Source organism: Thioalkalicoccus limnaeus (assembly GCF_041197575.1).
GTDB lineage: Bacteria > Pseudomonadota > Gammaproteobacteria > Chromatiales > Chromatiaceae > Thioalkalicoccus > Thioalkalicoccus limnaeus.
In genome coordinates, this window is the sequence record NZ_JBDKXB010000007.1 from 111,815 (window position 1) to 157,353 (window position 45,539).

At 62.2% G+C, this 45,539-nt stretch carries 55 protein-coding genes, 1 tRNA gene and 2 pseudogenes (1 of these 58 cut by a window edge); 13 read left to right on the forward strand and 45 right to left on the reverse strand.

Annotated elements, in window-relative coordinates; genetic code table 11:
• Positions 1–719, reverse strand: partial view of a cryptochrome/photolyase family protein gene (locus ABC977_RS07900; protein WP_369666704.1) — the start only. The gene continues 730 nt to the left of window position 1, outside the view; only the first 719 of its 1,449 coding nucleotides appear in the window; it begins with the start codon at positions 717–719; the stop codon falls past the left edge of the window.
• Positions 720–1,001 carry a cupin domain-containing protein gene (locus ABC977_RS07905; protein WP_369666759.1) on the reverse strand — a complete coding sequence of 94 codons (282 nt, stop codon included), beginning with the start codon at positions 999–1,001 and terminating at the stop codon, positions 720–722.
• Positions 1,002–1,131: 130 nt separating this feature from the next.
• Here ABC977_RS07905 and pncC point away from each other — a divergent pair, with 130 nt between their 5' ends.
• From pncC to ABC977_RS07950, 9 genes are all read left to right on the forward strand, one after another.
• Positions 1,132–1,644 (forward strand): nicotinamide-nucleotide amidase, encoded by a 513-nt coding sequence (gene pncC / locus ABC977_RS07910; RefSeq protein WP_369666705.1) that lies wholly within the window; start codon positions 1,132–1,134, stop codon positions 1,642–1,644.
• Entirely contained in the window at positions 1,637–2,164 is a 528-nt protein-coding gene (thpR, locus tag ABC977_RS07915; RefSeq protein ID WP_369666706.1) for an RNA 2',3'-cyclic phosphodiesterase, read from the forward strand. Before pncC ends, thpR begins: the two co-directional genes overlap by 8 nt.
• A 78-nt stretch (positions 2,165–2,242) precedes the next feature.
• Entirely contained in the window at positions 2,243–3,274 is a 1,032-nt protein-coding gene (gene recA / locus ABC977_RS07920) for a recombinase RecA (RefSeq protein ID WP_369666707.1), read from the forward strand.
• The gene (locus ABC977_RS07925) at positions 3,271–3,717 is read left to right on the forward strand and encodes a regulatory protein RecX (protein WP_369666708.1); all 447 of its coding nucleotides are present in this window, start codon (positions 3,271–3,273) and stop codon (positions 3,715–3,717) included. The genes recA and ABC977_RS07925 overlap by 4 nt, the downstream gene beginning before the upstream one ends.
• A 55-nt stretch (positions 3,718–3,772) precedes the next feature.
• Positions 3,773–6,376, forward strand: coding sequence for an alanine--tRNA ligase (alaS, locus tag ABC977_RS07930; RefSeq protein WP_369666709.1), 2,604 nt, complete (start codon positions 3,773–3,775; stop codon positions 6,374–6,376).
• A 118-nt stretch (positions 6,377–6,494) separates the two neighbouring features.
• Positions 6,495–7,721, forward strand: a complete 1,227-nt coding sequence (locus tag ABC977_RS07935) for an aspartate kinase (protein WP_369666710.1) — start codon at positions 6,495–6,497, stop codon at positions 7,719–7,721.
• A gap of 241 nt (positions 7,722–7,962) precedes the next feature.
• Positions 7,963–8,181, forward strand: a complete 219-nt coding sequence (gene csrA / locus ABC977_RS07940; RefSeq protein ID WP_369666711.1) for a carbon storage regulator CsrA — start codon at positions 7,963–7,965, stop codon at positions 8,179–8,181.
• A 124-nt stretch (positions 8,182–8,305) separates the two neighbouring features.
• Positions 8,306–8,396, forward strand: a tRNA-Ser gene (locus tag ABC977_RS07945).
• Between the two features lie 264 nt (positions 8,397–8,660).
• Positions 8,661–8,960, forward strand: coding sequence for an aldo/keto reductase (locus ABC977_RS07950; protein ID WP_369666760.1), 300 nt, complete (start codon positions 8,661–8,663; stop codon positions 8,958–8,960).
• 50 nt (positions 8,961–9,010) lie between these two features.
• Here the strand turns inward: ABC977_RS07950 and ABC977_RS07955 are convergent, their stop codons facing one another.
• From ABC977_RS07955 to ABC977_RS07980, 6 genes and pseudogenes are all read right to left on the reverse strand, one after another.
• Entirely contained in the window at positions 9,011–9,421 is a 411-nt protein-coding gene (locus ABC977_RS07955; RefSeq protein ID WP_369666712.1) for a PIN domain-containing protein, read from the reverse strand.
• Entirely contained in the window at positions 9,422–9,676 is a 255-nt protein-coding gene (locus tag ABC977_RS07960) for a type II toxin-antitoxin system Phd/YefM family antitoxin (RefSeq protein ID WP_369666713.1), read from the reverse strand.
• Between the two features lie 106 nt (positions 9,677–9,782).
• A pseudogene (locus ABC977_RS07965) lies at positions 9,783–9,890 on the reverse strand (NAD-dependent epimerase/dehydratase family protein); the annotation flags it as partial.
• 4 nt (positions 9,891–9,894) lie between these two features.
• On the reverse strand, positions 9,895–10,023 hold the full coding sequence (locus tag ABC977_RS07970) for a hypothetical protein (RefSeq protein ID WP_369666714.1): 129 nt from the start codon (positions 10,021–10,023) through the stop codon (positions 9,895–9,897).
• Positions 10,024–10,046: 23 nt separating this feature from the next.
• Positions 10,047–10,568: a type II toxin-antitoxin system VapC family toxin gene (locus tag ABC977_RS07975; protein WP_369666715.1), complete on the reverse strand. Its 522-nt coding sequence runs from the start codon at positions 10,566–10,568 to the stop codon at positions 10,047–10,049.
• Entirely contained in the window at positions 10,543–10,803 is a 261-nt protein-coding gene (locus ABC977_RS07980; protein WP_369666716.1) for a ribbon-helix-helix domain-containing protein, read from the reverse strand. The genes ABC977_RS07975 and ABC977_RS07980 overlap by 26 nt, the downstream gene beginning before the upstream one ends.
• Before the next feature lie 699 nt (positions 10,804–11,502).
• Between ABC977_RS07980 and ABC977_RS07985 the strand changes: the two genes are divergently transcribed.
• Positions 11,503–12,117, forward strand: a complete 615-nt coding sequence (locus ABC977_RS07985; protein WP_369666717.1) for a DUF3782 domain-containing protein — start codon at positions 11,503–11,505, stop codon at positions 12,115–12,117.
• A gap of 492 nt (positions 12,118–12,609) precedes the next feature.
• On the opposite strand, the gene ABC977_RS07990 is transcribed toward ABC977_RS07985, so the two are convergent.
• From ABC977_RS07990 to ABC977_RS08005, 4 genes are all read right to left on the reverse strand, one after another.
• Positions 12,610–12,909 (reverse strand): BrnA antitoxin family protein, encoded by a 300-nt coding sequence (locus ABC977_RS07990; RefSeq protein WP_369666718.1) that lies wholly within the window; start codon positions 12,907–12,909, stop codon positions 12,610–12,612.
• Positions 12,893–13,168 (reverse strand): BrnT family toxin, encoded by a 276-nt coding sequence (locus tag ABC977_RS07995; RefSeq protein ID WP_369666719.1) that lies wholly within the window; start codon positions 13,166–13,168, stop codon positions 12,893–12,895. The genes ABC977_RS07990 and ABC977_RS07995 overlap by 17 nt, the downstream gene beginning before the upstream one ends.
• Before the next feature lie 219 nt (positions 13,169–13,387).
• Entirely contained in the window at positions 13,388–13,951 is a 564-nt protein-coding gene (locus ABC977_RS08000; RefSeq protein WP_369666720.1) for a heparinase II/III family protein, read from the reverse strand.
• A gap of 244 nt (positions 13,952–14,195) precedes the next feature.
• Complete coding sequence (locus ABC977_RS08005; protein WP_369666721.1) at positions 14,196–14,642, reverse strand: PIN domain-containing protein; 447 nt, start codon at positions 14,640–14,642, stop codon at positions 14,196–14,198.
• 89 nt (positions 14,643–14,731) lie between these two features.
• Between ABC977_RS08005 and ABC977_RS08010 the strand changes: the two genes are divergently transcribed.
• Together ABC977_RS08010 and ABC977_RS08015 are read left to right on the forward strand one after the other, a co-directional pair.
• Positions 14,732–15,031 (forward strand): type II toxin-antitoxin system RelE/ParE family toxin, encoded by a 300-nt coding sequence (locus ABC977_RS08010; protein ID WP_369666722.1) that lies wholly within the window; start codon positions 14,732–14,734, stop codon positions 15,029–15,031.
• 275 nt (positions 15,032–15,306) lie between these two features.
• Positions 15,307–15,651, forward strand: coding sequence for an addiction module antidote protein (locus tag ABC977_RS08015; protein WP_369666723.1), 345 nt, complete (start codon positions 15,307–15,309; stop codon positions 15,649–15,651).
• 35 nt (positions 15,652–15,686) lie between these two features.
• On the opposite strand, the gene ABC977_RS08020 is transcribed toward ABC977_RS08015, so the two are convergent.
• From ABC977_RS08020 to ABC977_RS08050, 7 genes are all read right to left on the reverse strand, one after another.
• Positions 15,687–15,998: a hypothetical protein gene (locus tag ABC977_RS08020; RefSeq protein ID WP_369666724.1), complete on the reverse strand. Its 312-nt coding sequence runs from the start codon at positions 15,996–15,998 to the stop codon at positions 15,687–15,689.
• A gap of 109 nt (positions 15,999–16,107) precedes the next feature.
• A complete protein-coding gene (locus ABC977_RS08025; protein WP_369666725.1) occupies positions 16,108–16,794 on the reverse strand; it encodes a sugar transferase in 687 nt (228 codons plus the stop codon).
• 2 nt (positions 16,795–16,796) lie between these two features.
• The gene (locus ABC977_RS08030; protein ID WP_369666726.1) at positions 16,797–17,987 is read right to left on the reverse strand and encodes a UDP-N-acetylglucosamine 4,6-dehydratase; all 1,191 of its coding nucleotides are present in this window, start codon (positions 17,985–17,987) and stop codon (positions 16,797–16,799) included.
• 205 nt (positions 17,988–18,192) lie between these two features.
• Positions 18,193–18,456, reverse strand: coding sequence for a DUF4351 domain-containing protein (locus tag ABC977_RS08035; protein WP_369666727.1), 264 nt, complete (start codon positions 18,454–18,456; stop codon positions 18,193–18,195).
• On the reverse strand, positions 18,444–18,728 hold the full coding sequence (locus ABC977_RS08040) for a hypothetical protein (protein WP_369666728.1): 285 nt from the start codon (positions 18,726–18,728) through the stop codon (positions 18,444–18,446). Before ABC977_RS08040 ends, ABC977_RS08035 begins: the two co-directional genes overlap by 13 nt.
• Positions 18,729–19,202: 474 nt before the next feature.
• A complete protein-coding gene (locus tag ABC977_RS08045) occupies positions 19,203–19,451 on the reverse strand; it encodes a BrnA antitoxin family protein (RefSeq protein WP_200249651.1) in 249 nt (82 codons plus the stop codon).
• A gap of 3 nt (positions 19,452–19,454) precedes the next feature.
• Entirely contained in the window at positions 19,455–19,724 is a 270-nt protein-coding gene (locus ABC977_RS08050; protein WP_369666729.1) for a BrnT family toxin, read from the reverse strand.
• A 223-nt stretch (positions 19,725–19,947) separates the two neighbouring features.
• On the opposite strand from ABC977_RS08050, the gene ABC977_RS08055 reads away from it, so the two are divergent.
• Positions 19,948–20,541, forward strand: coding sequence for a DUF3782 domain-containing protein (locus ABC977_RS08055; protein ID WP_369666730.1), 594 nt, complete (start codon positions 19,948–19,950; stop codon positions 20,539–20,541).
• 456 nt (positions 20,542–20,997) lie between these two features.
• Here the strand turns inward: ABC977_RS08055 and ABC977_RS18300 are convergent.
• From ABC977_RS18300 to ABC977_RS08180, 26 genes and pseudogenes are all read right to left on the reverse strand, one after another.
• A pseudogene (locus ABC977_RS18300) lies at positions 20,998–21,096 on the reverse strand (GDP-L-fucose synthase); the annotation flags it as partial.
• 4 nt (positions 21,097–21,100) lie between these two features.
• Positions 21,101–22,279, reverse strand: a complete 1,179-nt coding sequence (locus tag ABC977_RS08060) for a LegC family aminotransferase (RefSeq protein WP_369666731.1) — start codon at positions 22,277–22,279, stop codon at positions 21,101–21,103.
• Positions 22,272–23,099 carry an ElyC/SanA/YdcF family protein gene (locus tag ABC977_RS08065; RefSeq protein WP_369666732.1) on the reverse strand — a complete coding sequence of 276 codons (828 nt, stop codon included), beginning with the start codon at positions 23,097–23,099 and terminating at the stop codon, positions 22,272–22,274. The genes ABC977_RS08060 and ABC977_RS08065 overlap by 8 nt, the downstream gene beginning before the upstream one ends.
• A gap of 93 nt (positions 23,100–23,192) precedes the next feature.
• Entirely contained in the window at positions 23,193–23,810 is a 618-nt protein-coding gene (locus ABC977_RS08070; protein ID WP_369666733.1) for a GNAT family N-acetyltransferase, read from the reverse strand.
• A 59-nt stretch (positions 23,811–23,869) separates the two neighbouring features.
• Positions 23,870–25,093, reverse strand: a complete 1,224-nt coding sequence (locus ABC977_RS08075) for a glycosyltransferase family 4 protein (protein WP_369666734.1) — start codon at positions 25,091–25,093, stop codon at positions 23,870–23,872.
• A complete protein-coding gene (locus ABC977_RS08080; RefSeq protein WP_369666735.1) occupies positions 25,090–27,012 on the reverse strand; it encodes a heparinase II/III family protein in 1,923 nt (640 codons plus the stop codon). Before ABC977_RS08080 ends, ABC977_RS08075 begins: the two co-directional genes overlap by 4 nt.
• Positions 27,013–27,079: 67 nt before the next feature.
• A complete protein-coding gene (locus ABC977_RS08085; RefSeq protein ID WP_369666736.1) occupies positions 27,080–27,361 on the reverse strand; it encodes a hypothetical protein in 282 nt (93 codons plus the stop codon).
• 40 nt (positions 27,362–27,401) lie between these two features.
• Positions 27,402–29,702, reverse strand: a complete 2,301-nt coding sequence (locus ABC977_RS08090) for a bi-domain-containing oxidoreductase (protein WP_369666737.1) — start codon at positions 29,700–29,702, stop codon at positions 27,402–27,404.
• Positions 29,703–29,738: 36 nt separating this feature from the next.
• Positions 29,739–30,830 carry a non-hydrolyzing UDP-N-acetylglucosamine 2-epimerase gene (wecB, locus tag ABC977_RS08095; RefSeq protein ID WP_369666738.1) on the reverse strand — a complete coding sequence of 364 codons (1,092 nt, stop codon included), beginning with the start codon at positions 30,828–30,830 and terminating at the stop codon, positions 29,739–29,741.
• Between the two features lie 8 nt (positions 30,831–30,838).
• A complete protein-coding gene (locus ABC977_RS08100) occupies positions 30,839–31,036 on the reverse strand; it encodes a type II toxin-antitoxin system HicA family toxin (RefSeq protein ID WP_369666739.1) in 198 nt (65 codons plus the stop codon).
• The gene (locus ABC977_RS08105; RefSeq protein ID WP_369666740.1) at positions 31,036–31,272 is read right to left on the reverse strand and encodes a DUF1902 domain-containing protein; all 237 of its coding nucleotides are present in this window, start codon (positions 31,270–31,272) and stop codon (positions 31,036–31,038) included. The genes ABC977_RS08100 and ABC977_RS08105 overlap by 1 nt, the downstream gene beginning before the upstream one ends.
• An 83-nt stretch (positions 31,273–31,355) precedes the next feature.
• Positions 31,356–31,940 (reverse strand): Gfo/Idh/MocA family protein, encoded by a 585-nt coding sequence (locus ABC977_RS08110; RefSeq protein WP_369666741.1) that lies wholly within the window; start codon positions 31,938–31,940, stop codon positions 31,356–31,358.
• Entirely contained in the window at positions 31,874–33,619 is a 1,746-nt protein-coding gene (locus ABC977_RS08115) for a bi-domain-containing oxidoreductase (RefSeq protein ID WP_369666742.1), read from the reverse strand. Before ABC977_RS08115 ends, ABC977_RS08110 begins: the two co-directional genes overlap by 67 nt.
• Positions 33,620–33,804: 185 nt before the next feature.
• The gene (locus ABC977_RS08120; protein WP_369666743.1) at positions 33,805–34,188 is read right to left on the reverse strand and encodes a hypothetical protein; all 384 of its coding nucleotides are present in this window, start codon (positions 34,186–34,188) and stop codon (positions 33,805–33,807) included.
• A gap of 490 nt (positions 34,189–34,678) precedes the next feature.
• Positions 34,679–34,978 carry a PIN domain-containing protein gene (locus ABC977_RS08125; protein ID WP_369666761.1) on the reverse strand — a complete coding sequence of 100 codons (300 nt, stop codon included), beginning with the start codon at positions 34,976–34,978 and terminating at the stop codon, positions 34,679–34,681.
• Between the two features lie 15 nt (positions 34,979–34,993).
• Positions 34,994–35,131, reverse strand: coding sequence for a hypothetical protein (locus ABC977_RS08130; protein ID WP_369666744.1), 138 nt, complete (start codon positions 35,129–35,131; stop codon positions 34,994–34,996).
• A gap of 153 nt (positions 35,132–35,284) precedes the next feature.
• Positions 35,285–35,554, reverse strand: a complete 270-nt coding sequence (locus tag ABC977_RS08135; protein WP_369666745.1) for a type II toxin-antitoxin system prevent-host-death family antitoxin — start codon at positions 35,552–35,554, stop codon at positions 35,285–35,287.
• Between the two features lie 210 nt (positions 35,555–35,764).
• Positions 35,765–36,487, reverse strand: a complete 723-nt coding sequence (locus ABC977_RS08140; RefSeq protein ID WP_369666746.1) for a class I SAM-dependent methyltransferase — start codon at positions 36,485–36,487, stop codon at positions 35,765–35,767.
• Positions 36,475–36,840 carry a UDP-N-acetylglucosamine 2-epimerase gene (locus tag ABC977_RS08145; protein WP_439849176.1) on the reverse strand — a complete coding sequence of 122 codons (366 nt, stop codon included), beginning with the start codon at positions 36,838–36,840 and terminating at the stop codon, positions 36,475–36,477. Before ABC977_RS08145 ends, ABC977_RS08140 begins: the two co-directional genes overlap by 13 nt.
• Positions 36,841–36,889: 49 nt before the next feature.
• Positions 36,890–38,080: a glycosyltransferase family protein gene (locus ABC977_RS08150; RefSeq protein ID WP_369666747.1), complete on the reverse strand. Its 1,191-nt coding sequence runs from the start codon at positions 38,078–38,080 to the stop codon at positions 36,890–36,892.
• Between the two features lie 40 nt (positions 38,081–38,120).
• The gene (locus tag ABC977_RS08155; RefSeq protein ID WP_369666748.1) at positions 38,121–39,413 is read right to left on the reverse strand and encodes an O-antigen ligase family protein; all 1,293 of its coding nucleotides are present in this window, start codon (positions 39,411–39,413) and stop codon (positions 38,121–38,123) included.
• Between the two features lie 28 nt (positions 39,414–39,441).
• On the reverse strand, positions 39,442–40,215 hold the full coding sequence (locus tag ABC977_RS08160; protein ID WP_369666749.1) for a glycosyltransferase: 774 nt from the start codon (positions 40,213–40,215) through the stop codon (positions 39,442–39,444).
• Positions 40,216–40,587: 372 nt separating this feature from the next.
• The gene (locus ABC977_RS08165; protein ID WP_369666750.1) at positions 40,588–41,700 is read right to left on the reverse strand and encodes a hypothetical protein; all 1,113 of its coding nucleotides are present in this window, start codon (positions 41,698–41,700) and stop codon (positions 40,588–40,590) included.
• A 304-nt stretch (positions 41,701–42,004) separates the two neighbouring features.
• Positions 42,005–43,042: an NHL repeat-containing protein gene (locus ABC977_RS08170; RefSeq protein WP_369666751.1), complete on the reverse strand. Its 1,038-nt coding sequence runs from the start codon at positions 43,040–43,042 to the stop codon at positions 42,005–42,007.
• A 314-nt stretch (positions 43,043–43,356) separates the two neighbouring features.
• On the reverse strand, positions 43,357–44,772 hold the full coding sequence (locus ABC977_RS08175; RefSeq protein ID WP_369666752.1) for a flippase: 1,416 nt from the start codon (positions 44,770–44,772) through the stop codon (positions 43,357–43,359).
• A gap of 126 nt (positions 44,773–44,898) precedes the next feature.
• Positions 44,899–45,539, reverse strand: a 641-nt coding sequence (locus ABC977_RS08180) for a nucleotide sugar dehydrogenase (RefSeq protein WP_369666753.1), incomplete at its 5' end; no start/stop codon positions are given.

Below are 45,539 nucleotides of genomic sequence, written 5' to 3' on the forward strand. Positions count from 1 at the left end.
CGCGAGGTGCCTCGGTGGTCGGGTCGGTCGCGGCCCTCGACGTATTGGACGAGTCGCCGGTCAAGAAAATCCCGCGCGGCGCGCCAGGCGCCTTCCTCGCCCGGCGTCCAGGCGTCGGCCAAGCCCGTGTCCCAGCGAATACGCGGCTGCAAGCGCAGGGTCGAGAGATCCAGTCCGGTCAGCTCGGGCGGCAACGGCGGCAGCTGGCTGGGAATCGGGATGATCGGGGTCGGCGGGAGCTGGGCGATGGCCCGTCGCCAATAGGCGCTGAAGACACGGTAAGGCCCTTTCTGAGCGGTCAGGATCTCGCCTGGCTCGAACAACAGGTTGCCATTCGTGCCGAAGCATTCGCTGCCGGATGACCGCAAAGCCTGCTCGATGTGACGATCCCGCGCGACGGACGTGGGCTCGTGCAAGCGATTCCAGTGAACGCGACGGGCGCCGGTGGCGGCGATGACCTTCTGCAAGACCTGCAGGCTATCCTCGCCTTGGGCCAGAATCAGCCGACTGCCGAGACCCGTCAGTCGCCGGTCAAGCGCGGCCAGGCTGTGATGCAACCACCAGCGGCTGGCGGCGCCGGGGGACCAGGGGTGGTCCTCCGTCGGCGAGTGGATATACAGGGGTACCAGGTGCGTGGCACCGGCCAGTGCCCCGGCGAGCGCCGGGTTGTCGCCAAGACGCAGGTCACGACGGAACCAGAGTATCGAGGCGTCGGCCATTCAGTCGAGCCGGTAGTGTTTTTCGACCGGTTCGAGGATCTCCCAGGTACAACGCAGTCCCGCAGGGAAGGTGATCAGGTCACCGCGAGCGAAGGTCAGCGGTGCCCCGCCCTCCGGGGTCACCGTGAACCGACCCCTGAGCACGTAGCAGGTCTCGTTGCGATCGTATTGCCAGGGAAAGGTCGCGACGTCCTTTCGCCATACCGGCCAACCCTCGACACCGAGGACCTCGAGTTTGGCCGGGGACGGCTTGCGTTCGAAGAGGATCTCGTATTCGGTCATCGTGGACATGCTCCTCGAGTCGTGCGTTCTTCGGTTGCGCCTGGGCGGTTCCCGCTCGTGAGCGCAACCGGTGTTCTTAGGGTGATCGTCCGGCTTTTTCAAGGCTCGCGGCCTTGAGTTGGAATCGTCGATGGGGGACACTGCGGGCATGAGCGAGATCCTCGATCCCCTGTCGCTCGCCGTTGGCCGGTGCTTGTCGGCGGCAGCGCTGCGCCTGACAACGGCGGAGTCCTGTACCGGTGGCTGGCTGGCCAAGGTCGTGACCGACGTCCCGGGCAGCAGCGGATGGTTCGACCGTGGCTTCGTCACCTATGACGACCGGGCGAAGGTCCAGATGCTGGGCGTCCAGGTGGAGACCATCACGGGTGCCGGAGCGGTCAGCGAGGCCGTGGTGCGCGAGATGGCCTTGGGTGCTTTGGCGCACAGCGAGGCGCAGATCGCCATCGCGATCACCGGCATCGCCGGGCCCGGTGGTGGCTCCGACGAGAAGCCGGTTGGCACCGTCTGGTTTGCCTGGGCCCTCGTCGATGGACAAGTCGTGACCCAGCGCCTGCAATTCGCCGGCCATCGCGACGAGGTCCGCCATCAGGCGGTGCGCGTCGCATTGGAGCGGCTGATCGAGCTGCTTGGCCCGTGTGAGTGAGCGTCTCTTCTTTGCCCTCTGGCCAGATCCCTCCGCCCGCGCGCATCTGATCCGATTGGTCCGTTCGCGGGTTCCCGTCGCGGCTCGACCGACGCACCCGGCCGACCTGCACCTGACCCTCGCCTTCATCGGCCCGCTCGCCGGCACGGCCCGCGTGTGTGCGCTGGAGGTGGCCGGCGCCGTGCGCATGGCGCCGTTCGGGTTCGAGCTCGATCGCATCGGCCACTGGCCGGGGCCGCGGGTCCTCTGGTGCGGCCCGGCCGGCGTCCCGGATGCGCTCGAGCTTCTGGCGACGCGGCTGATCACGGGTCTGATCCACTGCGGCGTCGCCGCGGATCGGCGGCCCTTCCAGCCCCATGTCACGCTCGGTCGCCGCATCGGTGCGCTCGGGCATCCCGAATCCCCTTCCGCATTGGCTCGTCCCATTCACTGGCGTGCGACCGACTTCGTGTTGGCCGCGAGTGGGGGAGGCGGCCCGCCGCGCTATCGCTGGTTGCGTCGGTGGCCATTGCAGCCATGACTGGGCTGGGGTGATATGGGATACTAACGCCTCCCCCGGCGGCAAGGCCGGATGGCACGCAGGTATTCTGGAGAGCGAATGGACGACAACCGCAAAAGGGCGCTGGCGGCGGCCCTTGCCCAGATCGAGAAACAGTTTGGCAAGGGATCCGTGATGCGCATGGGCGACACGGGCGCAGTGCGCAATGTCGATGTCATCTCGACGGGTTCGCTCGGTCTCGATCTCGCCCTCGGAATCGGTGGCATCCCGCGGGGTCGGGTGATCGAGATCTATGGTCCGGAATCGTCCGGCAAGACGACCCTGACGCTGCACATGGTGGCCGAGGCGCAGAAGCTCGGCGGCACCGCGGCCTTCGTCGACGCCGAGCACGCGCTCGACCCGAGTTATGCCGAGAAGCTCGGGGTCAACATCGAGAACCTGTTGGTCTCGCAACCCGACACCGGTGAGCAGGCCCTCGAGATCACCGATATGCTGGTGCGCTCCGGGGCTGTCGATATCGTCGTGATCGATTCGGTCGCGGCCCTGACCCCGAAGGCCGAGATCGAGGGCGAGATGGGCGATTCGCATGTCGGCCTCCAGGCGCGGCTGATGTCGCAAGCCTTGCGGAAGCTCACGGCGAACATCAAGCGTTCGAATAGCATCGTCGTGTTCATCAACCAGATTCGGATGAAGATCGGCGTCATGTTCGGTTCGCCGGAGACGACGACCGGCGGCAACGCGCTGAAGTTCTACGCGTCGGTGCGCCTCGACATTCGCCGTATCGGCGCCATCAAGAAGGGCGATGAGGTCGTCGGCAACGAGACCAAGGTCAAGGTGGTCAAGAACAAGGTCGCGCCGCCGTTTCGCCAAGTCACGTTCGATATCCTTTACGGCGAGGGAATCTCGCGGCAAGGCGAGATCATCGATCTGGGCGTCCAGGCCAATATCGTCGAGAAATCGGGAGCCTGGTACAGTTACGGAGGCAACCGAATCGGTCAGGGAAAGGACAACGTCCGCACCTTTCTGCGGGACAATCCGGCGCTGGCCAGTGAGATCGAGCAGCGGATCCGTGAGCAATTGCTGCCCCAATCGGTCGGTGAGGCGGCATCCGGCGAAACCGCGGAGGCGTGACGCTGGATCCCGAGCTCGAGGGGGCCGCGTTGCGCTTGCTGGCGCTGCGGGACCACAGTCGCCGGGAGCTTGCGGCCAAGCTGCATCGCCGTGGCTATGCGCCGGATGCTGTCGCATCGCTGCTCGAGGAGCTGGTTGCCAAAGGTCTGCTCTGTGAAGCCCGCCTCGCCGAGCATTATGTCGCCGAGCGTTTACGCAAGGGCTTTGGCCCGCTTCGTGTGCGCGAGGAATTGCATCGCAAGGGGCTCCCGGATGAGGTGATCGACCCCCATCTCCGATTATCGGATGATCGATGGCGGGAACTGATAACGATGGCCCACGATAAGCGCTTCGGCCCGGCCAAATCCCAAGATCCTCGTGAACAGGCACGCCGTGGCCGCTTTCTCGAGTCGCGCGGGTTTCCCGTCGGTTTGATCCGGTCGTTACTGTTCGACGATCAGTGACCTGGTGCCCGAGCCCGACAGTCAATCTTCAACGCAAAGTCCCGAGTCAGTCGACATGACGAGCAGTGCAGAGCTTCGAGCCAGTTTCCTGGATTTCTTCCGAGCGCGTGACCACGAGGTCGTACCGAGCAGTTCTTTGATTCCTGCCAACGACCCGACGTTGTTGTTCACGAATGCTGGCATGGTGCCCTTCAAGGACGTGTTTCTCGGGCGCGATCGGCGGCCCTACCGACGTGCAGCGAGCGCGCAGCGCTGCGTGCGCGCCGGCGGCAAGCACAATGATTTGGAGAATGTCGGTTATACCGGGCGCCATCACACCTTCTTCGAGATGCTCGGGAATTTCAGCTTCGGCGACTATTTCAAGCGCGAGGCCATCGCCTTTGCCTGGGAATATCTGGTCGACGTCCTGAAGTTGCCGCCGGATCGGCTGTGGGTAACGGTTTATACCGAGGATGACGAGGCGGCTTCGATCTGGCTCGACGAGATGGGGGTCGATCCTCGGCGCTTCGCGCGGTGCGGCGCCAAGGACAACTTCTGGTCGATGGGTGACACGGGCCCGTGCGGGCCTTGCTCCGAGATCTTTTTCGACCACGGGCCGCAGGTGGCCGGCGGCCCCCCGGGCTCGCCCGACGCCGATGGCGACCGCTACGTCGAGATCTGGAACCTGGTCTTCATGCAGTACAACCGGGATGCCGACGGTCAGTTGACCCCGCTGCCGCATCCGTCCGTGGATACCGGGATGGGTCTCGAGCGGCTCGCCGCGGTCATGCAGGGGGTCCACAGCAACTATGACATCGATTTGTTGCGTCGCCTCGTCGTAGCCGCCGCCGAGGCGACGGCGGCGGGAGACCTGACCGATAAGTCGTTGCGGGTGATCGCCGACCATATCCGGTCGGCCAGTTTTCTGATCGTCGACGGTGTGACGCCGAGCAACGAAGGCCGCGGCTATGTCCTGCGGCGCATCATTCGCCGTGCGATCCGCCACGGCTACCGACTCGGGCAGGCCGAGCCCTTCTTCCACCGCCTGGTCGCGCCGCTCGTGGGGGACATGGGTTCCGCGTATCCGGAACTGGCCGCCGCCGAGGAGCGGGTGGCGCGTGTTCTGCGGCTGGAGGAAGAGCGGTTCGCCGAGACCCTGGAGCAGGGATTGCGGATCCTCGAGGGGACGATCGCTGGCCTCGCCGAGCCCGAGATCCGCGGCGATGTCGTCTTCAAGCTGTACGATACCTATGGTTTTCCGGTCGATCTGACCGCCGATATCGCCCGGGAACGTGGCCTGTCGCTGGATCTCGCGGGTTTCGAGCGCGAGATGGCGCAGCAGCGGGAACGGGCACGGGCCGCGAGCCACTTCGGAACGGCGCAGGAGATGGCGCTGGAGTTCGAGGGGACCACCGATTTCACCGGCTACGAACACCTCGCGGACCAGGCCACCGTCGTCGGCCTGTATCGGGATGGCGCCGCGACGGACCGGCTCGCGACAGGCGAAGAGGGCATCCTGGTGCTCGATGTGACGCCCTTTTACGGCGAGTCCGGTGGACAGGTCGGGGACCGTGGCGTCTTGACCACCGAGACCGCGCGGTTCGATGTCACGGATACCCGCAAGAAGGGCGGCGACCTGATCTTCCATGTCGGTCGCCTCGTCACCGGTGAGATCGGCCTTGGCGATCGCGTCGGGGCCCAGGTCGACGTCGAGCGGCGGCTCGCCACGGCCCTGAACCACTCGGCCACTCACTTGCTGCACGCCGCGCTGCGACAGGTGCTCGGCGAGCACGTGCAGCAGAAAGGCTCACTCGTCGAGCCAGAGCGGTTGCGCTTCGATTTCACGCACTTCGAAGGCGTCACCCGCGAGCAGCTGGTTCGGATCGAGCGGCTGGTCAATCAGGAGATCCGGGCCAACCATCTGGTCGAGACGCGGATCATGAGTCTGGATGACGCCAAGGCGTCCGGTGCCTTGGCCCTGTTCGGCGAAAAATACGCCGATCAGGTCCGCGTCTTGCGTATGGGGGATTTTTCGACCGAGCTGTGTGGCGGGACCCATGTCAAGGCCGTCGGCGATATCGGTCTGTTCAAGATCGTCAGCGAGGGCGGGATTGCCGCCGGGGTGCGTCGGATCGAGGCGCTGACCGGGGCGGCCGCGGTCCAGTGGGTCGAGGCGGATGAAGATCGTTTGCTGCGGCTGACCGAATTGCTCAAGGGTGGGCGGGAAGACGTCGATCAAAGGGTCTCCCAGTTGCTCGAACGAACTCGCCGCCTGGAGAAGGAGCTCGAGCGGCTCAAAGGCAAGCTGGCCGGAGCAGCGGGCCAGGATCTTGCCGCCCAGGCGGTGGCCGTGGGGCCGGTCCAGGTGCTGGCCGCGCGTCTCGATGGGGCCGATGCGAAGGCGCTGCGCGAGACCCTCGATCAACTCAAGGGGCGTCTCGGCAGCGCGGTCGTCGTCTTGGCCGGCGATGCCGAGGGGAAGGTCAACCTGGTCGCCGGCGTGACGAAGGATCTGACGGATCGTCTGAAGGCCGGCGACCTGATCCGCGACGTCGCGGCCAAGGTCGGCGGCAAGGGCGGTGGCCGGGCCGATATGGCGCAGGCGGGTGGCACCGACCCGGCTGGCCTGCCGGCGGCCCTGGGGTTGGTCGAGGATTGGGTGCGTGACAGGTTGGCGTGAGCCGTTCGACCGCCGAGGGAGGACACCCGTCGCCAGGCATCTTTGCGAAGCGAGCAGATCAGGCTACCATACCGGCCCTTCGCTTCCATCGATCGATTAACGCGTAATTGCTGTCAAGATGTCGCTGATCGTACAGAAATACGGTGGTACCTCGGTCGGTACCCCCGAACGGATCAAGGCCGTCGCCGCGCGGGTCAAGGCTTGGCGTGATCGCGGTCATCAGGTCGTCGTGGTCGTTTCGGCGATGTCGGGCGAGACGGATCGGTTGCTCGCGCTGGCGAAGTCGGTCCAGACACGCCCACTTCTTCGCGAGCTCGACGTGCTGCTGGCGACCGGCGAACAGGTTACGATCGCGTTGCTCAGCATGGCCCTCGATGAGATCCGCTGTCCCGCGCGCTCCTACACGGGTGCGCAGGTCCACATCCTCACCGACAGCGCGCACAGCAAGGCGCGGATACGGGATATCGACGCCGCCCGGGTCCAGGCCGATCTCGCTGCCGGCCGTGTCGTCGTGGTGGCTGGCTTTCAAGGGGTCGATGAAACCGGAAACATCACGACCCTCGGGCGGGGCGGGTCGGATACCTCCGCCGTCGCGTTGGCCGCGGCCCTGAAGGCCGATGAGTGCCAGATCTACACCGATGTCGACGGCGTCTACACGACGGATCCGCGCATCGAACCGCGCGCGCGCCGACTGGCGCGGATCACCTTCGAAGAGATGCTGGAGATGGCGAGCCTCGGTTCGAAGGTCCTGCAAATCCGCTCGGTCGAGTTCGCCGGCAAGTACCGGGTTCCGTTGCGTGTCCTCTCGAGTTTTGGCGAAGGGGAGGGCACCCTGATCACGTTCGAGGAGGGTTCCGTGGAAGAGGCCAAGATCGCCGGTATCGCGTTCGCGCGTGACGAGGCCAAGTTGACGCTGCTCGGGGTACCGGATCAACCGGGTGTCGCCCACCGGATCCTGGGCCCGATCGCCGAGGCCAACATCGAGGTCGACATGATCGTGCAGAACGTCGCCGCGGACGAGGCGACGACGGATTTTACCTTCACGGTCCATCGCAACGATTATCCGCGGGCGTACGAGATCCTGGAGCACGCGGCCGCGGAGCTCGGGGCGCGCCAGGTCGTCGGTGACGAACGGATCGTCAAGGTCTCGCTGGTTGGCGTCGGGATGCGCTCGCATGCGGGGATCGCGAGCAAGATGTTTGCGGCCCTCGCCAAAGAGGGCATCAATATCCGCATGATCTCGACATCGGAGATCAAGATTTCAGTCGTGATCGACGAACGCTACCTGGAGCTCGGTGTCCGAGCTTTACATGAAGCCTTCGATCTGGATACCGCGGCCGCTTGATATTCTATCGCTCTACCCCATTGACATCCGAACAGTTCCTGGCCCCATTTTGGCTGCAAAAACAGCTCTAGTGTGGGCCGGCTGTTGCTAGAATTCAGATGACCGGAACCGCGAATCATAACTCCGGCGCTTGGTTGGGTGCAGCTGGGTCAGTGTTGTTATTACACAATTTTAGGGGATCATACCCCAAAGTAATAGACCTAGTTGCGATTTGGATGATGGAAAAAGGGAGATTCAACAAATGTTGATCTTAACTCGTCGGGTTGGTGAAACTCTGATGATCGGTGATGAAGTCACGGTTACCGTCTTGGGAGTCAAAGGTAACCAGGTTCGGATTGGTGTCAATGCGCCGCGCGATGTGGCGGTTCATCGAGAGGAGATCTACGAGCGCATTAAACGGGAGCAGGCCGAAGGGATCGTCAGGTCACCCGATGCCGGGACCGGTCATCTGGCCGACTGACTGTCGGCTGGTCAAAACGACAGGGGTTCGGTTACAATCGAACGCCTGTCGCCTGTTTTGCCTTTAAACCATTCAGATTGTGTGGGTTAAGAAGGCCCGAGCCCGCTGGGCTCTTTATCATACTGGAGAGATGGCCGAGTGGCTGAAGGCGCTCCCCTGCTAAGGGAGTATGGGCTAATCCCCCATCGAGGGTTCGAATCCCTCTCTCTCCGCCATAAACTAAAATAATATCGTTCATTCAGGCGATGGCAGGGCGCAAATCCGCCCTCGTCCCCTATCGTGGCCCATCCAGACACGGCTGTTCCTGCCTCGACAGGGGGTGCGGTCCTGTTCTCGAAAGCCCGCTCATCGATAGGGCCACACCGACAATCCGCTCAATGAGACAGGGCTGAGTCACAGGCGGTAGCCGTTACCGAGCTGGGTGACCTTGTCGCCAGGGATGCTGGTCCAGCTGGAGCGGTTTCGGCGCCGATCGGCGCATCCCGCGCGTCGCCGGCCGGTCACCGTGTGTCCAGGTCCGCAATCTCACCGAACGGCGCGAGCAACTTGGCGTACTCCAGCAGATGAAGGCCGATGGCGACATCGCCCACGTCGGCATCATCACCTCGCATAGTCGCCGGCACGACCAGGTCGAGCGCATCATGCGCGAACACGCCATCGATTTCGTGCAACTGACCTACAACGTCACCCACCGCCAGGTCGAAGATCGCCTGCTGCCGCTGGCCAAGGAAAAAGGCATTGCCGTCTTATTCCTGAAGCACCCGCGCCAGGTTGGGTAGACCCAGCGCCAGGGCGGTGCGGGCCGGCCCTCGGCACTCCCAGGGTGGGCTCAGTTTTCCTCAGGATTCAACCAATTCTCGGTAACCAGCTCCGGCACACGCCGGAACTCGCCCAGATTGTCTGTCACCACCACCGCCCCCAGCGCGAGACCTTGCGCGGCAATCCAAAGATCATTCGCGCCAATGGGGGTACCGGCGCGTTCGAGCTGGGCACGGACCTGGCCGTAGCGTTGGCTCACTCGACCGTCAAGCGGCACCAGTTCGATTTCCTCGGTCAACCGAGCGAGACGGGCGGCATTTTTCTCCCGGTAAGCGCTCTTCTCAACGCCCAGTTGCAGCTCGCCCAACACCACAGGAGAAAGAACCAGATCGGCCAACGCGGTCTGCTCCAGCCTTACGCGCACAACCTCCACGCCCTTCATGGCCGCGATGAAGATATTGGTATCGAGTAGGTAGCGCATCTACCAGGCTTGGACCCGCTCCGGCGGGGCATCTTCCGGCGCCACCAAGTCGATCTCATCGTGATCTGCCCAAAATGGACGGAACGCGTCCGCAGCCAGGCTGGGTTTTTCCGGCACCAGGCGTGCGATCACTCGACCGCGGCGCATGATGGCGATCGTTTCACCGGCCTCCACGGCCGCCAGCAAACCAGAAAGCTTTGCCTTGGCTTCTGTTATCTGAACGCAACGCACAGAGAATATCCAGAAAATGACCATATGGTCAGAATACTCCTCGAGGCGCCCCTCAGCAAACTCGGTCGAACAACAAAGCCTGCTAGCACCGCTGCATCCGCGTGTCTTTAACGCCTTTTCCCCTGCCCAGGGTGTTGTACGCGAGACCGTAGCTCTCGCAGAGCTTGATGCCGGCGATCTTGGCGATCGCGTACGGCTCATTGGTCGGCTCGAGCACCCCCGTCCCCAGCGCCTCTTCGCCATCAGCCCGCCCACGGCGCCAGCGTCCCATCGGGCACGCTCGAGGGCAGGTTCACGACCCGCTCTTCGAGCCAGATCGCATTCGCCAAGCCGTCGTGTTGGCAATCGGCGTACATCGGCAGGCGGTTCATCAGGCGCCAGATCGGGCGGGTCATCACGCCCTGGGCATTGGTCTCGCGCAGGAAGGCCTCGCGCTCGGCGGGCGAGGCGAGCCGCACCTACATGGTGCCCTGTACCCAATCGCGGAGGGGAGTCGAACTTGGAGCCATAAACGCTCGAAGGCTCGTCCGTCCGCAAGCCGATAGGCCGAGAAATCCCGTACATCAACCGTAATGATCCTGTTGATACCGTGGATTCCAGCGAGCGTGACGAGTGCCGCGTCGGTGAAGTCAGGTTCAAGGTTCTGATATTTCTTCAATGTGGCGCGGATCGCCGGCAGCTCGGTGATACTGAGGTCACGCAGGATGATGCCGTGGCATTCCAGCCAGCTCAGGAGCGCGATTTTGCCGGATGTATCGAGGAAAAAGCCCGTCTCGGTGACTACGGGCCAGAGAGAATGCAGGCTCAGGCGTTGATGATTGGCCAGGAACTCGACGGCGGAGGTGTGATGCGGGTCATTGCGAGCGAACAGGGCGACAAGAAAGCCGGTATCAACCCAGGCGGCCATGTTTGGCATGCAGGGCCTCCCAGATTTGGCGTTTTGCGGGATCGGTGGGTGGCTCGGCAAGATGTCCGGCGCCGAACAGATCCCGTCCTGTTTCATAGGGCGTCGGCCCCGTTTGTTCCAACAGACGCTGACAGAGCTCACGAATCCCCTGGCGGACCAGATCATCCTGGCTACGCGCGGATTGACGGCTCACGCGTTCCAATAAGGCTTGTTCCTCGGGGGTCAGGCACACGGTGAATGACATGGTTTCGTCCTCGCATCAGTGATCACGACGTTCTGCTGTTTACATAGCGCATCACGAGGGGGTTGACAACACATCCGTCGCTCTGTTGCCGGGGGAGCGTCCTATGATTCAGGGAATAGCCGTTCCAAGATGGCGACGATCCGCTCGCCCGTGTGCCCGCTCCCAGGGCGATGGTGCCGGTCGCCGGCGAACAGGGCTCGTTCCAGGGACAGCCGCGTAGGTCGGGTTAGGCGCGCGCGCCGTAACCCGACGGGCGGCGAATCCTTGCACAGCGCCGCATCCTGTTACGCTGCGCTAACCCCACCGACAGCTGAGCGGGTCGTGAACCTGCCCTCGAGCGTGCCCGATGGGGCGTTGGCGCCATGGGCGGGCCGATGGCCCCGAGTGCAGCGGGGCGGGGCGAAATCGTTGCCGACGAACCCCGCCAACGCTCGATCCAGCGGTGGAAACCATGCGGCATCAGGCGGCCGCTCGGAAGCACGTCCTGCCGGTTCTATGCCGCCGGCAGCATCTCGTGCAGGACCTGGCGCAAGGTTGCGACGGTCACGGGGGCGGCATCAGGAGAAAGGCTGGCGCGCAACGTGTCATTGATCGGCGAATATTTGCACAACGCCCTCAGGCACGCCGTGACCGGCCTTTTGAACTGGGTTCTTGTGCTATGGTCTCTTGTGCCGACACGATGGACGTAAAGGAACCTCCATGAGCACAACATCACCAGCACAAGAAATCTGGGATCTATTACGCGACGTGATCCGAGTACAGCGAGAGAACGCCGAGCAATTCCAGGAAACCGACCGCCGGTTCCAGGAGACCGACCGCAAGTTTCAGGACACCGACCGCAAGATCCAGGAAACGAACCGCCAACTCAAAGAGCTCGGCCAGCAGATCGGCGGCTTGGGCGAAAAATTCGGCAGCTTCACCGAGGGCCTCGCACTCCCCTCGATGGAACGCCTGCTGCGCGAACGGTTCGGCATGGAGGTCGTCAGCCCCAGCGTGCGCGTCACCAAAGGCGGCCGACACCTGGAGATCGACACCTTGGCCTATGCCAATGGCGAGATCAACGCCGCCTACCTCGTCGAGGTCAAGAGCCACCTGCGCGAAGAAGCCATCGACCAACTGAGCACCCTGCTCGAGCAGTTTCGCGCGTTCTTTCCTGAGCATCGCGACAAGCGACTCTATGGCATCCTCGCCGCCGTCGACGCCTCCCCGGCCCTGCGCGAGCGCGCCTTGCGCAAGGGATTCTACGTGGCGCGCATCCACGACGCGGTCTTCGAGCTCGATGTCCCCGAGGGGTTTCAGCCCCGGGTGTTCTGACCCGAGGCTGAAACCAGGCCGCCGCCATCCCCAAGGTGGCATGTCGACACCCCGTCCCCTTGCCGGACCGCGGTATGCGATGGCCCAACGCTATGGTCGCCCCGTGAAAGTGTAGCTTTCGGGCGCGCTGCGAGAACTTGTCCCCGGGGCCATAGAAGTCGATCGGCATACATCGGCAGGCGGTTCATCAGGCGCCAGATCGGGCGGGTCATCACCCCTTGGGCATTGGTCTCGCGCAGGAAGGCCTCGCGTTCGGCGACCCCGCCAGCGCACGATCGAGCGATGGAAACCGTGCAGGATCGTGCGGGCAATCGGAAGCACGTCCTGCCGGTTCTATGCCGCCGGCAGCATCTCGTGCAGGACCTGGCGCAAGGTTGCGTCGGCCAGTGGCCGCCGAGCAGGGCTTGTTCCAGGGACAGTACGGGGAATGACGTGACGAAGGAACCGTATCGATCGCGTGGCACGTCCCCCGGTTTCCCCCGACCTACGGCTTCAGGCTCCGTCCTGATGTAGCTCGCGTCGAATCGTTTCGCGTACGACGTCTGCGAGCGTCTGCCCTTCGACGAACTGTCGCAGTGCATCGTTCATCAGCGTTTGATAATTGCTGCCCACCATCTCGGCACGGGCCTTGAACGCCGCCAAGACCCTGTTGTCCACCCGCATCGTGACCTGGGACTGGCTTCCTCGCTCGGCCTGCAGACGTGCCAACGCCGGTACCTCGGCAACGGGCTTGGCCTCGGTAAAATCCAGGTCGGCAAGGTCATCGAATAGAGGGTCAGAACTGTTGTTCATAGCGTCGCCGTTGCGATTGGTTAGCTTTCCAAGCGGAAATCAGACGAATGCGATTCCCTCGGAGCGTCCACACGACCACGAGAACGCGTACCTGTCCACCCATACCGAGGGTCACGAATCGCTGCTCGCCGTTTGCGTCAACGTCTTCGCGAGTCAGCGCGAAAGGATCAAACAGCACATGACGCGCTTCCTCGAAGGTCACACCTTCGTGGTTGGCCGGATTGGCGGCGGCTTTCTCCGGGTCGAATTCGATCTCCATGGAGCGACGTTAAGCGTCTCAGTACGGATATTCAAGTCGTAGCGCCGAGATCGTCACGCCGGGCGTTGTACGCGAGACCAACGGGGCGGGCACACCGAGCGAGAACGAAGCTCTCGTAGGTCGGGTTAAGCGCGCTGGCACGGCGGTCTTCGAGAAAGAACAGATCAGCGTGCGCCGTAATCCGACAGGCCGCGAATCTTTGCACAACGTCCCGTCGCGTTACGCTGCGCTAACCTGACCTACGGCGCTGAGCCGGTGGGGCGGGGATCCGAGCGGGCCGGGCACGAGCCGGCACAGCGGCCGGCAGGGAGGACGCGCGCGTCGGTCAATCGGCGCTTGACCGGTCCCGCTCGGCTCGTGGAAGATGGGCTTGCGCTTCTCGCGCGAATCCGTCCACGATGGCGTGCGGATGACGATTGGACCAAAGGCGATCCGTAACGTCCTCGACATTGATATTTGGCGTTTTGGGCCTGATCGCGGTCCTGTTGTTCGCGGCGGGCTATCTGCTTTTCGTCGGAATGGCCGCGCCCGTCGGGCGACGCGGAAGCCACCCCAGACCTCGCTTGAATCGGCACCGTCGATCTGCACCGTGCTGTGCGCCGCGGTACTTCGCTCGGCCAGTCGTTCCGGGCCGGACCCGTAACGCGAGGTGCCGCCATTGACGATCGTCCGCTGGCCGAAGAGCGACAACTCGAACGACAGGGTATCCGCGTGCCAACCAACGATCCGCCTCAGGGCCAACGAAAAAGGCCCTGGCGAAGACCAGGGCCTTGGCGTTGGCAAACAGGTGGTTGCCCAGCAAATGATGCTCGAGTCGCCGTCGCAGCCAGCGCACTTGCACGGCCAGGCTGTCCCGGCATTCGGATTCGTTCATTCATCCGTCGACAATGGCTCGGTGACGATCGCAAGACGGCCAGCACGCACCATGGCCTGATCGACGAACCAATCCTCGAGCAGTCGATCCAGACACTGTCCCGCCATCTCGGCATCCAGAGAAGATTCGACGACGACAAACAGCTCAGACTGATCAGCGTCCGGATCTTCGAGCAGTTTTTAGCCGATCGTCATCTCTTGTCTTGCGCAACAACGCACGATCCGTAGTCAAGAACCAGGCCGCACCCGCTTCGATCGCGCTCGCCACGTGGAGCGCATCCATAGGCTTCACGCCTCTGCTCGCAAACTCCCCCGCTAGCGACTCGACACGAGAGGTCGTGTCGATTTCGAGCCCCCCGCGGCAAGCCGTCGAATATCGGCCGGCGAGTTGGCCCGATAGCGGGCCGGAAAGACATCGTCGCCGGCGCGGCCGCGCCACCTCGGCGAAGACCGGCGCCGGATCGGGCAGGTGCACCGATGCGTTGTCGGCGAACTCCGGATCGGGGATCGCCTCCCCGACGCCCACGCGCCCCTCGTCCAGATAGGGCTTATCGACCACCCGCGGATCCGGATCGATCCCGCAGAGGTGCCGTGAGGTCATCGCCCATCTGCCCCAAGGGGCGAGAAAGCAACTGGAGCAGAGGTTCAAGAACGTATCGCCGCACGTCCTCGATCGATTACACTGGCGCCATGTACATCGTCAAGCGCATGCCGCACTTCGATCGATGGCTCGACGGCCTGCGTGACCGTCAAACACGGATCCGACTGCTGCGACGACTGGAAAAGGCCCAACGCGGACTGCTCGGCGACATCGCGACCGTCGGCGACGGCGTCTTCGAGATGCGCGAATTTTTCGGTCCAGGCTGGCGCATGTACTACATCCACCAGGGCGCGCTCCTGATCGTCATGCTTAGCGGTGGCGACAAGAACAGCCAGGCTGCCGATATCGCCGCGGCGAAAGCTTTGGTCGCCACCCTAAGGAACGATTAACGAACAACTGAAACAACGGGGCGCGGGCGTCTCGCCCGCCTGGCGGGCCAGAGGCCCGCCCCCGTGGTCAAGCGCGCCACTTATAGGGACCTTGAAAAATTGCCATCCGGGCAATTTTTCAAGACGCGAAGCGAAAATGCGATTTCCGCTTCGCTTCGCTTCATTTTCAGTCGCTTAGGCGACTGAAAATGGCGGGGCATCCTTGCCCCGCGCGGGCACCTTGAATTTTTCAAGGTGCCCTTGTTTTTCGCTCGTTACTAAGGGTCTAAGCCTATATGAACAAAGAGAGAAGAATTGCCGATCTGCCTGAATTCGACATGGCCCAGTATCTCGGCACCGACGAGGATATCGCGGAATATCTGCGCCAAGTGCTCGAAGAGGGCGAGCCAGGAGAGCTCGCCGCCGCGCTCGGGCACATCGCCAAAGCACGCGGCATGACGGAAATCGCCAAAGCCTCGGGCATCAAGCGCGAAGCCCTCTACAAGGCCCTGCGCCCCAATGCCCAGCCGCGGTTGGACACCGTCCAACGGGTTTGCAAGGCCCTGGGCGTCACCCTCACCGCCAAGGTAACCGTTCCTCCCGAGACACCGACAACCGGACAAGGCCATCGCCGTGTGTGATCGGCGCAAAGAGACCGCATGCACGCCTCGCGCCATCATCGTCCAGTCTTGCGCAACGCCACGACCAGCAACACCCGAAACCGCGCCAACCCCGACAGCCGATTCACCAGCCGCTCATACAGCCAGCCGAGCAGATAGGTCGGGGCCGAGAAGCGCAGGTACTCGGGTCGGCCCTCGATCAACTCCAGGCGCACGACGTCGAACCCCGCCCCGGAGGCCAGCTGTCGAATATCCGCCGGCGAGTTGGCCTGATAGCGGGTCGGGAAGACATCGTCGCCGGCGCGTCCGCGCCCGCGCACGACCCAGCGATGGAAGCCATGCGGCGTCAGACGGGCGATCAAGGGCACCGGTTTCTCCCTGAAACCGTTCGAGGCGTTCGAGGTGAAATGTTGGATTGCAAGACCTGACCCCGCGCAGGGGTGTGTTGGATTGCAAGACCTGACCCCGCGCAGGGGATCAATCGGCCGATCCCATCTCCCCAAGCAGCGCCGATCTCAGCTCGGGCGGTGGCGGGGGGAGATCGAAGACGCGCCAGGCGATGCGGCTCGACGGAACGAGGACCACCCATACCGTCACGAAGATCACGAGAAAGTAGTTCCTGATGGTCTGGTGTTCGATGTACCACTGCTCGATCGCGCCTTTGTAGGGCGCAATGACCTCATCATAGAAGGCGACTGGATCCTGCGCCTCGTGCAGCAAGTTCTCTTCATCACGGAAGATGATCGAGCCGACGCCCGAGAGCCCCGGGCGAACCAGAACGATGCTTTCCTGGACGGCCGCCGGAAAGGCATCGAAACAGCGCCGCGCCTGAGGCCGCGGCCCGACCACGCTCATATCGCCCTTGAGGATGTTGAGAAGCTGCGGGAGTTCGTTGACCTTGGTCTTCCGCAGTATGCGTCCCACCGGCAGGATCCGCGGATCATGCTTCAAGGTGACGGTCCCGGTGCCGATGTTCGGGCTGTTCTTCAACATGGTGGCGAACTTCAGCAGCCAAAACAGGCGCCCGCCGAGCCCGACCCGTTCCTGGCGATAGAAGACCTCCCCCTCGCCGGTCAGCCGCAGGATGATCACCACGGGCACCAACAAAGGCGCCAGCACGATCAGCGCCAATACTGAAAACAAGACATCGAAAAAGCGCTGCATGGCTACATCCGCCCGTCGAGGTATTTGCCCGTCTCCTTATGGGCGAATTCGGGGAGCATGTCATGAAAGAGCGCAACCAGATCTACTCGCTCCCACTGCCCCAGCCCCTTCAGCTCCGCGATTCGCGCCACGAAGCGATCGAGCCGCGCGGCGTCGAATACCGGATCGTTCTTGATCACCCCGATCGAGGCGAACCGCTCCATGTCGAGGACCTCCCGGTCGGTGAAGAACTCCTCGAAGTCCTTCTCACCGGTCGTGTCGCTGTCGAAGAAGTAGCAGGGCCAGCGCTTGCGCCCGATCAGTTCGGCGGCGCGCCCGCGCGCCTCCTCCTCGCTGTCGCACACCTGCGCCTCGAAGCCGAGCGCCGCGAGGTACTTCACCGCGATCTCGGCGAAGGTGATCAGGTGCAGCTTCTCGCTCAACTTCGGGAAGAAGATGTCGCGGTTCTCGCCGAGCAGACAGGACATCAGGCATAACTCGCCGGACTCCTGAGGCGTGACGAAGTAACGCCGCACATCGCGCGGCGCCGAGATCGGCTGACGCTTGGCGAGGCGCTGATTGAACCCGTGCAACAGGCTGCCATCGGAGAAGGCGACATTGGCGAAGCGCGCTGTCGAGATCGGCTGCTCCAGACTCTGGCGCATCAGGAACATCTCCATGATGCGCTTGCTCGCGCCCATCATGTTGACGGGATTCGCCGCCTTGTCGGTGGAGACGCAGAAATACTTGCGACATCCCGCCTCCCGCGCCAGATCGAGCGTCCGATTGGTATTCAGGACGTTCACGTCGATCATGCGCATCAGCGTGAACGGATCCTTTTCGCTGCGAACATGCTTGAGCGCCGAGAGGTTCAGGATATAGTCATACCCCTGGTTCTCGCGCATCAGCGCCGCGAACTCCAGCGCCCCACAATCGATGGCGAAGGTCCGGAAGTCGCCCTCGATATAACCCAATGTGCTACGCAGATCCCGCACCAGCTCGACCAGGTTGTTCTCGCTGATATCGACGACATGCAGTGCCCGCGGATGACGCTTGAAGATCTCCCGCGTCACCGCCTGGCCGATCGAGCCAGCCCCGCCGATGACGAGAAACCGGCCTCCTCTCACGAGATCCGAGAGACGCCCCTCCTCGCGCTCGACATCGGCATCGAATAGAGGCGCCTCGCGACCGATCAATCCCAATACATTCAACATTCCGCCAGCTCCGATAAGTCCAATTACCGCCATTACCGATCAGCGGTGTCACGAGATCCTGGCTAAGAAGCCAGCGAGCCCGATCGGTCGCCGATCGCGATTACCCTAACACGCCCCAGGGTTTCCCAGATCGGTGATTCGCGATGAGTGTCGAACACGGCCGCCAGCGATGGCTTGACGAACACAAAGCCAGTGCACCCGACCTTCAATGATCCTCGAATACCGCGTCCAGCGTCGCCGCCTCGAGCACACGCTCGCCCCAGTGGTCCAACTGTTCGGGGGTGGCCTGCCCCAAACGCGCCTGGATCGCCTCCGGGAGCGGCCCAAAACGCTTGACCAGCAGGGTGGACAGCAGCGCCGCTCGGCCTTGCGCTTCGCCTTCCCGCCGACCCTCCTGCCGACCTTCCTGCAAACCTTCCTGACGCCCGCGCTCGCTCGCCAGCCGCTCGATACTCGTCACATACGCCATCCCCGCGGCCTCCTCGATTGCTCGTATCGCTTGCCACAACCGCTGCTCCAACGCATCGGGCAGCCTAACTGCTCCAGCTCGAACAGGCTCGGCCGCCAGCCCGGCAGCGTATCAGCAAGGACCGCCAGACTGGCGATCGGGCGGGCATAGCGATCGTATAGCCGATAGTTGTAGGTGAACATCCGCTGGGCAAAGCCCGAATCGCTCTGACTCTGGATCTCGATATGGAGATAGATCCAATGCTCGGTGCCATCGCGCGCGCGGACCCGCACCAAGGCATCGGCGCCGCGATGCCCGCCTTGACTTCGAGCATCTCGGGCAGCCGCTCCATCTGCGCGCAGCCGAGCGCGGCGTTGAGGTTCGGCAATCGGCGGTAGGTGCGGCTTCAGCCGGTAGGTGCGGCTTCAGCCGCATGAAGGCCACGGCCCTGGCCGAATGGGGTTGCGGCGGTAGGTGCGGCTTCAGCCGCATGAAGGCCACCGCCCTGGCCGCCTCGCCGAATGGGGTTGCGGCTGAAGCCGCACCTACACCGCACCTGCGCCGCATTAGGCCGAAGGGGACAGCTGAGCGGGTCGTGAACCTGCCCTCGAGCGTGCCCGATGGGACGTTGGCGCCATGGGCGGGCCGATGGCCCCGAGTGCAGCGGGGCGGGGCGAAATCGTTGCCGACGACCCCCGCCAACGCTCGATCCAGCGGTGGAAACCATGCGGCATCAGGCGGCCGATCGGAAGCACGTCCTGCCGATTCTATGCCGCCGGCAGCATCTCGTGCAGGACCTGGCGCAAGGTTGCGACGGTCACGGGGGCGGCATCAGGAGAAAGGCTGGCGCGCAACGTGTCATTGATCAAGGTCTGATAACCTTTCCCGCTAGAGGCCGCGCGCGCACGGAAGGCTTCGATCACCTCATCGTCCAAGTAAAGCGTCACGCGGGTCTTACCGTTTGTGCTCGCAATCGAGCCCCGGGTTCCGTTTGAGAAATCGTATTCGTCTCGCATACATCACCTTCGCTCATAGGTACGCCGCTCGCGAGGCTGCGCTAAGCGTGCTGACATCAGCCGGATGCTATCCGGCTCCCGATAGTGGTAGGCCACGACCAACACACGTCCTACGCTATCTTGACCGAGTGTCACGAAACGCTCCTCGTCGTGATCGCGATCCTCAATCGTGATGGCGTTGTCGTCGAAAAAGACGCCTTCGACCTCTGCAAGATCAATCCCGTGCTTGCGGCGGTTGATGGCGTTCTTGATCGGGTCATAGGCGATATCCATGAGCGACAAGGTATATGTATATTGTCTGCATATCAAGCAGCTCGTCCGCGGACAACATGACTGTTTTGACGATCCGGTCGGCCAATCGCGGGCAAGCAGGGCTCGTTCTAGGGACAGGCGGCGAATATTTGCACAACGCCCTCAGGCACGCCGTGACCGGCCTTTTGAACTGGGTTCTTGTGCTATGGTCTTGTGCCGACACGATGGACGTAAAGGAACCTCCATGAGCACAACATCACCAGCACAAGAAATCTGGGATCTATTGCGCGACGTGATCCGAGTACAGCGAGAGAACGCCGAGCAATTCCAGGAAACCGACCGCAAGTTTCAGGACACCGACCGCAAGATCCAGGAAACGAACCGCCAACTCAAAGAGCTCGGCCAGCAGATCGGCGGCCTGGGCGAGAAATTCGGCAGCTTCACCGAGGGCCTCGCACTCCCCTCGATGGAACGCCTGCTGCGCGAACGGTTCGGCATGGAGGTCGTCAGCCCCAGCGTGCGCGTCACCAAAGGCGGCCGACACCTGGAGATCGACACCTTGGCCTATGCCAATGGCGAGATCAACGCCGCCTACCTCGTCGAGGTCAAGAGCCACCTGCGCGAAGAAGCCATCGACCAACTGAGCACCCTGCTAGAGCAGTTTCGCGCGTTCTTTCCTGAGCATCGCGACAAGCGACTCTATGGCATCCTCGCCGCCGTCGACGCCTCCCCGGCCCTGCGCGAGCGCGCCTTGCGCAAGGGGTTCTACGTGGCGCGCATCCACGACGCGGTCTTCGAGCTCGATGTCCCCGAGGGGTTTCAGCCCCGGGTGTTCTGACCCGAGGCTGAAACCAGGCCGCCGCCATCCCCAAGGGTGCATGGCGACAGCTCGCCCCCTTGCCGGACCGCGGTATGCGATGGCCCAACGCTATGGTCGCCCCGTGAAAGTGTAGCTTTCGGGCGCGCTGCGAGAACTTGTCCCCGGGGCCATAGAAGTCGATCGGCATACATCGGCAGTCGGCTCATCAGGCGCCCGATCGGGCGGGTCATCACGCCCTGGGCGTTGGTCCGGCGCAGCAAGGCCTTGCGCTCGGCAAACACCGCGTCGAGGTGCGGCAACCGGCGGTAGCTCGCGTTAGGCGCGCCGGCACCGCGGTCTTCGAGAACGAGTAGGTCGGCGCGCGCCGTAACCCGACAGGCCGCGAATCCTTGCACAACGCCCCGTCGGGTTACGCTGCGCTAACTGACTACGGCGGTGGCCGCACCCGTTTCAGCGGCGAACATTTGCACAGCACTGGCGGTTATCGCTCTCGCAAAGCTTGATGCCGGCAATCTTGGCGATCGCGAACGGCTCATTGGTCGGCTCGAGCACCCCCGTCCCCAGCGCCTCTTCGCCATCAGCCCGCCCACGGCGCCAGCGCCCCATCGGGCACGCTCGAGGGCAGGTTCACGACCCGTTCTTCGAGCCAGATCGCGTTCGCCAAGCCGTCGTGTTGGCAATCGGCGTACATCGGCAGGCGGTTCATCAGGCGCCAGATCGGGCGGGTCATCACGCCCTGGGCATTGGTCTCGCGCAGGAAGGCCTCGCGCTCGGCGGGCGAGGCGAGCCGCACCGCGTTCAGCCAATGGTTCGAGACGGTCCCGGCCGGGGCCGGAATGTAATCCCAGCCGATCTCCGCCAGCACCGCCGCATAGCGCGCTGCGATGCCCGCCTTGACTTCGAGCATCTCGGGCAGCCGCTCCATCTGCGCGCAGCCGAGCGCGGCGTTGAGGTTCGGCAAGCGGTAGTTGTAGCCGACCTCGTCGTGGACGAATTCGTAGGGGTGCGGGATCTTCGCCGTGGTCGTCAGATGCTTCGCGCGCCGCGCGAGCGCCTCGTCATCGGTCAGGATCATGCCGCCTCCACCGGTGGTGATGATCTTGTTGCCGTTGAAGCTCGAGGTCCCCAGCCGCCCGAAGGTCCCGGTATGGCGCCCCCCGGCCGTGCTCCCGAGCGACTCGGCGGCGTCCTCGACGACCGGAATCCCGAACTCGTCGCAAACAGCGACGATCTCGGCGATCCGGCACGGATGCCCGAAGGTGTGCATCGGCACGCAGGCCGCGAGCCGCCGCCCGCTCGCGCGGTTGTACGGCCGCCCATCGCGAACCTCGACGTGCCGTTCGAGAAAGGCCCGCAGCGCCTGCGGGCTCAGCCCCAGCGTGTCGCGATCGACATCGACGAACACCGGCCAGGCCCCGGCATAGCGGATCGCGTTGCAGGTCGCGATGAAGGTCAGCGCCTGTGTGACGACCTCGTCATCCGGGCCGACCCCGGCCAGCTCCAGCGCCACATGCAAGGCCGCGGTGCCATTGACGGTCGCAACCGCGTGGCGCGCCCCGGTAAAGGCCGCGACGCGCGCCTCGAACTCGGTGACCTTGGCCCCGACTGAGGAGACGAAGTTCGAATCGATGCACTCGATCAGATAGCGCCGCTCATGGCCGTCGAAGACCGGGCGATGCAGCGGGACCGGGCCATCGCCATAGATGGCGCGGATCTCGCCGACCAGCGCCCTGATACCCGTTGCCATGTCAGACATCCGCTACTCCAGATTGCCGTGAACGCCGCTCGCGGCCGGCGCGGTACCTGCGCTGCGCCAACAGGCCCAGATACTCGTACCAAGCCCGCTCGGTCATCCGCAGATAGGTCGCCGCCGGCAGCCAGTCCCTGAGCTCGTCATAGGCCGAGCGGCCGCTCAGCCGATGCGTCGGGGCCGCGACTGGGTCGAGGCCGACCCGCCGAAAATAGGCCATCGCCCGCGGCATGTGCGAGGCCGAGGTCACCAGCACCAGACGTGCCCCGTCGCCGAGCGCCGCCCGCACCGCCTCGGCCTCGCGCGCCGTGTCGACCGGCGTGTCCAGCACCAGTATCCGCGTCTCGGGCACCCCGAAGTCTCGCGCGGCCTCGGCATAACCCCAGGCCACCGGTGCCCGGTCCGCGCGGCGGCTGGCCCCGGTCAGCACCAAACGCGCCTCGGGCCAGACCGGGATCAGACGCAGCCCCTCGAAGAGCCGAATCGCCGAGCTCTCGCTCAGGCGCGCCGTGACCGGCCACTCCTCCGCGCCTGGCCACCAACCGCCACCCAGCACGACCACGGCCGTCACGTCCGAGACCCGCGCCGGATCCGTCAACGGCGGATACCGCTCCTCCAGTGGCGACAACAGCGCATCCGCCACCGGCTGCCAGGACGCCAACACCAGCAGCAGCGCCCCGGCGATGACCAGCCAGCCGCCGAGAACTCGCCCGCGGTTGCGCAATGCGCGCAAAGCCACGCCGACGGTCACCAACCCCAACGCGACGGGGAAGGGCATCAGCAGCGCCGCGGCAAGACCCTTGACGGTGCCATAGACGTCATCCATCGCCGTTTTCTGTCGGTCTCGACCCGATCGCCCAACGCTTCAGCATGGGAAGGATCATGATTCATCGGGCCAGGGTCGTTCCTCAGCGCACCGTTATCGGCTTACATGAATATCCGCGCATTGCTGCACGTAGGCGGTCGAGGGCGTACCGCCATGGACCGCGATCTCGGCCCTCGGCTCGGCGCCCATTCGTCGATAGAAGCGGTGCGCGTGCTCGAGTTCGCTTCCGACGACGATTTTGAACGCCTCCTGGTCCCGCTCGATGAAGAAACGCGCCAGCTCGATGTACAGCGCTTCGGCGTGACCACGACCACGGCAAGACGGCGCAACAGCGACGCTCAGTAACTCCGCGGCCGGAAGTGACTCGACTGCCTCACCCTTGCCCGCCTTACGGCTATAGCGCACGATCTCGATGATGCGCCAGAGCCGAGTCGGAATCAGCAAGGACGGAGCCAGCGACAGAAACAGCGCCGGCCAGCGCCGCAACAAGCCACGATAAACAGGCTTCAGGTCGAGGGCGCCAGCGATGAATCCGCAGACCTGCCCTTCTTCCTCGGCCAGGATCAACGCACTGTCAGGGCTCTCGTCGATCGCCTGATACAGAAGGGCCAGAAAGTCCTGCCCGAGAATCGGCAGGAAGCCTTGATCGATATTCTCCGCGTGCAGGCGCGCCACCGCCCGATAGCGCAAACGGCTATCCTGCCTAGACATTGCCATAGAGTTCCGTCCAGGTTGAATCGCAAAGACTCGATAACCGCTCGGCGCGCAATCTAAAGCGCAAGCCGCGCTTCGGCCAACCAATCGACAAACCGGTCCGCCAATTGCCGGCGATCGAATCGCGACTGCGCCAGCGCCCGTGCGCGCTCGCCCATGGCCGCGAGATCTTGGCGATGGTCCGCGGCGTGGATGAGGGCATCGGCGAAGGCGCCGGGGTCATCGGGCGGCACGGCGTAACCGCAGCCGTGCTCCGTGATCATCTCGGCCAGCCAACCTGGATAGTTGTTCAACACCGGCAGCCCGGACGCCAAATAATCGAAGAACTTATTGGGCGAGGTGCCATAGTAGAACGCTGGCACGTTGGCGAGGATCTGCATCCCGACATCGGTCGATGCCATCAACCCGGCCAAGCGGTGTTTGCTCACCGGAGCATGGAAGACGACATTCTCCAGACCCTCGCGCCGCGCGCGCTCTTGCAAGGCGGGCTTGAGCTTACCGTCACCGATCAATACGAGCTGGATATCCCCCCGACCACGCCGTTTCAGCTCGGCGGCTGCATCCAGCACGGCATCGAGTCCATTCGCGATACCGTGCGTGCCGGTGAAGACGGCCATCAGGTCGGTCGGGGCGACCCCCTCGGGGCGCCAGGGCTCGCTGGGCACGCCGAAGATATCCAGATCGCAGCCGTTCGGGATCATGGCGATCCGCTCGCGCGGAACACCCCGCTTGGCGATCCCATCGACGATCCCGGGCGACAGGCCAATCAGCCGATCCGCGGAACGATAGGACACCCATTCGAGCACCGACATGGACCAGAGGACGACCGGATTGGTGATCACGCCCATGGCCCTCGGAAGCTCCGGCCAGAGATCGCGAACCTCGAAGACGAAAGGCTTGCCGCGCAGCCAGCGCGCGAAGATGCCGGGGATGCCGGCCGTCAAAGGGGTGGTCGTGGCAAAGACGACATCGGCGTCGCTCCGCATCGCAATCAGCGTGCTCCGCCAGGCGAATTTCAAGAAGGTCAAGGTTCTCTTCAGGAATCCATCGCGATTGGAATAGGGCAACTCCAGCTCGATGACTTGGATGCCGTCGACGAGCCCCGCTCGGCGACCCTTCACGTAAGGACCGGCCAGTCCCGTATTGCCGGCGGCGTAGGAACCACACACCATGGTGACCGCATGCCCCGCGTCGACGAGGCGGCGGGCCATCGCATAGGAACGATTGCCCGCGGACCCTTTGGGCGTCGAAAAATGTTGGTGGTAGTAGAGGATCTTCATGAGGGCACGGCAAACCTGTATGCACTAAAAAGCCGACCCGCCTCCCTGACCTCGACCTCCAGCACAGGCACGGGCTCACGCCGCAGATAGTAGCGTGATTCGAACCCCTCGATGAGCTGCAATCGCGCGATCGGGACCGTTGCCGTCACCTGTAGGCACTCGTCGCCGAGGCGCACGCGATCGCCATCCAGTGACCAATCGCCGGGCCGCAGCCGCCAGCGCAGCACCGCGCGCTCGGCGAAACCGGATACCCTGTCCTCGACGCGAAGCTCGGTGTCCGTCAGGGCGACCCGCCGATGGTGCCGGGCGCCTTGGCCATCCGTGTATCCGGCGGCGGCGGTCACGGCCTCGTCGGTCTCGGCGACCGGGTCGACATCCTCGGCCCGCAGCCAGTCGCCGAACAGGAAGCGGCCGAGACGCGGCATCTGGTCGCGGTCGTCGAACTGGACGGTATTGTGGCTCGCGGTGCCCTTGAAATAGCGGCTGGCGTCGTCGCCGGCGTTGTAGCTGTAGCTGCCGGCATCGCGGAGCAGGTTCTGGCCATCCCGCCAGAGATCGAGATGCAAGGCATCGGCTTGGCTCGGGCGGAAGCGGAAACGCGGGTAACGCAGCATGGCGAACGCGCGTGGGCGTCGCAACAGGCAGTAGCCACCGCCGTCGAGTTGGGCTGAGCTTGGGCGCGGCGCCGGGATCCGCGGGATCGGAACGCCCAACCAGGCGAGGGCATGGTTCCAACCGGCCCCTGGATCCGGGCTCGGCGCCGGACCAGGGGTTGGCTCGCCGACACCCGGAGCGGGCGGATAGGCGCGCTGCTCCGCGAAGAGCGCCATCGCCAACTGCACCGAGGGTCGATGGTCGCGGTAGTCGCCGTCGTCCAGCGGCAAGAGTCGCGCACCGTCGTTGGCGCCGAGCACGGGTGCGTCGCCCGTCTCGGGCTGGGTCATCAGATGGAGCCAGCGGCTCGCGGCGATCAGGCGACCTTGCAACGTCCGCGAGAAGGGCGGCGCATCGAGCCGCCGGCGCCAACACTCGACCAGGCTATAGGTGTCGAGCATCAGCCGGTGATAGTTGACCGAGTACTGGCTGAAGCTCCCGTCCTCGGCGATTAGCCGCGTGGCGCGGTTCTCCAGCCAACGGCGACCGAGCCGCGCCCAGCGTGCGCCCAGCGCATCGCCGACGGAATCGAGCCAGGTGCCGCCGATGAACAGCGCGGCGGCCTCGGAGGTGCCGTGGTTGTTGTCCTGGGCGATCGCGTATTGGATGGTCGGGGCGATGCGTTGCAGATGCGCGCGAACCAATGCGCGGAGACGCGCCGTCGGGGCGCGCCATCGATCCAGGATCAGCGCCGCGACCGCCAGATGCATGACCCGGATCGAGGCCTCCTGGCCGCACTTCCAATTCGCCCCGAGATACGGCGGGTTGTGCCTCAGCCAGTCGTCGAGCCAGGCATTCAGCCGTTCGAGTCCGACCGGATCGCCGTGACTGGCATGCTGGGCGAAGGTCAGCACCCAATCGAAGCGCGATGCCTCCCAGATGGTCTTGATATCGCCGACCCGCGCGTCGAAGTCCGGGATCTGCCACCAGGGGCGCAGCGGCTCGGGCACCTCGGCGCCGCTGAAGGGGTTGCGGTGCCAGTGCGGGATGGCGGGATCCTCGATCTGGAACCAGCCGAAATAATCCTGACGGTTCCACCAGCGTCGCATCAGAGCGGGGAGCCTGTCGGCAGTGCCCGAGCGCGGCGCACCGGCCTGACCATCTCCTTGGCCCGCGCCGGCAGGCGGAGAGAAGAAGGGACCATCCGGGATGTGCGCCCGAAGACGCCGCACGGGATTGAGGCCCAGCCCGACCCCGAGCCGATAGAATAGCACCCGCGCCAGATTGGGCAGGCCCAGCGCCAGGGCGGTGCGGGCCTTGGTCATCAAAAGCCTCAGGGGTTGCATCGAGATGGGTGGCCAAAAATCATGCCGCACCTGGTATTCAGGTATATCAAGGCCGCCGACCCCGATCCACTTCCTCGATCCGCTCCCTGAGAAACAAATTGACCAGCGTTTCATCGCTGATGCCGCGCCGCTCGGCCAGGATACGAATCCTCATGCAAAGCTCATGATCAATAGCGAAATAATGCCGCTCCGATACAAGATTCACATCGAATTCCGCCGGTTCTTGTTCGCCGCTTTCGGTGGCATCGTGGTGATCCCAATAGTCGCCGATATCCTGATAGCGTTCCGCGTTTGATATGGATGAGCGATTAGCCATAGCGCTGGACATCCAATTGCGTCATACGGCATCTACGATTCCTGCCTGTCCGCTAGACACGCACCATCTCCGCCGCCTCGATACTCACCCGCGCGACTTCGAAGATCTCGTCCGGCGGGATCGGTGCGGGCCGGCCCTCGGCGATGGCGTTCAGAAAGGCCGCCGCGCAGGCTTTCTGGCCCTTGTCCTGGCGCCACAGGTTCAGGCCCTTGAAGCCCGGCCAGCCATAGCCGGTCAGACGGCGGAAGTTGTCCAGTTGCAGCACCCGCCCGGCGCAGAAGACCTCGATGCGCTCCTTCGGGAAGCTCGCCGCGCCATTGGCCAGATAATGGATGGTCCCGAACGAACCGTCCGCGAACCCCAGCAGGAGCGCTGCCTTGTCCTCGGTCACGGCCACGCCGGGCGCGGCGCCCATCGCGCGCGCCTGCAACGAGACGATCGGGCTGCCCGCGAGAAAGCGCATCAGATCGATGAAATGGCACGCCTCGCCGATGATCCGCCCGCCACCCACGGCGCGATCCTGGGTCCAATGGTCGGCCGGAATCGCCCCCGCGTTCATCGTCATGATGAAGGACTTGGGCTCGGACACCGCATCCAGCAGGGTCTTCATCTTCTGGACATGCGGCGCGAAGCGACGATTGAAGCCTACCATCAGCAAGGGGGCCGGGCCGTGCGCTGCGCTGCGCCCGCGAACCGCGGCGTTCGCGATGGGTGCGTTGCCCTCCGGCGGCGGCGCGCTCCCGGGCTCCGGCGTGGGAGCGCCAGGCGCGTCGTGCGGACCTTCCGCGTCCCCGCCGGTGGCCGAAGAGGATGCCGGCGACGCGGAACCACTGACTCGCGCATACACCCGCTCGATCTCCGCCAGCTCCTCCAGCGTCAGACACAGCGGCTTTTCGACGAACACATGCTTGCCGGCCGCCAGCGCCTTGGCCACGAAGGGCGCATGCAGGTCGTGCCGGGTCACGATCGCCACGGTATTGATCGCCGGATCGGCCAGCATCGCCGCCAGATCGGTGCTGGCCTCATCGAAGCCGGCCGCACGCCCGTGGACGACGCCGCTGACCCCGCCCGAGGTCACGATGGTCTTGAACCGCGCCCCGGCCGCCTTGAAGGCCGGGATCAGCACCCGCGAGGCATAATTCCCCGCGCCGATGAACCCACACACGGGCGCGGCCGGCTCGGCATCGGCGGCACGCTCGCCCACCGCCAGACTCACCGTGCGCACCCGCAGGGTCTCGGCCGGCGCCTCGGGGTATTCGAGCAGGATGCCCAGCGCGCGCTTGTCTTCGGTCAGCACGCCATAGGCGGCCGGCGCCTCGGCGAAGGCGAAGCGATGGCTGATCAGGGGCTTCACATCCAGCCGGCCATCGGCCATCAGTTCGAGCACCGCCTCGAAGTTGCGCTGTTCGGTCCAGCGCACGAAGCCGAAGGGATAGTCCTGGCCCTGAACTTCGTATAGCGGGTCATAGCGGCCCGGCCCATAAGAGCAGGAGACCTGGAAGCTCAGTTCCTTCTCGTAGAACTCGGAGCGATTCAGCTCGAGCCCCGTCACCCCGACCAGCACGATCCGCCCGCGCTTGCGCGACATCCGCGCGGCCTGCGAGACCGGATCGCTCGACGCGGTCGAGGCGGTGATGATGACGCCATCGACACCGCGCCCCGCGCTGAAGGCCAGCCCGGCCGCGACCGGGTCCTCGCCCCGCCCCGGGTTGCACACCGCCGCCCCGAAGCGCGCCGCCAGGGCCAGCTTGTCGGCATCGAAGTCGATCGCCAGCACCCGGCAGCCATGCGCGCGCAGCAACTGCACGGTCGCGAGCCCGATCAGGCCGACCCCGGTGACGACGAAGGCCTCGCCCAGTGTCGGCTGGGCCAGGCGAATCCCTTGCAGACCGATCGACGCCAGTACCGTGAAGGCAGCCGACTCGTCATCGACGCCATCCGGGATGCGCGCGCACAGGTTCCGCGGCACCCGCACCAGATCGGCATGCGAACCGTTCGAGGCCACCCGATCGCCCGGCTTCAGATCCGCGACCCCGGCGCCGACCTCCACCACCACGCCCGCGTTGCAGTAGCCGAGCGGGATCGGCTGCGCGAGCTTCGAGCGCACCGCGTCGACCGTCGTCATCAGCCCATCGGTGCGCACCTTGTCCAGCACCATCCGGACCTTCTCGGGCTGCTGGCGGGCCTTGTCGACCAGGTTCGCCTTGCCGAAATCGACCAGCATCCGTTCGGTTCCGGCCGAGATCAGCGAGCGCCGCGTCTGGATCAATAGCTGTCCCGCGCCGGCGCGCGGGCTCGGGGCTTCGACCACTTCGGTGGTGCCGTTCTGCATGTTCTGAAGAATCTGTTTCATCGCAATAGGGGCGTTTTTCAAGCGCCCACATTCTCCCTAAGCCAACAACTGTTCCAACGCCGCCACGATCCGCTCGCCCGCGTGCCCATCCCACAAGGGCGGCACGCCGCCAGTCTGCCAGTCTCCCGCGAACAGCCTATCCAGCACCGGCCCGAGCCGTGCCGAGTCCGTACCGACCAACACATTGCTACCTATGCTCACCGTCTCCGGCCGCTCGGTCGTATCGCGCAGCGTGAGACAGGGCACGCCCATCACCGTGGTCTCCTCGGTGATGCCACCCGAGTCCGTGATCACGGCCTTGGCATGCTTGGCCAGGTAGTTGAACTCCAGGTAGGGCTGCGGCTCGACCAGGTGCAGATTCGCGGGCCGCTCGACGAGCTCGCGCAGGGTCTTCTCGGTGCGTGGATGAACCGGGAAGACCACCGGCAGACCGCGGGTGCCCGCGGCGATCGCCGCCAACATCCGCCCGAGCGCCGCCTCCTGATCGACATTCGCCGGCCGATGCAGGGTCAGCACGAAATAACCGCCCCGCTGCAAGCCCAGCTCATCCCAGAAGGCCGGCGGCCGCAGCCGCTCCAGGTTGGCCAGCAGGGTATCGATCATGGTGTTGCCGACGAAGAAGATCTGCGACTCCTCGACACCGGCCCGGCGCAGATTGGCGTTGGCAAACTCGCTGGTCGTGAAGAACCAGTTGGTGATGCTGTCCGTCACCATCCGGTTGATCTCCTCCGGCATGGTCCAGTCGCCAGAGCGGATACCGCCCTCGACGTGCGCGACGGGTACGCACAGCTTCTGCGCCGCGATCGCGCAGGCCATCGTCGAGGTCACGTCCCCCACCACCAGACAGAGATCAGAGCGCGCTTCCAGCAACAGCCGCTCGTAGCGCGTCATGATCGCCGCCGTCTGCTCGGCCTGGGTGCCGGAGCCGACCTCCAGATTCACATCCGGCGCCGGGATGCCGAGCTGGTCAAAAAAAGACCCCGACAGGCGGGGGTCATAGTGTTGGCCGGTGTGGACCAGGCGATAACGCAACGGCCCGCCGGCGGCCTTGCGTGTCTCGAGCGCCCGAATGATCGGCGCCACCTTCATGAAATTCGGGCGCGCGCCCGCGATAATGTCGATGATCATAAGAGTAACTAGAATTTCTTCGGGAGGCCTGCCTGCTTGAGTACGGCGTTTGCCGTGTGACGTGACTTGATCTTCTGGTCTACGGGAAAGTGGATGCCTGTATGCGGAGAGAACCAGATCTCATGATCACCCTTGCCAGGTCTTACGAACCTGCAACCCGCGTCGATGAGCACAGCTTTCAAATCGGGCGTAAAGCACCCACCCATCAGTTGAGCGCCCGATGGGCCACGGCAAACTTGCGCGCGAGCAACTCAAAGGGCACCTCAGGTCCATCCGGATAACCATTGGCATCGAGCAACTCGGGCACCATCATTTCGAGTTTGGATGACAACCCCTCCAGTGTCTCGGCTTCAGTCGCCAGGCCGGGGACATCGTCCGAAGTCGCCACCCAAACGCCAACCTCGGCATCCCATTCCGCACGTATAAATAAAATCTTATGCACTTTGCCTCCTCAAGATTGCAGTTACGGCGCACGTATCGGCTGCGCTCACGATAAACGTCGACCAGTTCGTGCGCGGTTCGGGCTCACGCCCCTGCACTGACCGCCACCCCGATCGTCACCCGGCTCACCTCCAGGATCTCGTCCAGCGGGATCGGCGCCGGCCCGCCATCACGGAGCGCCTGCACGAAGGCCGCGGCGCAGGCCTTCTGGCCCTTGTCCTGGCGCCACAGCCTCATCGTCTTGAAGCCCGGCCAACCGTAGCCGGTCAAGCGGCGGAAGTTGTCGAGTTGCAGCACCCGCCCGCCGGCGAAGACTTCGAGCCGCTCCTTTGGGAAGGCCTTGCTGCCGTTCGCGAAGTAGTGCACGGTGCCGATGGAGCCCTCGGCGAATCCCAGTTGCAGGCTCAGCGTATCGCCGGTAGCCGAGTCCATCGCCAGCCGCGCATGATGCTCGATCGGCGCACCGGCCAGGAAGCGCAGCAGATCGATGAAATGACAGGCCTCGCCGATGATCCGTCCGCCGCCGACCATCGGGTCCTGTGTCCAGTGGTCCGCCGGGATCGCACCGGCGTTGACCGTCATCACGAAGGCCTTCGGGCCGCTCACGCCGGCCAGCAGCGATTTGATCTTCTGAACATGCGGGGCGAAGCGGCGGTTGAAGCCGACCATGAGGAGAGGCGCTGAGGGAGAAGGCACTGAGGCACTAGGGCACTAGGGCACTGAGGCACTAAGCGCCCCTCCGAGCCCCTCTGCTCAGTGCCTTCCTGCCTTAGTGCCTCAGTGCCTCCCCCCCCCTCAGCGCCTATTTCATCCAACTCGGCCAACGTCAAGCACAACGGCTTCTCGACGAACACCGCCTTTCCAGCCCGCAAACCCTGCAACACAAAGCGCGCATGGCTGTCATGACGCGTCGTGATGACCAGCGCATCCGTCTTGGTATCCGTAAAGAGCGAGGCCGTATCGGTCGTCGTCTGCGCGAAGCCGAATTTCCGACCGGCATGCAACCCACTCACGCCACCGCTCGAGGCCACTGAGTGCAACCGCGCCCCCGCCGCCTTGAACGCCGGAATCAACACGCCGGTGGCATAGTTTCCCGCACCGATGAAGCTTAAAGAAGGCACCGAGGCGCTGAGGCGCTGAGCCGCCGAGCGACCTTCCGCCCCCCGCTGCTCCGTTCCTTCCCCCCCGCCAGGGCGCAGCGCCACCGTCCTAGCCAGCAACCGCCCGTCATCCCCGCCGGGATACTCCAACAGAATCCCCAACGAAGGTTCGGCACCGGCGACGACCTCGTAGGCGCGCTCGGCCTCGGCCAGCGCGAACCGGTGGGCCACCAGCGGCGCGACATCCAGCCGCCCGTCGGCGAGCATATCCAACACCGCCTCGAAATTGCGCTGCTCGGTCCAGCGCACGAAGCCGACCGGGTAATCCTGGCCCTGCTCCTCGTACAAGGGGTCATAACGCCCCGGACCATAAGAGCAGGAAACCTGAAAGGTCAATTCCTTCTCGTAGAAATCGGCCCGCGACAGCTCCAGCCCGACCACACCGACCAGCACGATCCGCCCACGCTTGCGGCACATCAGCGCCGCCTGATGCACCGGCTCGTTGCTGCGGGTCGCGGCCGTGATGATCACCGCATCCGCCCCGCGCCCGCGCGAGAAGGCTTCCGCCACGGCCACCGGATCCTGCCCGACCGAGAGATCCACCGTCTCGGCGCCGAACTGCCGCGCCAGCGCCAGCTTCGCCGGGTCCATATCGATGCCCAACACTCGGCACCCGTGCGCCCGCAGCAATTGCACCGTCATCAGCCCGATGAGGCCCAACCCGGTCACCACCACTGCCTCGCCCAAGGTCGGCGCCACCAGCCGAATCCCCTGTAAAGCGATCGCCCCGATCACGGTAAAGGCCGCCGCCTCGTCGGACACCGCATCAGGAATCCGCGCGCACAGATTCACCGGAACCGAAACCACCTCCGCATGCTTGCCATTGGAAACGACCCGATCTCCGACCACAAACCCCGCACTCTGTCCACTGCCGCCGACCTCCGTGACAATGCCAACGTTGCAGTACCCCAACGCCAGCGGCTGCTCGAGCTTGTTCCGCACCGCCTCCAGCGTCGGCGCCAGCCCGTCGGTCTTCACCTTCTCCAGCACTTGGCGCACCTTGTCCGGCTGCTGCCGTGCCTTCTCGATCGGACTGGCCTTACCGAAATCCACCAGCATCCGTTCGGTGCCGGCTGAAATCAGCGAGCAGTTGGTGCGGATGAGCAAAGCCCCCCGTCCGACGCGTGGGCAAGGGACTTCGGCCAGCTCGGTGCGGCCGTCTTTCAGGTTCTGTAGGATTTGTTTCACGGGTTGCCTGTTCAGTCAGTCAATATCAACTCCGCGAGCACGGCGGCTGATCGGCGCAAAGAGACCGCCCCGGACCGCCCGCGCCCCGCGCCGTCATCGCCCAGTCTTGCGCAGTTCGGCCTTGATCGTCGTTTCGCCCAATACCCTGGTCAAGGGGCAGGCGTCACCGCGTACGGCATTGCGAATCAGAGTGTTACGGTTCGGTGCCACCCGGTTATGCCGCAGGTGGACCAAGCGATGATCAAGGCCCCCAGTTCGACCACCAACAACACCCGAAACCGCGCCAACCCGGGCAGCCGGTTCACGAGCCGCTCATACAGCCAGCCGAGCAGGTAGGTCGGGGCCGAGAAGCGCAGGTACTCGGGCCGGCCCTCGATCAGCTCCAGACGCACGACGTCGAACCCCGCCCCGGAGGCAAGCTGTCGAATATCCGCCGGCGAGTTGGCCCGGTAGCGGGTCGGAAAGACATCGTCGCCGGCGCGCCCGCGCCAGCGCACGACCCAGCGATGGAACCCGTGCGGCGTCAGCCGGGCGTTCAGTGTCGTCGTCGCGTTAGGCGCGCCCGGCACGACGCCGCCTTCCAACCGACGGTCACCGCGCGCCGTAACCCGACAGGCGGCGAATATTTGCTCAGCGCCGCGTTACGCTGCGCTAACCCGACGCCGCTCAGGCACTTCGGCCGGGCAAGCCAGTCCTCTCCGCTCCAGTCGATGATCGTCTCGTACTTGAACATCTATCATCACCCTCTTCGAGCCGCCGCGACCTCAAACTCCTACCGGCGCAGGCGCCGCCGGCTGAGGCCGATGTCAGGTTACGGCGCGCGCCAGTCGAATCTTTACTCAGCGACCGCCGTGCCGGCGCGCCTAACCCGACCTACGCGACTCCCGCAGGAGACGGGCTTGCTGCGCCAAAGACGCAACCGTTTCATCTCTCCACTGGTCCTGACGCCATTTCGTGTAATCAAACCGCTCACGATTAATCAGCGCGATAAATCGCTCCGCCTCTACAACACCTAAGGATGCCGTCAACGAGCGCAGTCCGTCAGACTTGATCTCAGCATCAGTTCTCATCTTCGGAGCCCTGGAAGTAACGAATAAAATCCACAGGATCGACCACTTTTAGCCGATCATCATCTCTTGTCTTGCGCAACAACGCACGATCCGTAGTCAAGAACCAGGCCGCACCCGCTTCGATCGCGCTCGCCACGTGGAGCGCATCCATAGGCTTCACGCCTCTGCTCGCAAACTCCCCCGCTAGCGACTCGACACGACAGGTCGTGTCGATATCCATCGAGGCCAGAGTCCTCCATGCCTGGATCGCCCTGCGACGCTCGGTGTCAGGATTGGCCCGATTCTCCAGATCGAGGACGGCTGATCAAACCAGCGCATGGTCACCCGCGCGAATGCCTTCCTGAACGAAGAGTTTCGCCTCGGTCTGCAGCCGAATCAACAACTGGCCTTGGTCGTCGAACGGGCGATTGAAGCAACAGATATCGAGATAAATCAGCGCCATGCGTGTCGTTCCGTGATGCGAAGACCGCCACCGGATCCCCAGCGCCCGCTCCCTGAGATAGACGCCGGTCAGTCGATGCCGATCAAGAAGGCCGCAGGCGGGAGTATCGGTATCCCACGCCAGGGATGCATTCCCTTGAGATGCGCCACTCGTCTAGCGAAGTTCATGGACCAGACGGTTGATGTCGTCCTCGGTCAGCGCATCCGCCTCAGGCCGGCCGCCAGCCGATTGTCGATAGCCTGCATACCACTGCACCGCCGCGTCACGACGCTGGCGTACATCCTGGAGCGCCCTGAGCTCGCACTCCGCAACCACGTAGGCGATCGCACGGCCGCGGCGGGTAATCTCGACCGGCTCGCGCTGTGCCCGATCGATAAGCTCTCCGAAACGGTTCTGGGCCTCGACGGATGTCATCACGATCATGGCGGAGCTCCGAAGGATGTTCAGCTATAATGGCTAGTTTAGCCACTCATCATCGAGGTCATCGCCCTTTTCGTCTTCGCAGAGCCCCGGGGGACACACTCACCGCTAAGGAAGCCACTCCTTCCAAGATCCCGACTCCCGGACAAGGCGATCGTCAAAGTGATCGGCGCCAAGAGGCCGGCCCCGGACCGCCCGCACCCCGTGCCGTCATCACACTATCTTGCGCAACTCCACCACCAACAACACCCGAAACCGCGCCAACCCCGGCACCCGGTTCACCAGCCGCTCATACAGCCAGCCGAGCAGGTAGGTCGGGGCCGAGAAGCGCAGGTACTCGGGCCGGCCCTCGATCAGCTCCAGGCGCACCACTTCGAGCCCCCCCCCCCCCGCAGCAAGCCTTCGAATATCAGCCGGCGAGTTGGCCCGATAGCGGGTCGGGAAGACATCATCGCCGGCGCGTCCGCGCCAGCGCACGATCCAGCGATGGAACCCGTGCGGCGTCAGCCGGGCGATCAGCGGCACGTAGTGCCACTTGTTCGGGGTCTTCGCCAGGAACAGGCCGCCCGGGCGCAGCACCCGCGCTATCTCGGCGAAGACCGCCGCCGGATCGGGCAGGTGCTCCAATACGTTGTCGGCGAAGACCAGATCGAAGCTCGCATCCGGATAGGGAATCGCCTCCCCGACGCCCACGCGGCCCTCGTCGAGATAGGGGTTATCGACCACCCGCGGATCAGGATCGACGCCGCAGACGCGCCGCGCCCGGCCACGGAAATCCATCGCCGCGACGATGCCGGCCCCGGCGCCTAGGTCGAGTACATCCAGGTCGGCGTTGTCCAGGTGTGCCAGGATGCGCTCGCGGAAGAACTGGTCGTCCCAGCGGTGCTGGAAATCCGGATAGAGCTTGGCGTCGAGCCAGTGGACTAAGGAACCCATGCCGCCGATGTCCTCCTACTCTCCGATGCGAACCTGGTGCGCACACCACCACACTCCCGCCCCGCAATCGCGCAGGCCATCGTCGAGGTCACGTCCCCGACCACCAGACAGAGATCGGAACGCGCCTCCAGCAACAACCGCTCGTAGCGCGTCATGATCGCCGCCGTCTGCTCGGCCTGGGTGCCGGAGCCGACCTCCAGATTCACGTCCGGCGCCGGGATGCCGAGCTGGTCGAAAAAAGCCCCCGACAGGCGGGGGTCATAGTGTTGGCCGGTGTGGACCAGGCGGTATCGCAACGGACCGCCGGCGGCCTTGCGCGTCTCGAGCGCCCGAATGATCGTCGGGATCTTCATGAATTTTGGCGTGCGCCGGCGATGGTGTATATGCGCATATATTTTGAACCTAGTACGTCCTGCGGCGGGATTCTTGATCCACACATGCCACCATTTTTGACTTTAATTCATCAGCCTCTGACGTATATAGAAAAACTGTTTCCGGAATGGACGCAATATTGCGCTGCCAAACGCCAAGATTTTCTCGCACCTCATTATAAATAAAATCCACAAGCTCGTTTACACTTTCATCTTCAACCGCAAACCCTAAACCATACTTTAGGACTTCTGCTGAATCACCAGTACCTTCAAAGGTAATCATTGGCCTTCGAAAAAAACAGCTTTCATAAAACCGATTCGTCCGCTTCAGCAAGAAAACCCAAGGGTTCATACTTGCTCCAAAATACGGATTCGCCGCCCAGATAATGTCGGCGCCGGAGTACAGCTTCTCGAGCTCCCCCGGGGTCGACCGATATTCCCCTCGATAAAAAACGTTTGGCAACGCCAAGAAACGCGTCACAATATCAGTCTGGTCCATAAAATAGCCGGCAACAATGATCTCAACATCCTGCGGCTTTGATCTCGCTAATGCATCAAGCACGACCAGGGACCATGCGCAGCGCAGCAGTCCGAAATAACCAATTCGGATAGGGCGCCCCTTGAATTGCTCCGCGCTATCTAATGTGGAAACTTCGTCGGAAATATGTCGCAAAGCGAAATCTAGTTTGTTCTCGATGAGAACAATGTCGACTTTAGATTTCAACATCTTCCTATAATAATGCTCAATAAACCCCTGTGCCGTAACGACCAAAAAGCAACACCTCTCGGTAACCAACTTCTCAAAGAATCGCAAAAGGCGGCCCGATAAACCATTTTCAACCTGTGCTTCACGTATATCGCCGACTTCGAGGACGACACCCTTGCCCAACCCAAAAGCCGCACAATGCGCCAAAAAAACCATGTCTGGCCCGAAAGCATAGATTATCTCACTGCGTCTGACGCGTTTGCGTAACCTTGGTATTCCCGAAACAATTCTAAAGAAGCGCTGAACGTAATTTCCATGAGATACCTTCCCCAAAATATAAACCGGGCATCCCGGTGTACGCCCGCGATGGTACTTCCGATCAAAAGCTACGGCTTCGGTGCGAAACCCAACCTTTGCTAGCATCTCAATGCGTTTAGCATGCCGCGGTTGCCCCAATACAGGCAAAATAAACAAAATACCTCCACTTCCGTTTTTTCTTGTTTCCTTCATTTTCATATCCCGCATCACCTTAGCTAAGCGTCATATCAAAACACGATCAATCGGCCCGGTACTCTATTCCCGCATCCCGTAACGAGCGCCGCCGACATCGTTTGACGTCGTATTGTGAGGCCGCAGCAGCAAGGCCGACCAATCCCCAATAAAGCGGGTCACGAAAAACCGTTCCAACGTTAGCTAGCAATATGGCAACGACGAAGAACGCGAGCCATACCAGAATGGCTAAGTGATTACGCTCGCGAAATGCTCGGACCATTAGCCTTCCCACGCCCACGAAAAAAACACCCATAATAAAGACCACTCCGTAAGCGCCCACCTCTGCCGCGAGACCCAGATATCCATTATGCGGGTAGTAACCATAGATGCCAACGAAGTTCCCGGGGCCTATACCTAGAGGCAACAAAGATGCGCCTACCGCCTGTGACGCAAGATACAAGCGCGTTGCGTCAGAGTCGGTTATGTGCCCACTGTGAAAAGCCCCAAAAAAACGCTCCAGCATATAATCTGAGTCGACCAATCCGTATTCCACACCCAGAAATGCCAGGAGACCTAGCAGGACTAGTACAAGCACCGACCGATACACCCACCGAATCAGATGCCGCAACATCACCCCGGCCTTATCGGAGCTAAAATACACAGCGACTATCAACAACGCCGCCACGCAAACTACTGCCAATACATTCTGACGAGACCCCGTATACAGAAACATTCCAATACTGCTCGCGACCAATACTGCGGCGCACAGTGCAAATATGCGACTCCGGACCATATTCAACGCCAACGCACCGAGCGCAAGCGAACAAAAGATAAACTGAACATTCATAAACCTATTAAGATTCGAAAAATAATCCTCACTGAACCACCTGCGCACATGACTTGGGTTAAAAACATTCACGTCGGTCACTGCCATGCCGACTACAACCAACGCCCATACACCGAGCGCAACTATCACAGCCCCCCAAAGAAAGCCTTCTACTTGCGCCAAGGTCCATTGCGACGACAAGCCACCAACCAAAATAACGACAAGCGCCATAAACAGCCAGGAATACACTGAATACAACGCGCCGCCATTTAATGCATAACTTACTAGCGAAAGAGCAAAAATAAAAACCGGAATCAAAGACAAAAACAGAACGCGTCTATCTATGCGGAATAGTTTGTTCGGGCTCATGATTAACCAAACTATCAACAGCAGCATTACGGCCACTCGTGTCGTGGTAACCGGCCCAAAAATCGGATTATTCACCACAAGAAGATAGAACAGCAAGGCGCTCAGAAAACCTTCTCGGTATTGCCTTCTGGAAGCCGGCTTTGCGAGAAAATGTGCTGTCATCACAAACTAACTTTTAATCCAAAGAATGCTACACAGAAAAAAGATTTCGCGCACCCTTTTCCCAAGTGTGGCCTTCTAGGAAGCGTATTGCATTTTTCTTCGGCCAGGTCCTTACTCGTGCTTCCAACTCTTGCATGTCCACGGTCTCGACATCGACAGCGAAGCCAAGCTTATAATGCTCCACCATTTCACCAATAAACGTGTTAGAGCAGCAAACCAGGGGCATACGCGCCGATGCGGCATGGTAAGTCGTCAGCGACACCGATAAATCATCAAGTGGCTTCCAGACAAAATCTGCAAGCAAGGGCCACGACTCAACAGGGATGGTAGAGTACTTGCAGTGCAAAAAGATATTATCCGCCTGACGCAAGTCAGATAGGAGAGCAGCATGGCGGGTCCCCTGCAGCTCATCGATCGGCCCAATGACCATGAACAAAACCGGAACGTTCTCCGACTTCCCTCTTTTGGCCAACCGAAGCAGGTCATATAAGCCTGCTATGTTTTTTCCGGCCACAGTGCCAACCCAAAGCCCAACAATGGGATCTGGGTACGCACTCTTCCTCTGTTCGATCCAGCGCACCGCGTCTCTTATAACGGGGTTCAAAGTACTGGTCTCCGGTGCCGCGGGAACCACCCCGCCGAAACAGGTGACACCGATTTTTGTCGCTTGTACCTTTAAGTGCTCCGACGCCTTTCGCACAAGCAAGTCATCTGTCACAAATATTTTCGCCGCTACGGAAATGAGCATCCGCCGTCGAAACAAAGTAAGCCACGGATAATGCTCGTTGGTTTCTCTATCCACGTTGTGGCATATCCAAGAAATGCGCACTCTGCTAACTAATGCTAGCACGATTGTCGCGAGTTCAGACGCCGTGCGTAGGAGACTACGAGGGAGGCTTCCATAATCATTCAAATAGCGAAAACATATCCCGTAAGGTCGCCGTCCACGCACTAGCATAGAAGCTAGCGCAACGGGTAAACGCATCGCGCTTCCCTTAACGGCAACTAAGTCGCCGGACCCAACGCGACGCGCCGCCCTCGCCCATTGGGAAGACTTAAAGTCATCTTTCTGGATCAAGATTGATCTCATAACATACCTGGGAGGTCTTCTCAGTTTAATCTTTGGGCTTCCAGATTGCACATTCCTGTCGATTAAGCGGAAGCGAATGTGCTATCAGTGGCTGACGAGCTGCTCATTAGCGTGCAGCCGTATTACCGCGATCCTTCTTTGCTGGCCTAACATACAGTCGACACATACCTCCTCGCCGACACGATCCCATCGAGGATGAAGATCACAACGCAGCGGGCCTCGAAAATTCGGCGGCAATAAAAAGTACCCCAAGCGTAGAACCTGGGAGGTCGCCAGATGCGCCAAGATGATCCTATCCACACCAAAACGATTCGCCCTTTGATCTGTAACAATAACACCCGGACGTATTGGGCACTGCATTGGGTGCCCATCTGTCTCCAGCGGCAAAGCGCATTGCTCGCGCGCGACCGATAAGTCATCTGCGATCTTATATCGGCAATACTGCCAATCACTAGGAGAATGTGATTTCTTAACCGTTGCGAGTATCATGTCATTAGATAACCAGCAATAATGTGATACCCGCCTTCCTTCTTCAATCACAGCCACGTTATTAGTCGACCGATCGATCAACATGAATCGCACTTGCTTTTCTCTTTCACCCCCCCCAATGTGAAAAAAGGCAACGAATTTCCCATCGGGGGAAAACTGGGCGTGATTCAAATATTGGTCATCCTGCCATTCTCTGTCTTTACCTAGCTCATCGAAACTTACTATCAGCTCGGTCCGGCCCGACGGTATGTTGACGATGGCCAAACCATCGGCTGAGCACGAACGGAAATTATCTGGCGGTATAGAAGGCTTACTATAACCATAGCCGGGCCTAAACCGCGCAAGTCGCGAAAAGTTGATTGAGACCCCCCATTTTCCATCTGATGTAATATTATATAAAGGAAGTTTTATGATACTGACGTCTTTTTTTCGAGCAACATCCCTGATGCGCGTGACGTGTTTCCCCTCGACGATGTCATTGAAACAGATCAGGTCATCGGAGCCGTTTTTGATCCACTGCGCCATGCAACTTTGCTGCCAACTCCACGCCGTCGTCTCCGCTACCCGAACAAAGGCTGCAGAAAACCTATACGAATCGTTTCTCTCAAAATATCCGATTTGCATAGGCGAGCACTCGTCAGCGATATGAGAAGCACCCTTTGCAATTGATGTGGCTAAAAGCTTGTTATTATCGTAGCTGAACGGCATCTTATCGTGATAGCCGAAAAAAGTTGGCCGACATCCATCAGACAAGTACTGAAGTCGGTCTCCGAGAGCATGATCTAGGCGGAGCAATCTACGACTTATTAGCTGAATCGCTTGTCGCATACTGTATTTTATCGCGTTCATATTTTCGCGTGAGGAACTGGGGCGATGGGCGCCAATAACAATTGAGTGGGAGCCAAGGATCACGCTTGCCGTGCGGAAGGATCAGCGGACACGCTAACGAATGCTGCCGCTATCGCAAGTCGCTAGTAAGGCGTGAACCTGTAATGCATTGGCGAAAAAGAGGCTAATACACACGGTACACGTTGTGGATCGCGCCGCCAACGTCGCTCTTGTACAGATCTTCGAACGCAAAAGTGTCTCCTGTTTCGGAAAAATCTTTCGAATATTCTTTGATGAAGGGATGACGAGGGCCACTACGTAGCGAGCGATTGTAAGACAATCCGACCAGATAGCCAGCGTCACTCTCGGCAATACCGCGGGCGAACAGGTGTTCGTTGCTAATCCGAACATGTATTATGGTGCCATCTGGTCGAATACAGCCAACGCTTTCATTTCCTGACTCGGTCACTAGAATTCGGCCGGCGGAATCAAGAAGTATGTCGTGCGGCCTATGAAACTCATCAATCGGCGTGACAAAACTAGACTGCATGTTTTCCAGGTTGAGCTCTATTAGAGGCGAACGAGGGCGACCATTCCATTTCGCGGATAGAATCAATAAGCGGTCGCCGACTTGCCTCACTTCGTTTAGGTGATGGTTGTGATACGGCGAGTTTTTTTTGTCGATGCCGCGGTACTCTGCTTTAGCGAATGGCACTTTGATACTGTTCGCTATGCGCAACCGTCCTGCAATCTTTCCTGGAATTCGGCCGGAGCGCTTGAGGAAGGACAGAATACGTGGCATCGTCAATTTCTGGTCAATACCAGCATCGTCGGGCCGCCAAGCCCACTGAAGCTCGTAACTGTGCCGCTTAAAGCAAAGGAGAGTATCAATTGCGGTCGCGCAGATAAATAGGTGCTGCTCCGTAGCGAAAAGTCCGTGATTATCGCTCATAAGCGGGTGGGAAAATGCATCGACAATTTGAAAGGTGTCATGGTCGACGACTGCGACGTAGTTCCATAAAGACAGATATAAGAGATTGTCATAATGCGCAATTCCCTGGACGAATGAGCGCATATATGAGTAGCGGGTAGTATAATTGGCCGCCGGGAATTTTAAGGTTCTTAGTATTTGTTTTTTCGTCCAATCAAGCTCAACCAGAAGACCATAGGTATTGATGTTTGTGTTATGGGTTAGCGGTTTAATGGTTACTAAGTATTTCATCGATGATCATCCGCGTTACGGAATTTGAATTTGGCTTAACGGTGGCGGCTGGATAGCGAGGCGGCGCGGCAGGTAGGGAGTTCAATCTGACGGCTCTTCCGCACTTTTTGATCCCTCGGTCGCTTGAAGGGGCAATGTTACCTAAAGATCCCCGAGTTCTCGAGCTTGAGGGAGAATTTATCCTTGTAGATCCGGGCGAAAACTGCATGATCGGAACGTGGGTGAGGCTAGCCAGATTGAACTACCTACGCGGGAGGCATAGGCTGATGAATAGAGATCTTGAGGGCACAATCCACGATTGAAGACCAAGTGCGTCACTGATCGCCTGAGCGCGCGCGGAGGGGCAGGTCAATCGCTACCGTTTCGATCTGGATCCGCCGCCATACAGCGCGACGTAGCAGAACGTTCCATATGAATAGTGTTGACGCGGTAGCCGCAGCCGCACCGATAACCCCGAACAGAGGGATCATCACGACACTGAGCAGCACGTTGGCAGCGGCCGCGACGGCGACGCCCCGCATCGTATCCCGCTCATGGCCTGTCATGTTGAGCAGGACCCCGACAGACCCCATGCCGGCATTGACTAGTTGGCCAATAGCTAGAATGGCCAATGGTGTGTAGGCGGCGGCGTATTCCGAACCAAAGGCGAGAACGAGGAGCATCTCACCGAAGAGCACGAAGATCAAGGTGACCGGGACCGCCAGCGCCAAGATCGCGCGGGCGCTCTGGGTGACGAGTCGCTGCAGACGGACTCGGTCGCCTTGGGCGTAAAAACGGGCGAAATAGGGCATTGCCACCATATTGACGGCCGTGAGACCGAAGGTGATGAGCATTGCGACGGAAACGGCAACCTTGTAGATCCCAACTTCCTCGTGGGTGGTAAATAGCCCAAGCAGCAGAACTCCGATCTGGGCATTGATGACCTGGAGACCAGCCGTCAGCGCCAATGGCCAAGCGGATACCGTCCAGTCGCGAGCGGCGTAGACCGAGATTGGGCGGTGAGCCAATTCCACCGGGCGCGAACGCCAGAGGAGCCAAGCCCCGAGACCAAAGGCCATTGCGGAGGCTAGCGCGTGCAGGCCCATCGCTGTCGACGCCGTCAGGGTCTGGGCAGGCAAGATCAGGATGACGATCAGGCAAAGCCCCAGTAATAACCCTGGGCGAAAGATATGTTCCGGCAATTGTCCGGCGACGACATGACGGAGCCCGCGCAGAGCGGCACCTCGGAGGTTGCCGAGGGCGATCAGCGGGATGAGCAGCAGTCCGACCACCAGGGTCGCGCGGGTGAGATCATCGAGACGATCGCCGAAGAGCCAGAGGCCGGCAAAGGCGAGGCCCAGCACGGCCGTTGAGAACAACCAGACCACCAGCGTGCTCCAGCGCCACAGACCGCGCATCAGCCCCCATTGCTCGGCGGCCTGGGCCTTGGCCGTCTCGCGCACGACGAGTTGCGGGAGGCCGAGCTGGGTGGGGATCGCCAAGAGCGAGACGATGGCGAACACGAAGGCATAGACGCCATAGCCTTCCGGCCCGAGCGTGCGGGCCAGGAGCATCACGAGCAGGAAGCCCAGCGCGGTGCTGCCGAGCTTGAGGGCTACGCTGCCCAGGCCGCCGCGGATCAGGCGGCCACGCAGGCTCGAAGCTGGGCCGAGCAGGGCGGCGAGGCGCGTGGTGAGCGGATGGGCGCGCGAAGCCGGGCCGGTTGGGGTGGGCGATGAATCCGTCGTCACAGCGGCTCTGATCTGTTGCGGTGGTTGGGTGCTGGGGTCGGGGTCTTAGCCACGGATTGACGCGGATAAACACGGATAGAAGACTGAGAGGCGTGGCGGTTCGCCTGGCATCCCTGGTGCCTATCCTCAAGCTTTGACGATGTGCTCGGCCGGTTCCTGGTAGCGGCCGCGCGTGTCGACGATGAGCCGGGCGTGGGCCTTGATCAGGTCGTAGTCGAAGCGGTCATGATCGGTCGCGAGCAGCACGCAGTCGGCGCCGGCCAGGGTCTCGGGCGTGAGCGGGACCGAGGCGAGGTCGAAGTCGTGCCGGCGCATCGGGATGAACCGCGGCACGTGGGGATCCGAGTAGCTGATGACGGCGCCCTTGTGCTGGAGCAGTTCCATGAGCTCGATGGCCGGGGACTCGCGCCGGTCGTCGACGTTCTTCTTGTAGGCGATGCCGAGCACGAGGATCTTGGCGCCCTTGATCGCCTGGCCGCGCGCGTTCAGGGCGTCGGCGACCTTGGCGACGACCCATTGGGGCATGTTGGCGTTGACCTCGCCGGCGAGTTCGATGAAGCGGGTGCTGAGCCCATATTCGCGGGCCTTCCAGGTCAGGTAGAAGGGATCGATCGGGATGCAGTGTCCGCCGAGGCCGGGGCCGGGGTAGTAGGGCGTGAAGCCGAACGGCTTGGTCGCGGCGGCGCGGATGACCTCGTGGATGTCGATGCCCATCTTGTCGCAGACGATCTTGAGCTCGTTGACCAGCACGATGTTGAGCTCGATGC

Excerpts from the sequence above, each read along its gene's own strand:
- ABC977_RS07990 (WP_369666718.1), bottom strand. The coding sequence starts at position 12,909 with ATGAACAACAGTTCTGACCCTCTATTCGATGACCTTGCCGACCTGGAT.
- ABC977_RS08035 (WP_369666727.1), bottom strand. The coding sequence starts at position 18,456 with ATGGCGTATGTGACGAGTATCGAGCGGCTGGCGAGCGAGCGCGGGCGT.
- ABC977_RS08005 (WP_369666721.1), bottom strand. The coding sequence starts at position 14,642 with ATGACCTCACGGCACCTCTGCGGGATCGATCCGGATCCGCGGGTGGTC.
- ABC977_RS08140 (WP_369666746.1), bottom strand. The coding sequence starts at position 36,487 with ATGGGTTCCTTAGTCCACTGGCTCGACGCCAAGCTCTATCCGGATTTC.
- ABC977_RS08085 (WP_369666736.1), bottom strand. The coding sequence starts at position 27,361 with ATGTCCAGCGCTATGGCTAATCGCTCATCCATATCAAACGCGGAACGC.
- ABC977_RS08100 (WP_369666739.1), bottom strand. The coding sequence starts at position 31,036 with ATGGGTGGGTGCTTTACGCCCGATTTGAAAGCTGTGCTCATCGACGCG.
- ABC977_RS08090 (WP_369666737.1), bottom strand. The coding sequence starts at position 29,702 with ATGAAACAGATTCTTCAGAACATGCAGAACGGCACCACCGAAGTGGTC.
- ABC977_RS08135 (WP_369666745.1), bottom strand. The coding sequence starts at position 35,554 with ATGATCGTGATGACATCCGTCGAGGCCCAGAACCGTTTCGGAGAGCTT.
- ABC977_RS08130 (WP_369666744.1), bottom strand. The coding sequence starts at position 35,131 with ATGGCGCTGATTTATCTCGATATCTGTTGCTTCAATCGCCCGTTCGAC.
- ABC977_RS08145 (WP_439849176.1), bottom strand. The coding sequence starts at position 36,840 with ATGAAGATCCCGACGATCATTCGGGCGCTCGAGACGCGCAAGGCCGCC.
- ABC977_RS07970 (WP_369666714.1), bottom strand. The coding sequence starts at position 10,023 with ATGAACCGCCTGCCGATGTACGCCGATTGCCAACACGACGGCTTGGCG.
- ABC977_RS08155 (WP_369666748.1), bottom strand. The coding sequence starts at position 39,413 with ATGACAGCACATTTTCTCGCAAAGCCGGCTTCCAGAAGGCAATACCGA.
- ABC977_RS08075 (WP_369666734.1), bottom strand. The coding sequence starts at position 25,093 with ATGAAGATCCTCTACTACCACCAACATTTTTCGACGCCCAAAGGGTCC.
- ABC977_RS07960 (WP_369666713.1), bottom strand. The coding sequence starts at position 9,676 with ATGGTCATTTTCTGGATATTCTCTGTGCGTTGCGTTCAGATAACAGAA.
- ABC977_RS07955 (WP_369666712.1), bottom strand. The coding sequence starts at position 9,421 with ATGCGCTACCTACTCGATACCAATATCTTCATCGCGGCCATGAAGGGC.
- ABC977_RS08060 (WP_369666731.1), bottom strand. The coding sequence starts at position 22,279 with ATGTCTGACATGGCAACGGGTATCAGGGCGCTGGTCGGCGAGATCCGC.
- ABC977_RS08110 (WP_369666741.1), bottom strand. The coding sequence starts at position 31,940 with ATGGTCGGCTTCAACCGCCGCTTCGCCCCGCATGTTCAGAAGATCAAA.
- csrA (WP_369666711.1), top strand. The coding sequence starts at position 7,963 with ATGTTGATCTTAACTCGTCGGGTTGGTGAAACTCTGATGATCGGTGAT.
- ABC977_RS08010 (WP_369666722.1), top strand. The coding sequence starts at position 14,732 with ATGTACATCGTCAAGCGCATGCCGCACTTCGATCGATGGCTCGACGGC.
- ABC977_RS07935 (WP_369666710.1), top strand. The coding sequence starts at position 6,495 with ATGTCGCTGATCGTACAGAAATACGGTGGTACCTCGGTCGGTACCCCC.
- ABC977_RS07985 (WP_369666717.1), top strand. The coding sequence starts at position 11,503 with ATGAGCACAACATCACCAGCACAAGAAATCTGGGATCTATTACGCGAC.
- ABC977_RS08080 (WP_369666735.1), bottom strand. The coding sequence starts at position 27,012 with ATGACCAAGGCCCGCACCGCCCTGGCGCTGGGCCTGCCCAATCTGGCG.
- ABC977_RS08065 (WP_369666732.1), bottom strand. The coding sequence starts at position 23,099 with ATGGATGACGTCTATGGCACCGTCAAGGGTCTTGCCGCGGCGCTGCTG.
- ABC977_RS08055 (WP_369666730.1), top strand. The coding sequence starts at position 19,948 with ATGAGCACAACATCACCAGCACAAGAAATCTGGGATCTATTGCGCGAC.
- ABC977_RS08150 (WP_369666747.1), bottom strand. The coding sequence starts at position 38,080 with ATGAAAATGAAGGAAACAAGAAAAAACGGAAGTGGAGGTATTTTGTTT.
- ABC977_RS08165 (WP_369666750.1), bottom strand. The coding sequence starts at position 41,700 with ATGCCGTTCAGCTACGATAATAACAAGCTTTTAGCCACATCAATTGCA.
- ABC977_RS08050 (WP_369666729.1), bottom strand. The coding sequence starts at position 19,724 with ATGGATATCGCCTATGACCCGATCAAGAACGCCATCAACCGCCGCAAG.
- ABC977_RS07995 (WP_369666719.1), bottom strand. The coding sequence starts at position 13,168 with ATGGAGATCGAATTCGACCCGGAGAAAGCCGCCGCCAATCCGGCCAAC.
- pncC (WP_369666705.1), top strand. The coding sequence starts at position 1,132 with ATGGGGGACACTGCGGGCATGAGCGAGATCCTCGATCCCCTGTCGCTC.
- ABC977_RS08045 (WP_200249651.1), bottom strand. The coding sequence starts at position 19,451 with ATGCGAGACGAATACGATTTCTCAAACGGAACCCGGGGCTCGATTGCG.
- alaS (WP_369666709.1), top strand. The coding sequence starts at position 3,773 with ATGACGAGCAGTGCAGAGCTTCGAGCCAGTTTCCTGGATTTCTTCCGA.
- ABC977_RS07905 (WP_369666759.1), bottom strand. The coding sequence starts at position 1,001 with ATGACCGAATACGAGATCCTCTTCGAACGCAAGCCGTCCCCGGCCAAA.
- ABC977_RS08170 (WP_369666751.1), bottom strand. The coding sequence starts at position 43,042 with ATGAAATACTTAGTAACCATTAAACCGCTAACCCATAACACAAACATC.
- ABC977_RS08015 (WP_369666723.1), top strand. The coding sequence starts at position 15,307 with ATGAACAAAGAGAGAAGAATTGCCGATCTGCCTGAATTCGACATGGCC.
- ABC977_RS08070 (WP_369666733.1), bottom strand. The coding sequence starts at position 23,810 with ATGTCTAGGCAGGATAGCCGTTTGCGCTATCGGGCGGTGGCGCGCCTG.
- ABC977_RS08030 (WP_369666726.1), bottom strand. The coding sequence starts at position 17,987 with ATGTTGAATGTATTGGGATTGATCGGTCGCGAGGCGCCTCTATTCGAT.
- wecB (WP_369666738.1), bottom strand. The coding sequence starts at position 30,830 with ATGATCATCGACATTATCGCGGGCGCGCGCCCGAATTTCATGAAGGTG.
- recA (WP_369666707.1), top strand. The coding sequence starts at position 2,243 with ATGGACGACAACCGCAAAAGGGCGCTGGCGGCGGCCCTTGCCCAGATC.
- ABC977_RS07980 (WP_369666716.1), bottom strand. The coding sequence starts at position 10,803 with ATGTCATTCACCGTGTGCCTGACCCCCGAGGAACAAGCCTTATTGGAA.
- ABC977_RS08025 (WP_369666725.1), bottom strand. The coding sequence starts at position 16,794 with ATGCAGCGCTTTTTCGATGTCTTGTTTTCAGTATTGGCGCTGATCGTG.
- ABC977_RS07975 (WP_369666715.1), bottom strand. The coding sequence starts at position 10,568 with ATGCCAAACATGGCCGCCTGGGTTGATACCGGCTTTCTTGTCGCCCTG.